This window comes from Paenibacillus yanchengensis, from assembly GCF_042684845.1.
In the GTDB taxonomy this organism is placed as follows: domain Bacteria; phylum Bacillota; class Bacilli; order Paenibacillales; family Paenibacillaceae; genus Pristimantibacillus; species Pristimantibacillus yanchengensis.
Genome location: NZ_JBHUMH010000060.1, coordinates 1 through 57,671 on the forward strand (window position 1 = coordinate 1; position 57,671 = coordinate 57,671).

General features: G+C 38.1%; 60 protein-coding genes, 1 pseudogene and 1 riboswitch (1 of these 62 running past the window's edge). Of the genes and pseudogenes, 47 read left to right on the forward strand and 14 right to left on the reverse strand.

All coding sequences use genetic code 11. From position 1 onward, the window contains the following. Positions 1–105 precede the first annotated feature (105 nt). Both ACFSTH_RS16825 and ACFSTH_RS16830 read right to left on the reverse strand, forming a co-directional pair. Positions 106–432 carry a hypothetical protein gene (locus ACFSTH_RS16825; protein ID WP_377775010.1) on the reverse strand — a complete coding sequence of 109 codons (327 nt, stop codon included), beginning with the start codon at positions 430–432 and terminating at the stop codon, positions 106–108. A gap of 233 nt (positions 433–665) precedes the next feature. Next, positions 666–917, reverse strand: a pseudogene (locus ACFSTH_RS16830) (transposase); the annotation flags it as partial. A 91-nt stretch (positions 918–1,008) separates the two neighbouring features. Here ACFSTH_RS16830 and ACFSTH_RS16835 point away from each other — a divergent pair. From ACFSTH_RS16835 to ACFSTH_RS16875, 9 genes are all read left to right on the forward strand, one after another. Continuing rightward, positions 1,009–1,158: a stalk domain-containing protein gene (locus ACFSTH_RS16835; RefSeq protein ID WP_377775014.1), complete on the forward strand. Its 150-nt coding sequence runs from the start codon at positions 1,009–1,011 to the stop codon at positions 1,156–1,158. 143 nt (positions 1,159–1,301) lie between these two features. Further along, the gene (locus tag ACFSTH_RS16840; protein WP_377775016.1) at positions 1,302–1,646 is read left to right on the forward strand and encodes a hypothetical protein; all 345 of its coding nucleotides are present in this window, start codon (positions 1,302–1,304) and stop codon (positions 1,644–1,646) included. A gap of 713 nt (positions 1,647–2,359) precedes the next feature. Further along, complete coding sequence (locus ACFSTH_RS16845) at positions 2,360–2,992, forward strand: hypothetical protein (RefSeq protein ID WP_377775018.1); 633 nt, start codon at positions 2,360–2,362, stop codon at positions 2,990–2,992. A gap of 17 nt (positions 2,993–3,009) precedes the next feature. After that, on the forward strand, positions 3,010–3,603 hold the full coding sequence (locus tag ACFSTH_RS16850; RefSeq protein ID WP_377775020.1) for a hypothetical protein: 594 nt from the start codon (positions 3,010–3,012) through the stop codon (positions 3,601–3,603). A 98-nt stretch (positions 3,604–3,701) separates the two neighbouring features. Next, positions 3,702–3,887, forward strand: coding sequence for a hypothetical protein (locus tag ACFSTH_RS16855; protein ID WP_377775022.1), 186 nt, complete (start codon positions 3,702–3,704; stop codon positions 3,885–3,887). Positions 3,888–4,656: 769 nt separating this feature from the next. Continuing rightward, a complete protein-coding gene (locus tag ACFSTH_RS16860; RefSeq protein WP_377775024.1) occupies positions 4,657–5,439 on the forward strand; it encodes an alpha/beta fold hydrolase in 783 nt (260 codons plus the stop codon). 167 nt (positions 5,440–5,606) lie between these two features. Continuing rightward, positions 5,607–5,816: a hypothetical protein gene (locus tag ACFSTH_RS16865; RefSeq protein ID WP_377775296.1), complete on the forward strand. Its 210-nt coding sequence runs from the start codon at positions 5,607–5,609 to the stop codon at positions 5,814–5,816. Between the two features lie 495 nt (positions 5,817–6,311). Continuing rightward, positions 6,312–7,004, forward strand: a complete 693-nt coding sequence (locus tag ACFSTH_RS16870; RefSeq protein WP_377775026.1) for a M50 family metallopeptidase — start codon at positions 6,312–6,314, stop codon at positions 7,002–7,004. Positions 7,005–7,252: 248 nt separating this feature from the next. Then, positions 7,253–7,402: a hypothetical protein gene (locus ACFSTH_RS16875; protein ID WP_377775028.1), complete on the forward strand. Its 150-nt coding sequence runs from the start codon at positions 7,253–7,255 to the stop codon at positions 7,400–7,402. Positions 7,403–7,724: 322 nt separating this feature from the next. On the opposite strand, the gene lexA is transcribed toward ACFSTH_RS16875, so the two are convergent. After that, entirely contained in the window at positions 7,725–8,348 is a 624-nt protein-coding gene (gene lexA / locus ACFSTH_RS16880) for a transcriptional repressor LexA (RefSeq protein ID WP_377775030.1), read from the reverse strand. 160 nt (positions 8,349–8,508) lie between these two features. Between lexA and ACFSTH_RS16885 the strand changes: the two genes are divergently transcribed. Then, complete coding sequence (locus tag ACFSTH_RS16885; protein ID WP_377775032.1) at positions 8,509–8,892, forward strand: LysM peptidoglycan-binding domain-containing protein; 384 nt, start codon at positions 8,509–8,511, stop codon at positions 8,890–8,892. A gap of 111 nt (positions 8,893–9,003) precedes the next feature. Here ACFSTH_RS16885 and phnW read toward each other — a convergent pair whose 3' ends face one another. Further along, positions 9,004–10,104, reverse strand: a complete 1,101-nt coding sequence (gene phnW, locus ACFSTH_RS16890; protein ID WP_377775034.1) for a 2-aminoethylphosphonate--pyruvate transaminase — start codon at positions 10,102–10,104, stop codon at positions 9,004–9,006. Positions 10,105–10,407: 303 nt separating this feature from the next. Between phnW and ACFSTH_RS16895 the strand changes: the two genes are divergently transcribed. From ACFSTH_RS16895 to ACFSTH_RS16905, 3 genes are read left to right on the forward strand one after another with little or no spacing between them, the layout of a single operon-like run. Next, positions 10,408–10,602 carry a DUF896 domain-containing protein gene (locus tag ACFSTH_RS16895; protein ID WP_377775036.1) on the forward strand — a complete coding sequence of 65 codons (195 nt, stop codon included), beginning with the start codon at positions 10,408–10,410 and terminating at the stop codon, positions 10,600–10,602. A 55-nt stretch (positions 10,603–10,657) separates the two neighbouring features. Then, the gene (locus ACFSTH_RS16900) at positions 10,658–11,170 is read left to right on the forward strand and encodes a hypothetical protein (RefSeq protein ID WP_377775038.1); all 513 of its coding nucleotides are present in this window, start codon (positions 10,658–10,660) and stop codon (positions 11,168–11,170) included. A 34-nt stretch (positions 11,171–11,204) separates the two neighbouring features. Next, positions 11,205–11,999 (forward strand): HAD family hydrolase, encoded by a 795-nt coding sequence (locus ACFSTH_RS16905; RefSeq protein WP_377775040.1) that lies wholly within the window; start codon positions 11,205–11,207, stop codon positions 11,997–11,999. Between the two features lie 105 nt (positions 12,000–12,104). Here the strand turns inward: ACFSTH_RS16905 and ACFSTH_RS16910 are convergent, their stop codons facing one another. After that, the gene (locus ACFSTH_RS16910) at positions 12,105–12,650 is read right to left on the reverse strand and encodes a 1,2-dihydroxy-3-keto-5-methylthiopentene dioxygenase (RefSeq protein WP_377775042.1); all 546 of its coding nucleotides are present in this window, start codon (positions 12,648–12,650) and stop codon (positions 12,105–12,107) included. Between the two features lie 149 nt (positions 12,651–12,799). Between ACFSTH_RS16910 and ACFSTH_RS16915 the strand changes: the two genes are divergently transcribed. From ACFSTH_RS16915 to ACFSTH_RS16975, 13 genes are all read left to right on the forward strand, one after another. Beyond that, complete coding sequence (locus ACFSTH_RS16915) at positions 12,800–15,091, forward strand: DEAD/DEAH box helicase (protein ID WP_377775044.1); 2,292 nt, start codon at positions 12,800–12,802, stop codon at positions 15,089–15,091. Beyond that, on the forward strand, positions 15,088–16,347 hold the full coding sequence (locus ACFSTH_RS16920) for a ribonuclease H-like domain-containing protein (RefSeq protein ID WP_377775046.1): 1,260 nt from the start codon (positions 15,088–15,090) through the stop codon (positions 16,345–16,347). The genes ACFSTH_RS16915 and ACFSTH_RS16920 overlap by 4 nt, the downstream gene beginning before the upstream one ends. A 23-nt stretch (positions 16,348–16,370) precedes the next feature. Next, entirely contained in the window at positions 16,371–17,174 is an 804-nt protein-coding gene (locus ACFSTH_RS16925; RefSeq protein WP_377775048.1) for a TIGR01457 family HAD-type hydrolase, read from the forward strand. 52 nt (positions 17,175–17,226) lie between these two features. Continuing rightward, positions 17,227–18,042: a DNA-formamidopyrimidine glycosylase family protein gene (locus ACFSTH_RS16930; RefSeq protein WP_377775050.1), complete on the forward strand. Its 816-nt coding sequence runs from the start codon at positions 17,227–17,229 to the stop codon at positions 18,040–18,042. 60 nt (positions 18,043–18,102) lie between these two features. Beyond that, positions 18,103–18,438 (forward strand): cyclic-phosphate processing receiver domain-containing protein, encoded by a 336-nt coding sequence (locus ACFSTH_RS16935; protein ID WP_377775052.1) that lies wholly within the window; start codon positions 18,103–18,105, stop codon positions 18,436–18,438. Between the two features lie 41 nt (positions 18,439–18,479). Next, positions 18,480–19,496: an SAM-dependent methyltransferase gene (locus tag ACFSTH_RS16940; RefSeq protein WP_377775054.1), complete on the forward strand. Its 1,017-nt coding sequence runs from the start codon at positions 18,480–18,482 to the stop codon at positions 19,494–19,496. A gap of 122 nt (positions 19,497–19,618) precedes the next feature. Beyond that, positions 19,619–21,193 carry a serine/threonine protein kinase gene (locus ACFSTH_RS16945; RefSeq protein WP_377775056.1) on the forward strand — a complete coding sequence of 525 codons (1,575 nt, stop codon included), beginning with the start codon at positions 19,619–19,621 and terminating at the stop codon, positions 21,191–21,193. 78 nt (positions 21,194–21,271) lie between these two features. After that, positions 21,272–22,819, forward strand: a complete 1,548-nt coding sequence (locus ACFSTH_RS16950; protein ID WP_377775058.1) for an ABC-F family ATP-binding cassette domain-containing protein — start codon at positions 21,272–21,274, stop codon at positions 22,817–22,819. 66 nt (positions 22,820–22,885) lie between these two features. After that, positions 22,886–23,581 (forward strand): response regulator transcription factor, encoded by a 696-nt coding sequence (locus ACFSTH_RS16955; RefSeq protein WP_377775060.1) that lies wholly within the window; start codon positions 22,886–22,888, stop codon positions 23,579–23,581. Then, on the forward strand, positions 23,581–24,948 hold the full coding sequence (locus ACFSTH_RS16960; RefSeq protein ID WP_377775062.1) for a sensor histidine kinase: 1,368 nt from the start codon (positions 23,581–23,583) through the stop codon (positions 24,946–24,948). The genes ACFSTH_RS16955 and ACFSTH_RS16960 overlap by 1 nt, the downstream gene beginning before the upstream one ends. A gap of 4 nt (positions 24,949–24,952) precedes the next feature. Further along, positions 24,953–25,813 (forward strand): carbon-nitrogen hydrolase family protein, encoded by an 861-nt coding sequence (locus ACFSTH_RS16965; RefSeq protein WP_377775064.1) that lies wholly within the window; start codon positions 24,953–24,955, stop codon positions 25,811–25,813. Positions 25,814–25,828: 15 nt separating this feature from the next. Further along, positions 25,829–26,494 (forward strand): GNAT family N-acetyltransferase, encoded by a 666-nt coding sequence (locus tag ACFSTH_RS16970; RefSeq protein ID WP_377775066.1) that lies wholly within the window; start codon positions 25,829–25,831, stop codon positions 26,492–26,494. 13 nt (positions 26,495–26,507) lie between these two features. Beyond that, a complete protein-coding gene (locus ACFSTH_RS16975; protein WP_377775068.1) occupies positions 26,508–27,182 on the forward strand; it encodes a GNAT family N-acetyltransferase in 675 nt (224 codons plus the stop codon). A 107-nt stretch (positions 27,183–27,289) separates the two neighbouring features. On the opposite strand, the gene ACFSTH_RS16980 is transcribed toward ACFSTH_RS16975, so the two are convergent. Continuing rightward, on the reverse strand, positions 27,290–27,928 hold the full coding sequence (locus tag ACFSTH_RS16980; protein ID WP_377775070.1) for a thiamine diphosphokinase: 639 nt from the start codon (positions 27,926–27,928) through the stop codon (positions 27,290–27,292). Positions 27,929–28,145: 217 nt separating this feature from the next. Here ACFSTH_RS16980 and ACFSTH_RS16985 point away from each other — a divergent pair, with 217 nt between their 5' ends. Next, the gene (locus ACFSTH_RS16985; RefSeq protein WP_377775298.1) at positions 28,146–28,643 is read left to right on the forward strand and encodes a low molecular weight protein-tyrosine-phosphatase; all 498 of its coding nucleotides are present in this window, start codon (positions 28,146–28,148) and stop codon (positions 28,641–28,643) included. A 54-nt stretch (positions 28,644–28,697) separates the two neighbouring features. Here ACFSTH_RS16985 and ACFSTH_RS16990 read toward each other — a convergent pair whose 3' ends face one another. Continuing rightward, a complete protein-coding gene (locus ACFSTH_RS16990) occupies positions 28,698–29,435 on the reverse strand; it encodes an alpha/beta hydrolase (protein WP_377775073.1) in 738 nt (245 codons plus the stop codon). 304 nt (positions 29,436–29,739) lie between these two features. Here ACFSTH_RS16990 and pdhA point away from each other — a divergent pair, with 304 nt between their 5' ends. The 10 genes from pdhA to ACFSTH_RS17040 all read left to right on the forward strand — a co-directional run bounded on the left by pdhA (position 29,740) and on the right by ACFSTH_RS17040 (position 41,991). Further along, positions 29,740–30,807 (forward strand): pyruvate dehydrogenase (acetyl-transferring) E1 component subunit alpha, encoded by a 1,068-nt coding sequence (pdhA, locus tag ACFSTH_RS16995; protein ID WP_377775075.1) that lies wholly within the window; start codon positions 29,740–29,742, stop codon positions 30,805–30,807. Between the two features lie 21 nt (positions 30,808–30,828). Further along, a complete protein-coding gene (locus ACFSTH_RS17000; RefSeq protein WP_377775077.1) occupies positions 30,829–31,806 on the forward strand; it encodes an alpha-ketoacid dehydrogenase subunit beta in 978 nt (325 codons plus the stop codon). Between the two features lie 18 nt (positions 31,807–31,824). Continuing rightward, positions 31,825–33,108 (forward strand): dihydrolipoamide acetyltransferase family protein, encoded by a 1,284-nt coding sequence (locus tag ACFSTH_RS17005; protein WP_377775079.1) that lies wholly within the window; start codon positions 31,825–31,827, stop codon positions 33,106–33,108. 3 nt (positions 33,109–33,111) lie between these two features. Further along, a complete protein-coding gene (gene lpdA, locus ACFSTH_RS17010) occupies positions 33,112–34,527 on the forward strand; it encodes a dihydrolipoyl dehydrogenase (RefSeq protein ID WP_377775081.1) in 1,416 nt (471 codons plus the stop codon). 249 nt (positions 34,528–34,776) lie between these two features. Then, positions 34,777–36,660, forward strand: coding sequence for a heavy metal translocating P-type ATPase (locus ACFSTH_RS17015; RefSeq protein ID WP_377775083.1), 1,884 nt, complete (start codon positions 34,777–34,779; stop codon positions 36,658–36,660). Positions 36,661–36,741: 81 nt separating this feature from the next. Continuing rightward, positions 36,742–37,701: a thymidylate synthase gene (locus ACFSTH_RS17020; protein WP_377775085.1), complete on the forward strand. Its 960-nt coding sequence runs from the start codon at positions 36,742–36,744 to the stop codon at positions 37,699–37,701. A 61-nt stretch (positions 37,702–37,762) separates the two neighbouring features. Then, positions 37,763–38,257, forward strand: a complete 495-nt coding sequence (locus ACFSTH_RS17025; RefSeq protein ID WP_377775087.1) for a dihydrofolate reductase — start codon at positions 37,763–37,765, stop codon at positions 38,255–38,257. Between the two features lie 56 nt (positions 38,258–38,313). After that, on the forward strand, positions 38,314–38,637 hold the full coding sequence (locus ACFSTH_RS17030; RefSeq protein ID WP_377775089.1) for a hypothetical protein: 324 nt from the start codon (positions 38,314–38,316) through the stop codon (positions 38,635–38,637). A gap of 71 nt (positions 38,638–38,708) precedes the next feature. After that, positions 38,709–39,746: a hypothetical protein gene (locus tag ACFSTH_RS17035; protein WP_377775091.1), complete on the forward strand. Its 1,038-nt coding sequence runs from the start codon at positions 38,709–38,711 to the stop codon at positions 39,744–39,746. Between the two features lie 82 nt (positions 39,747–39,828). Next, on the forward strand, positions 39,829–41,991 hold the full coding sequence (locus ACFSTH_RS17040; protein WP_377775093.1) for a DNA topoisomerase III: 2,163 nt from the start codon (positions 39,829–39,831) through the stop codon (positions 41,989–41,991). Between the two features lie 56 nt (positions 41,992–42,047). Here ACFSTH_RS17040 and ACFSTH_RS17045 read toward each other — a convergent pair whose 3' ends face one another. Together ACFSTH_RS17045 and ACFSTH_RS17050 are read right to left on the reverse strand one after the other, a co-directional pair. Next, entirely contained in the window at positions 42,048–42,782 is a 735-nt protein-coding gene (locus ACFSTH_RS17045) for an HAD family hydrolase (RefSeq protein ID WP_377775095.1), read from the reverse strand. A gap of 166 nt (positions 42,783–42,948) precedes the next feature. Further along, the gene (locus ACFSTH_RS17050; RefSeq protein WP_377775097.1) at positions 42,949–43,173 is read right to left on the reverse strand and encodes a hypothetical protein; all 225 of its coding nucleotides are present in this window, start codon (positions 43,171–43,173) and stop codon (positions 42,949–42,951) included. A gap of 154 nt (positions 43,174–43,327) precedes the next feature. Between ACFSTH_RS17050 and ACFSTH_RS17055 the strand changes: the two genes are divergently transcribed. The 7 genes from ACFSTH_RS17055 to ACFSTH_RS17085 all read left to right on the forward strand — a co-directional run bounded on the left by ACFSTH_RS17055 (position 43,328) and on the right by ACFSTH_RS17085 (position 50,379). Beyond that, positions 43,328–44,056, forward strand: a complete 729-nt coding sequence (locus tag ACFSTH_RS17055; protein WP_377775099.1) for a phosphonate ABC transporter ATP-binding protein — start codon at positions 43,328–43,330, stop codon at positions 44,054–44,056. An 88-nt stretch (positions 44,057–44,144) separates the two neighbouring features. Beyond that, positions 44,145–44,753, forward strand: coding sequence for a DUF3298 and DUF4163 domain-containing protein (locus ACFSTH_RS17060; protein WP_377775101.1), 609 nt, complete (start codon positions 44,145–44,147; stop codon positions 44,751–44,753). A gap of 249 nt (positions 44,754–45,002) precedes the next feature. Further along, positions 45,003–46,055 (forward strand): phosphotransferase, encoded by a 1,053-nt coding sequence (locus ACFSTH_RS17065; RefSeq protein ID WP_377775103.1) that lies wholly within the window; start codon positions 45,003–45,005, stop codon positions 46,053–46,055. Next, positions 46,027–46,944, forward strand: a complete 918-nt coding sequence (locus ACFSTH_RS17070) for a polysaccharide deacetylase family protein (protein ID WP_377775105.1) — start codon at positions 46,027–46,029, stop codon at positions 46,942–46,944. Before ACFSTH_RS17065 ends, ACFSTH_RS17070 begins: the two co-directional genes overlap by 29 nt. Next, on the forward strand, positions 46,941–47,933 hold the full coding sequence (locus ACFSTH_RS17075; RefSeq protein WP_377775107.1) for an AAA family ATPase: 993 nt from the start codon (positions 46,941–46,943) through the stop codon (positions 47,931–47,933). Before ACFSTH_RS17070 ends, ACFSTH_RS17075 begins: the two co-directional genes overlap by 4 nt. 14 nt (positions 47,934–47,947) lie before the next feature. After that, on the forward strand, positions 47,948–49,036 hold the full coding sequence (locus ACFSTH_RS17080) for a DUF58 domain-containing protein (RefSeq protein WP_377775109.1): 1,089 nt from the start codon (positions 47,948–47,950) through the stop codon (positions 49,034–49,036). Beyond that, positions 49,033–50,379 carry a DUF4129 domain-containing protein gene (locus ACFSTH_RS17085; RefSeq protein ID WP_377775111.1) on the forward strand — a complete coding sequence of 449 codons (1,347 nt, stop codon included), beginning with the start codon at positions 49,033–49,035 and terminating at the stop codon, positions 50,377–50,379. The genes ACFSTH_RS17080 and ACFSTH_RS17085 overlap by 4 nt, the downstream gene beginning before the upstream one ends. 437 nt (positions 50,380–50,816) lie before the next feature. Here the strand turns inward: ACFSTH_RS17085 and ACFSTH_RS17090 are convergent, their stop codons facing one another. Beyond that, a complete protein-coding gene (locus ACFSTH_RS17090; protein WP_377775113.1) occupies positions 50,817–51,788 on the reverse strand; it encodes a YpdA family putative bacillithiol disulfide reductase in 972 nt (323 codons plus the stop codon). A 36-nt stretch (positions 51,789–51,824) separates the two neighbouring features. Beyond that, positions 51,825–52,910: a tyrosine recombinase XerS gene (xerS, locus tag ACFSTH_RS17095; RefSeq protein ID WP_377775115.1), complete on the reverse strand. Its 1,086-nt coding sequence runs from the start codon at positions 52,908–52,910 to the stop codon at positions 51,825–51,827. 152 nt (positions 52,911–53,062) lie between these two features. Between xerS and ACFSTH_RS17100 the strand changes: the two genes are divergently transcribed. Both ACFSTH_RS17100 and ACFSTH_RS17105 read left to right on the forward strand, forming a co-directional pair. Then, positions 53,063–53,704, forward strand: coding sequence for a DsbA family oxidoreductase (locus ACFSTH_RS17100; protein ID WP_377775117.1), 642 nt, complete (start codon positions 53,063–53,065; stop codon positions 53,702–53,704). 23 nt (positions 53,705–53,727) lie between these two features. Further along, on the forward strand, positions 53,728–54,801 hold the full coding sequence (locus ACFSTH_RS17105) for a lactonase family protein (RefSeq protein ID WP_377775119.1): 1,074 nt from the start codon (positions 53,728–53,730) through the stop codon (positions 54,799–54,801). A 111-nt stretch (positions 54,802–54,912) separates the two neighbouring features. Here the strand turns inward: ACFSTH_RS17105 and ACFSTH_RS17110 are convergent, their stop codons facing one another. After that, complete coding sequence (locus ACFSTH_RS17110) at positions 54,913–55,227, reverse strand: DMT family transporter (protein WP_377775121.1); 315 nt, start codon at positions 55,225–55,227, stop codon at positions 54,913–54,915. Continuing rightward, a complete protein-coding gene (locus tag ACFSTH_RS17115; protein WP_377775123.1) occupies positions 55,227–55,616 on the reverse strand; it encodes a DMT family transporter in 390 nt (129 codons plus the stop codon). The genes ACFSTH_RS17110 and ACFSTH_RS17115 overlap by 1 nt, the downstream gene beginning before the upstream one ends. Before the next feature lie 84 nt (positions 55,617–55,700). Next, positions 55,701–55,804: riboswitch (guanidine-I (ykkC/yxkD leader) on the reverse strand. Between the two features lie 163 nt (positions 55,805–55,967). On the opposite strand from ACFSTH_RS17115, the gene ACFSTH_RS17120 reads away from it, so the two are divergent. Continuing rightward, positions 55,968–56,843: a radical SAM/SPASM domain-containing protein gene (locus tag ACFSTH_RS17120; protein ID WP_377775300.1), complete on the forward strand. Its 876-nt coding sequence runs from the start codon at positions 55,968–55,970 to the stop codon at positions 56,841–56,843. On the opposite strand, the gene ACFSTH_RS17125 is transcribed toward ACFSTH_RS17120, so the two are convergent. After that, positions 56,805–57,671 carry the 3' portion of a chloride channel protein gene (locus ACFSTH_RS17125; RefSeq protein ID WP_377775125.1) on the reverse strand. The gene runs 327 nt beyond the window's last position, so the window shows 867 of its 1,194 coding nt (coding positions 328–1,194); its start codon lies off the right edge, out of view; its stop codon occupies positions 56,805–56,807. The two genes, ACFSTH_RS17120 and ACFSTH_RS17125, sit on opposite strands and share 39 nt — an antisense overlap.

Here is a 57,671-nt window from a genome sequence, read left to right on the forward strand (position 1 = left end):
TCTGTTTCTTAAATGCTGCTGTGAATGTTCTTCTTTGTTTGGACATGGTAGTAGTTCCGCTCCTTCATCTATTTCTTTTATTCTACTACCCCTTAATTTTTCTGTCTAACTTAGTATAGCCGATCCACCTTCTATGGATGCGAATGCACGAGAAACAAGCGCTGCATCTTTGTGAATACCTGCACTATGACCTATGATTTCTCGATTAAAAAAATCGATCAGGGTACATACATAGTTCCATCGACTACCCACCCTAACATAAGTGAGATCGCTGACTACCACGCGTTTTATTTCGGTTTGTTGAAACGCTCTGTTCAAGCTATTCTTCGTGTTATCTTCATTACTTGCCGCCTTGCTTGGCTTAAACTGAGCTATCGTATACGTAGATACTAGTTTCTTGTTCTTTCCGACTAATTCGTCGTCTAGATACAATTAAATCGAGTTCTTTTAACTTTAATTTTATCTTTCCAGTGCCATAGACCCTTCTATTTTCATGAAAGATAGTAATACTGGCTTGAATAATGTCGTCTTCGGATGGTCGTTCATTTGCTTCATAATAAACGTACTTCTTGCAATTTGTAGGACGTTACACATTGCTGATACCGAGTACTTATCACAATTAATCTGGATGATAGCTACGATCAATCCATGATCAGCGCTGCTTGCTTTAAAATGTCGTTCTCCATCTTAAGTTGCTGAATTTCTTTTCGTAGTGTGATAAGTTCGTTTTCTTCTGCGGATCGATTATCCTTTTCTTTGAAAGAACCTGTAGCTTGCGCTTGCTTAATCCATCTATCTAATGCTGATGATGTAAGCTCATATTCTTTCACAATTGCTGCTCTAGGTTTACCATTTTCATAGAGATCAACCATCTGTTTTTTAAATGCTGCTGTGAATGTTCTTCTTTCTTTAGACATGGTAGTAGTTCCGCTCCTTCTTCTATTTCTTTTATTCTACTACCCCTTAATTTTTATGTCTAACTTAGTATAGCCGATCCAAAGCGACAGCGTGGATGTAGTTGTTAATGGCAAGCTGCTAGACCAACAAGGTGTGCTTATAGACAATGTTACGTATGTACCTGTACGTGCTGTGGCTGATGCGTTGGGGGCTAGTGTTAAGTGGGATAGTAAGACGAGGACTGTTAATATTAATAAGTAGAGTGATGCCCGCCGACCTAAACAGGTTAGCGGGCATTTTTTGATTAACCCTTTAGTTTGCTGGAAAAGAATCCGTATTATCAGTCTGTTTTTAACGGTTTTATTAGGGTAAGCTTGAACAAAACTAATTGGGGGAATTAAAAAATGAATAAGAGAAGATTTACGAAGTTTGGTTTGTTGGTCATGCTGACGGCTGTGTTGATGTTTACTTCGTCAGTATCAGCAACGGGAACGGTGCCTGTTGCGAGTAGAGTTGTATATTTTTCTATACAAAGTAACAACCTTTATGGGCTAAACAATGCCGTTCAATATGCTACAGGGATTACCTTAAACATAAATAACTTATCCGACTCAGAAAATGATGTTATTGTTACATTGTACAAAAAAGATGGAACAGAATTTAATGAAGTGGGTTCTAATGAAAATGGGATATCGTCTTATTTCGTTCCTGGATCGAAAGTGACAATATCGCCGATATCAACTGTGTAATATTTTGCGACATTTGGTGAGTGGGCTGCAACAAACTACTCATGTGAAGACAGATCCACATTTGGTAAAATAACCATCTATACAAATAATGGTCCTATTATGGCGAGTGGGGAAGTACATGGTGCAAAAAGAATTACAGACACTTCGTCTACACCAAAAACTCTTCTGTATAATAACTCTACAATAATTATTAATGATGGAAATCCATTCTAATAAATTCAAAGTCCAATGCCTATGCTGTCTGTGGAATTGACCTGAATTAATAATTATTTTAATTATAAAAATTCGCAATGGGAAAGCGTTCCTGCGGCTTTAATGTCAAGTTTATAAATAGAGTAATGCCCACTGTCCTGTGATGGGGAGTGGGCGTGAAGTTTTAAATGGATGATTGTTGGATGGTATTAGAAGGAGAGTAGTGTATATTTTCGATAACACATAATATGGTATGGAGATGAGCAAAGTTGTTTTTTACATAACGGTATATTTCTAGTTTGTTACTTATTTCATTTTAGATATTCTTATATTAATAAGTGAAATATTTTAATTCTATTCTATATTGATCCAAACTTTGTGAATTTATAAACAATAAAATGTGATGGAAATTTTGTTAGTTATTAGGAACTAATTAGTAATTTTGGTATTGATTATTACACCAAACAACGTTAACGTTGGTATTGTTAATATTAACTAAAAATAGAATAGGAGGAATTATTTTGTTTAAAAAGAGATTTAGGGGATTTATGTTACTTGTTTCATGTATGTGCGTTGGTCTCATTTCCTTTAGTTTGTTTTCTTCGGTTTCACAAGCAACCTATTTTCAGTGGAAATGGAAAACAATTAGTTATCAAGGTGATGTTGTATTGAGGGTTAACGGAGATAACCTTCATTCTAGTTATTCAGGTAGCACTTTTACTAGAGGGTTGGATCTTTGGTCAAACAGCGGCGCAAATGTGACGATTCAGACTGCTCCTATTCCAACTTCTAATGTTGATATATTTGGTGTGGATAAAAGTACCTGGAATAAAAATGGTTGGGGTAATGGATATGCTTGGACGCAACCTTACAAAGATAATGGTTTAGCTTGTATGGCGTCACCGGTTAGTGATTATACAATACATTGTGGAACTGGATCTGAGGTTAACTATGCAGGAATTTTCACAAACGATGGAAATATTATCACAAGTTCTAAAAGAAAAGCATTGATAGCGCATGAACTTGGACATGTAATGGGTTTGGCTCACACAAGTTTCATAACAGCGAAATCGACTTCTTTAATGACAGCAGGTCTAGCGGGTGGACTGGTTCCATCAGCTTATGATGTTAGTGAAGTTAATAGTCGATATTAAAAGGAAGGAGGGAAATTATGAATAAAAAATATGTAGGAATAGTTGCTGTTTCATTGGCATTGTCTATTGTATTTGGGGGACTATTAGGAATTGCAAAAAAAGAAAGTCGACAAATAGTGGATTCGCATAATACCGCTGTATCATCTCAAAATTCTTCATTAGAAGATGAATTTTGGAATGTTGATTTAATTATACGAGGAACTGTTTTGGGTGAAGGAGATACTTATTCGAGAGATGCAGGTGTACCGATCAAAAGGAAATTTAATATGCAAATTACGCCAGCTACCATCCGAGTGGATAAAGTGTTGTATGGAGAAACAGACGAAACAGAAATAACATATTTACAACATGGTTCTACGGACAACGCAATTGAGAGTAAAAAAATGGTTAAAAAATCAGAAGAAGTTCTGCTAATTCTGAATAGAACTGATGATGGAACATATTGGTCATATAATTTTGACGATGGGATTTGGAGAATTGAGGATGGGAAAGTGAAATCTGATTCACAATCAGAGTTGTTGAATAGCGGCGACGGGAAAGAACAGCAATTAGAGAAGTTTATCAGTAAAATAACAAAAGCTGCTAAAAATAAAAGAAAAGCTAATGACTAGAAGGATTGAATTTTATTCCCCCCTATTCATCGTATAAAACAGAAGGAATTTTCATTTTTATATCGAAATTCATCATTAGAAGGGGGATGAATTTCGATATGAACAAATACATAGATAAAATTGTTGTTATAGAACTGGAATCAGGTGACATATACGAAGGTGCTCTGGAAGATGCTGACGGCGGATATGTAAAGATCACAAAAGGTGCTGAAGTGTATCATCTACCACGTCATGAGATCTTTGAAATAAAATTGGTTCCAAGTTTTGGATTTACGTATGAATAAAAAAGAGTCACGCATGGAAACATATCACATCCCTGGCGACTTATATATTGATTATTATAAATTGTTTTGGCAATGCATGAGCATCCCCGAAACGTCCCCCAAACGTCCCCCGATATAACAGAACGAAGCATTGTATAGCTAATTCATTTTTACGAATATGCTCAATCTATGCAGTATCACAGATGGTATACAACCATATCTAAATCAAGTACATATATCGGACACAAGTCCATCAATGGGAACGAGATCAGTATTTTCCGTTGTAAACTTGATGAAAAGTACCGTAGTGGTGCGGGTTTTGGGGGATTTTAGTTGGGGGGTATTTTCTGGGGAAGGGCTTAGATTTTTAATGTGCCCCCAGAATGCCCTCCTATTTTTTATGTTGCGAGTTAAAAACACTCTCAGTAGGGTGACCAAGTCGTTGACTTCTTCGGAGGTAGTGGATTGAACCCTCATAATTTGTGATCAGCTTGGTCGTATCTGCAGAATAATGGAGCTGGATCCTATTTTCTGTGTCGTTATTAAAAAGCGATACCAAGAAGCCACTGGCATTGAACCTGTGCTGCTTCGTCGTGTAGATCCCGCAGCCTAAATATAGGCTATGTTAAGTTTGTTAAGGATTCTCTTATTAAGCTCCGGGGCAGTAAAGTTAGTAAATAAAGTCCGGTTCAGCCGACATCGCGTATCAACAAAGAATAGACAATCACCTATGTTGCCTTAGATGAGTATCCTATTGTTAAAGCTATTTTAATTAGACGGAGGAAACAGCATGGGATACTTTGTTACTGTAGAACCAGGTGTGAAAATATATGTAGAGGATGTGAACCCAGAGGGGAGTAAAACAATACTATTTATACATGGTTGGCCTTTAAACCATAAGCAGTTTGAATATCATTTTAATATTCTTCCAGCAATGGGGTACCGATGTATAGGCATTGACTGGAGAGGTTACGGTAACTCTGATAAACCATTTAGTGGCTACAATTTTGACAGATTGGCAGATGATATCCGTGCAGTAGTAGGTGCATTGCAGTTAAAAAACTTCACATTAGCAGGACACTCCACAGGGGGAGCAATCTCGATTCGATATATGGCTCGCCATCAAGGTTATGGAGTATCCAAGCTTGTTCTTATAGACGCTGCATCTCCGACTAGTGTGCCAGAAGAACTTGCAAATATGTTCATTACAGGAACACTAAATGATCGTCCTAAAATGTTGCAAGGAGTAACGGATCTCTTTTTTTTCCAGTATATTACGGAGCCATTCTCGGACTGGTTCTTTCAAATGGGATTACAAGCAGCTAGTTGGTCGACTGCGGCAGTCATGACTACACTAAGAGATGAGAATGTGTACAATGATCTTAGCAAAATATTTGTACCTACATTAATTATTCATGGCATCCATGATAAAATCGTTCCCTTTATCAATGCTCAGGAAACAAATAAGCTAATTAAAAATTCACAACTTGTTCCATTTCAATATAGCGGTCATGGTGCTTTCTGGGAAGAACGTGACAAGTTCAACCAGCTATTAATGCAATTTATTGGCTGATCGTCTCTTTAACAAACCGGGGAAATTAATTTAGAATCAACCGCCTGATGTTGGGCGGATTTTTTTATGCCACAACAAAATAAAAAGAGAGACGCAGTAACGTCTCTCCGCTAACCAGGGTGACACCCCTGCATGAGATCATGTACAGCCGTGGCTACGATTTGCGAATGCATGTAGATGAATTACTGCAGCAGCATGAAGCTGAGATCATGCTTGGGATCATCGAGAGTAAGGAACAGTACCGCAAGATAATTAAGGCTGCTATCGCTCGATGGGTTCGTAATTTTCAGAAGGGCCATATCGAAATACAAAGCGTCGACAATTTACGTAAGTTGATTGAGCTAGATATTGAGTTGCAGAAGGATGACTTGAATTAAGTTCCCTTTCAATCTCATCAATGACAACTGAAAATTTCTTTATAAATTTGTTTTTGCTATCTTCTATCACTACATGGATCATAACAGCTACAAACATTGCTAATATTGCAAATGCAAGATGAGGTAATCGTTCTAAAGTATGAATTGAGTTTTGTAAAAATGATATCTTTACTTCTTCTGGGGAAAGAGAAGCTACGGAAACTACTATAGTCATTAAAGCTATAAGTAGTGAAGTTGTTATTATTACTCCATTAAAAACTTTAGATGGTATTTTTTCTTCACTATGAATATGTACAGAAAACTTGAGTTGCCTTAACCGTTCTGGAGATAGTTTTTTTATTTCTTCATACAGAAGATTTATATTTCTAATTAGTTGCTTGTTTCTTTTTTTAGAGAGTAGTTTATTTACTTTATGTCGGTGAGAGTGGATCGTCAAAGGATGAAAGATGTGATAAGATGAATCCACAATGTTTGACTTAGGAGGTATATATACCCATGTATGCATGGCTAAAAATGGCAGCGGTCTTAATTGTGACGGCTATGCTGACTCGATTAACCCCGTTTTCTTTCTTTTTCCGTAATGTGGATACATTGATCCATGAGCTGTCTCATGCATTGGTTACTTTAGTACTGTCTGGAAAGGTGAGGTATATTTATCTATTCAGCGATCAGAGCGGTGTCACACTGACTTCCTTCGCCAGTGCGTGGAAGGGGATTCCAATTTCATTGGCTGGTTATACAGGCTCAGCAATGTTTGCAGTTTTGTTGTTCTTTTTATTCGCTCATCGCAAAGTAAAGGCCGGTTTAATTGTCATTGCTTCGTTAGCTTTAATTGGACTTCTTTTATTTGTACGAAATAACTATGGCATGATGTGGAGTGGAGGATTTGTTGCAGTCACGATTTTAGTTTATGCTTTTGCTCCATCTTGGCTGCGTAACGGCTATTATTTGCTCATTGCTTTTATATGTTTAGTCGAGTCGGTACTTAGCTCTTTTACGATATTATCGATGTCGTTTTTATATCCTTCTATAGCAGGTGATGCGACAAATCTGAGCAATTATACGCATGTGCCAGCTTTCGTTTGGGGAATACTGTTCACGTTATTTTCCTTGTGGTGTGCCAAACATTCTACAATGTTACTGTTTCGTAAAGAACCAGAACCGATAGATGAAAGTTTGGGAATGTAACACGTCAATTAATTGTGAAACAGGGTACTCTACACTGTATTCCTTTACTTTTCGTGATTTCATTTCAATTGGGTCAAAATTACAAAATCTCATATGTTTCGAAAATTGGAATAAAAAATTATGACTGTGAAAAGAAGCTTTTTTAACACAAAGTGACCATAACTTAACTGTAAGTTGAAAAGTATCTTACAGTTTTTTATGCTATATAGCTATAGTACAATTGAAATTAATTATCTAGGAGGAGACTCTTGAAAAACATATTAGGGTTTATGATCTTGGGGATGGCTATTGCATACTTATCATTATTCTTAGGCACGTTTGGTTTGATCTTACTTGGTGGAGCAGCTTTTGGACTCCTACTATATATTGCAATTGCTGTTTCGAAAAATAATAAATAAAGTATATTGTAAAACTTTTCTTAAACGGGTGAAGGGACCATCTCCAATGCAGCAATGAATGCTACTAAGGAGTGGTCCCTGATATCACTTACAGACTATTTTGTTGCGGCAAGTTTAGCTTAAGCTGATATTAGCAGCAGTTGTTTTTGCCGAAGCCTACAAAGCTGCAAGAAATAATTACCAAGAGGATGAAAAGCACAAGAATTGAACCTGTGTTTGAGTGTGCACCACCGAATGCTGACATATTGTTCTTCACCTCCCTGCCCTGCGGATATAGTATAGGTTATGCACTATAGGGGGGAGTTGACTGGGTGTTTGTGTATTATTGCAAATCTCTAAATAAACCGATGACTTTTCCTAATATCGTCACATTCGGAAGCCGAATGGGCTGCATTGTTTCGTTCTCTGGTTGTAAACGAATATGATCTTTTTCTTTATAGAAAGTTTTAACAGTTGCTTCATCTTCCTCTGTCATAGCAACGACAACTTCTCCATTGTTCGCGGTTTGTTGCTGGCGAACAATAACGTAATCGCCATTATGTATACCTTTCTCAATCATACTGTCTCCAATAACGTTTAAAATAAATACAGTGTGTTCACCTACGAAATGAGTAGGTAATGGAAAATAATCTTCAATATTTTCTGTTGCAGTTATCGGTAATCCGGCTGTTACCCTACCAACTACTGGGACTGTTACGACAGGTAGTGGTGTAAAAGTGTCTTGATCTGATTCTTGATTAAGTATTTCAATAGCACGTGGCTTAGTTGGATCTCGGCGAATAAATCCTTTTTTCTCTAATCGATCCAGATGGCCGTGAACCGTAGAGCTTGATAGTAGTCCAACCGCTTCTGCAATTTCTCGGACGGAAGGAGGGTAGCCCTTATCTTTCACTTCTTGTTTGATGAAATCGAGAATCGCCAGCTGTCGTTTGGAAATTTTGGTCACGACAATCAACTCCATTCTTCATAATTAACATAAATTATAACATAGAACCGCCGTTCGTACAAACACAAGTTCTTGCGAACAAACATTCTATTTTTATCTTGAACCAAACGTGCGTTCGTGCTACAATCGAAATAGAACAAATGTTTGGGGAGATGACGAAATGTACATACATACAAGCTCATATAAGTCGATTTATGGTGATAATAGAACAGAAGAATCTAGGAAGTATTCGAATAAGGTTCGTTATATAAAGGAGTTTACTCGCCTACAGTCTAAAGTGGTTATAAATATTATCGTTTTAACATTGTTTTTGTCTATATCTGTATTAGTTACAATTAATGCTTCTGATCAATATTCGGATCAACCACAGGTTGGTGAATATGTCGTATTTGCGACTGCTGGCGATACATTGTGGTCAATTGCGCAGCAATATGGTCCAAATAATAAAGATGTTAGGCAACTAATCCATAAGATTAAAGATCGTAATTTATTAACATCATCCGAAATTTTAATTGGACAACGCCTTATTATTCCAAAATTCTGACAACTCTGTGGAACAGAAGATAAAACAATAGAGCGAAGCACTGTAACAATCGCACAGGTTCGCTCTATTACTTTACTATATATATTTGCTGTTGAAGATTAGTAATCGACGTTATTCTTGTCCTTTATATTGGGCAACCGCGACACAAAGCTCAATAATATCATTTGCATGGATGTCGCCAATATTACCAATTCTAAATACTTCTACATCGGATAATTTTCCTGGGTAGATAACAAAGCCTTTATTTTTTAGGAAATTATAAAAACCTAGAAACGTAAATGAAATATGTGTTGGATAAATAAAAGTTGTAATGATCGGTGACTGTAAAGCTCTTGGCAAATAAGCGGTAAATCCAGCATCGCTCATACTGTCTACTAGAATTTGTTGATTATTTTTATAGCGTTCGTATCTAGCCGCGACGCCACCTTCTTGTTCCAGCTCTAATAGAGCTTGTGCAAAAGCACGTACGATATGAGTAGGAGATGTAAAGCGCCATTTGCCTGGATCTTCTTGCATTGCTTGCCATTGATCATATAAGTCTAAGGAAAGTGATCGTGCTTGCCCTTTGCATTTCTCTATTTCCGTCTGTTTTGCAATAATGAAGCTAAATCCAGGTACGCCTTGAATGCACTTATTAGCACTACTGATCAGAAAATCGATATTTAGTTGTTCAGTTGCGATTGGGATGCCACCAAAACTACTCATCGCATCAACAATTGCAATTCTATGATGTTTTTTAATTGTATTTACAACTGCTTCGAGAGGATTTAAAATACCTGTTGTTGTTTCACAGTGTACCATCGCTACGTGAGTGATAGAAGGATCCGCTAGCAAATGCTGTTCCACTGTTTCTGCACTGATTTGTTCATTAGCTGCAAATATGACAGATTGATAAGGTATGCGCAATACGTGGCAGATTTCTTCAATACGTTTACCGTAAGCACCATTTTGTAATATGAGTAGTTTGCCTGATTGCGGAATAACTGAACCTAGTACTGATTCGACTCCAAAACTTCCACTACCTTGCATCAAAATAGCGGTATATTTTTCTTCCGAAGCTTCAGCTACTTCTAATAGTTGTTTTCTAATTTGTTGGACAATTTGTTTATACTCATCATCCCAAGTGCACCAATCTTTTAACATTACTTCTTTAACAGTTGCGGTTGTTGTTAATGGTCCTGGCGTAAGTAGTAGGTAGTGATCCTTCTTCATATTTAATACATCCTCTCAGCATGGATTAATTTGTTGGACAATTTGTTTTTAGTTGTTTTTTGTTATTATTAATTGTTTTTAATTTTACTTTTCTTTTTCAATTGTTGCAATGATGATTTATCTAATTTACAAAACATTAATAGTTTGTTTTTTGTTTTTTTTCGATAATAGGTCGCTATCTAATAATTACGTCATATTCATGTTACAATTTGATTGTTAAATGGATGTAAACTTGACAAGGGATAGGTAGAAATGTAAAAGTAGAATGGAGTATTTAAATCGTGAGAGGATGGGCTACTAGTAATGAATATCGATCAGTTGATAGCAAGAATAAACGAGTTGTCGCGCAAACAGAAAGCAACAGGTTTGACAACGGAAGAAGTGGTAGAGCGTGATAATCTACGACAACAATATTTACAAAATTTCAAAAGTAATATGCGTCAAGAATTAGACCGTATTAAGTTTGTTGATGAAGAAGAAGAAGGTCAGTTACATTAATTGTAGTTGTCCTTTTTTGCAGCATGATGGATAGAGAAGATATGGAGGGATGGGAATGTCTCGTTCTTGGGAACGTCAAGTTCGTAAAAACATGCAAAAAGTCAATCAAACACGTAAAAAGTCTGGAAATTCTCCTATTAGCTTGTATAGTGAGAAAGGTAAACAGTCTGTCTTTAAAGGAAGAAATTATGTTATTCCATTTTTATTAATTTTGTTTATACTTGGTTATTTGTTTATTGTTACGGCACAGCCTGATTTTGTGGCAAATGGTATGTTTTGGGTGACGGTTATCGCATATGTAGTGTTAGCAATAATGTTCTTTTTCCGTAGACCCTATTTGACTATTGGGAAAGATTTTGTACAATCAAGAAGAATAACTGGTGACAAAACGTTATACGCAACTGGTATTAAAGAAATACGCTTGCAAAAGGATTCTGTTGTTATTGCTCCAAAAACAGGTGCAGCATGGACATACTCCAAAGTGTTGAATCGTTTTGCGACAGAACAGATGGGACAAAAGCTAATAGAATTCGGTAAGAAAAATGATGTAAACGTAGTGGAACATTGATAATGAAGTAACGGTTGAGGAGAGACTAAATAAAATGACGAAAAAAGCAGTACTATTTGATTTGGATGATACGCTATTGTGGGATGAGCGTAGTATTAAAGAAGCGTTTGAGGCTACTTGTATGGAAGCTGCGCGTGTTGTCGATGTAGATCCAGAAAAATTAGAGGAAGCTGTTCGAATGGAAGCACGTGCACTATATGAAACATATGATTTCTATCCATTCACGAAAATGATCGGAATTAACCCTTTTGAAGGATTATGGGGAGATTTTAAAGCAGGAGATTTGGTAGATTTTCGTAAAATGCAAGAAATTGTTCCTACATATAGAAAAGATGCTTGGACAAATGGCTTAAAAAAACTTGGTGTTGATCATGCAGAATTAGGTGCGAAACTAGCGGAATTGTTCCCGGCAGAGCGTAGACAACGACCGATTATTTACGAAGAAACGTATGCAGTATTAGAGCAATTAAAAGGAAAGTATAAACTATTGTTGTTAACGAATGGTTCGCCTGATTTACAGCAAGAAAAACTAAGTGGTGTTCCAACATTAGCGTCCTATTTCGATCATATTGTTATATCTGGACAATTCGGTGAAGGTAAGCCGAAAGCGTCAATCTTTCAATATGCTATGGAGCAGCTACAGATAACAGCTGATGAAGGTGTGATGGTAGGAGATAAATTGACAACGGATATACTGGGTGCTAATGGGGTTGGTATGGATTCTGTTTGGCTCAATCGTCATCATGCTACCAGAAATGATGAAATCATTCCTACTTATGAAATTGAAAATTTGAATGAATTGTTACGGATACTAGCCGAGCAATCATAATCGATATATATAATAATGCAGACGGAACTGCTAATCATCGTATGAATCGATGGACAGTTCCGTTTTTTTGTTTATTATTATCTCATACTAAAGCTAAGACAATGATTAGTTCTTCGATTCAAATTGTGGATCAGCGAATGGATGAGCAATCCATCCTTCTGTTTCAATAAATAATCTAACAGCAACGATTTGACGATTGTCCATTAATGTAAAGAAATGAGGTTTGTGTTCAGGAACCGAAATAACATCTCCTGCTTCAAGCTCAACGTCAAAGTAACCTACATCTTTGGTGCCTTTAATGATAAATATACCTTTACCAGCTGTTATTGCTCTTACTTCGTCTTCTGTATGTGTATGCACATTTTCGAATTTTTTCAACAATTCATCTAGGTTAGGTGTTTCATCAGAAAGTGTAATAATATCCCACGTTTGATAACCGCGACGTGCTGCCAAATCACGAATATCACTGTCAAAGGTAGCTAATACTTGTTGCTTTTCTTCATCAGAAAGTACAAATTTGTTTTGTAACTCGGTAGGTAGTTTACTAGCATCCCAATGTTCATACAAAACCTCTTGTGTATCTAAAAAAGAGCGTACATTTTGTTCGCCTGTAATTCGTTCACCAGTGTTGCGTATTTTAATTTCAGCCATACTTATCCCTTCTTTCCCTATAGACATTAATTGATGTGTTTAAGTATAGCTAATTTTGATATTATTGTCGATATTGGATTGCGGCACGAACGTATATTCTGTACAATGAAAGTACTAGATGAATGCACGGAATGATAGAGGTGAACGAGATGAATGAATGGACAGGCAGAAGTGAAAGTTTACAGGATTGGTTAGAGGAGCTTCGGCAAGATAATGAAATAATGAGTAATATAGCTCACTGGAGGGTGATACCGCCCAGAGAGGCAGTTGTCAGTCCGTTACCAGAACAATTACATCCAAAATTGCAGCAGGCATTGATTAATCGGGGGATGGAGCAATTATATAGTCATCAATTCGCTTCGTTTCAAGCGGCTACTGCAGGCTCGCATGTAGTGACTGTAACACCAACGGCATCGGGAAAGACATTATGTTACAATTTGCCGGTACTACAATCTATTTTACAAAACGATGAAGCAAGAGCATTATATTTATTTCCGACAAAAGCGCTAGCGCAAGACCAGGTTGCTGAACTACATCAATTTATTGAAGCTATGGAAGCTGATATAAAGACGGATACTTATGACGGGGATACTCCACCTCAAGTGCGAGCTGTTATTCGTAACTCTGGACATATAGTCGTGACTAATCCAGATATGTTACATGCAGCTATATTGCCACACCATACGAAGTGGATCAAATTATTCGAAAATTTAAAGTATATTGTTATTGATGAAGTTCATGCGTACCGTGGTGTTTTTGGAAGTCATGTTGCCAATGTTATTCGCCGCTTGCTACGTATTTGTCATTTTTATGGTTCGAATCCACAGTTTATTTGTGCATCGGCAACGATTGATAATCCGCAACAGCATGCAGAGCGCTTAGTAGGTCGAAGTATGACATTAGTGAACAATAATGGAGCCCCGATGGGCGAAAAGCATTTTATTTTTTACAATCCACCCGTCGTTAATAAACAACTGGGAATTAGGCGGAGTAGTATACTAGAGACTAGAAAGTTAGCTACTAAATTGTTGGAACAAGGTGTACAGACGATCGTATTTGCTCGAAGTAGAGTGAGGGTGGAACTGTTACTTACCTATTTGCAAGATTCCATTAGACACAAGCTTCACAAAGGAACTATTCGAGGTTATCGTGGAGGTTATTTGCCAAAACTACGTCGTGAAATAGAAGCAGGTTTACGTTCGGGAGAGATTAAAGGAGTAGTGAGTACGAATGCACTCGAACTAGGAATAGATATAGGGCAATTACAAGCCTGTGTACTTCAAGGATATCCTGGTACGGTAGCTAGTACGTGGCAACAATCTGGTAGAGCGGGCAGACGACAAGAAAGTTCTGTTACGTTTATGGTAGCTAGTAGCAATCCTTTGGATCAATATATTGTACAAAATCCTGATTTTTTCTTTAATCGTCCGGCTGAGCAAGCATTAATTGAGCCTGATAATTTATTGATTTTGATTGACCATGTAAAATGTGCTGCTTATGAGCTTCCTTTTGTAAAAGGAGAGCAGTTTGGTGCAGAGCGTTTGGAAGATATGATGGAATTTTTAGTGGAAGAAAAGGTGTTACATGCTTCGGGCGATCGGTGGTTTTGGATGGATCAATCATTTCCCGCCAATCATATTTCGCTTAGAACGGCTGCTGCGGAAAATTTCGTTGTAATCGATGTTTCGAACCGAAATCAAGTAATTGGTGAAGTGGATCGGTTTAGTGCGCCAACGCTCATACATGAAGAAGCTATTTATTTGCATGATGGTTTACAATATCAAGTAGAGAAGCTGGATTATGAGGAGAAAAAAGCATACGTCCGACGAGTAGATGTCGATTATTACACGGACGCTAATCTTGCGGTTGATTTAAAAGTATTACATATTGATCGAGAGCGGATCATTGGTAATATAGCATGTTCGTTAGGTGAAATAACGCTGCATGCTAAACCGACTATTTTCAAAAAAATCAAACTTCGCACTCACGAAAATATAGGTTCTGGACCGATTCATTTGCCAGAAGATGAGCTTCATACGAGTAGTTATTGGTTTTCGTTTGCTGATAGTGTTACAAATCAATGGAATAAACAACAGTTACAGTCAGCTTTACTAGGTTTATCAAACGTATTAGTTCATATTGCTCCAGTGTATTTGATGTGTGATCCGTTTGATATAAGAGTTGTTCCTCAAATAAAGGCGATTTATACGAATAAACCTACTATATTCTTTTATGATAGATATCCAGGCGGCATTGGTTTAAGTAAGCGATTGTATGAGGTACATACGGATTTATTAGAGCAAGCGTACACGTTACTTACACAATGTAGATGCGAAGCTGGCTGCCCTGCCTGTGTAGGTCCCGTTGAAGAAGTAGGATTACAAGGAAAACAATTGGCATTGCAGTTGATCTTTGGTGAGGAAACGGAGACTATGAAATGAGTAATTTATTGCGTAGCAGGCTTAATAGACTATCTGGCAACCAAGAAACGGTATCTAAAGTAGATGATACTGCCAAAATGCCTAATGACGAACAAAGTAAGGTATGGGCTCAATTAGGTGTGTTTACGGAAAATACGCCTCATGGATCTTTTTTGTTGCGGAAACTAGCTTACTCCTTAGAACACATACACGGTGCCTATCAGTTGCAGCAATTGTTAGATATTATTCCTGCACTTACCGTCTTTGATCCCGGTCAGCAAGTATCAAGTGAACAATTACTTTTCTTTGATTTGGAGACGACAGGACTTGGGAGTGGATCGGGGAACATTCCGTTTATGACATCGATCGGCTATGTAGCACAAGAACAATTTATTATCGAACAAGCATTGATTTGTCATCCCGTAGAGGAGTTTGCTATGCTATCTTATATGTTAGATAAGATGAACTCCTATTCCTATTTGGTTACTTATAATGGAAAAAGCTTTGATTGGCCTTTGTTGCAAAATAGAATGGTAATGAACCGCTTACGACAAAAACAATGGCAACCTAAACATATCGACTTGTTACATCCTTCTAGGGCGGTTTGGCGTAATACACTGACTTCATGTAAACTAAGCTATGTTGAAGAGAAACGATTGGGCATTGAACGAGTAGATGATGTACCGGGGTCATTAGCTCCTCAATTATATTTTCAATATTTAGCGGAGCAAAATCCTACCGTATTAGAAGGTGTTTTTCGTCACAACGAATGGGACATTTTGTCGCTTGCTACGTTGCTTACTCGTTTTGGTCAATTGCTTAGCGGACAAGAGGAGCAAAAAGCAGCTAAACCTACAACATTTGAAGAATTAGTTCGTACAGGCTTGTGGTTAGAGAAAATGAACGTACCTTCTTTAGCGGAACCATTGTATCATTTAGCCAAAAAAACGGAAGATTCGACAGCAACAGCGCTTATATTATTAGCTACGCGTCATAAGAAAGCTGGATATTGGTCGGAAGCTGTGTTATTGTGGCAGAAAGTCATTATAATGAATAGTAGCTCTATAGAATCAAAATTGGAATGTTACGTGGAAATAGCAAAATTTTTTGAGCACCGTGAAAAGAACTTTACCGTAGCGCTTCAATATATGAATGATGCAGAACAAATGCTGGTCAGTAATCGTTATAGTCATTTATTAACAGAAAAAGAAAGAAATTGGTTGCAGCAATGCAGGCATAGAATGAATAGACTACAGAATAAGTTAAAGGTATTGTAGTGAAGTGAAAGAGGTATAGTAAAATGACAACAAAGATTGGCTTTTTAATTGATTTAGATGGTACTATGTATCATGGTGGTCACCCAATTGAGGGCGCACCTGAGCTAATTGCATACATGCATAAACAACAGATACCTTATCGATTTGTCACTAATAATTCATCTTTATCAGCAGCGTTAGTGGCAGAAAAACTTAATGAGATGAATATAATAGCGGAACCTTCTCATGTGTGTACTTCAGCAGACGCAACTGCCGCATATATAGCGAAACGTCAGCCGGAAGCTAAAGTGTTTGTAGTTGGTGAACAAGGATTACATACATCGATCGCATTAGCAGGATTACATATATCTAACTACGAATCGATGGATGAAGTTGATTTTGTAGTGCAGGGAATTGATCGACAATTTACTTATGAGAAATTAGCGAAGGCTGTTCAATTGATACGTAATGGTGCTGTATCTATTATGACCAATCCAGACCGATTGTTACCGTCGGATCATGGGTTTATTCCAGGAGCTGGTTCACTTGGTGCGATGATCGAGACAGCGTCTGGTGTTAAACCACTAATTATTGGTAAGCCATCGTCTATATTGATGGATTTTGCTATTGCAACGATGGATGTAGATAATCGGGAACAGCTTTATGTTGTTGGCGATAATTTAGCTACGGATATAGCTGCAGGTTACGCCGCTGGTTGTAAAACGATATTAGTTTATACGGGATTAACCACACCAGAAAATTATGAACACTATGCTCAAGATGCGGGATATAGACCGCATGAAATTTATAATAATTTACTTGAGCTTAAACAATGGTTAGAAGTATAGCATATAGATAGAAGAACGACTAACAGAATTATTGGAGGGAACTAGAGAACCTATGTACGAACTGCCAGAAATCGAATATTGGAAAATGATATTGGCCGGTCAACTTTCCGGCAAAACTATAGAGCATATTAGCACGCCAGATAAAGTAATGCACAAGCAATTAACAGGGATAATCAAGCAAATACAAGGTGTTCTTGTATGGCATATTGAACGTAGAGGACTGTATCTGTCATTTCACTTAGATAACGGTCAACGTTTTGTAATAGAATTAAACAATGACACAGCTATTTCCATTATTTCGACTAAAGAACTACGTGACAAAAAGCCTAAGTCATTAAATGTTCATTTTTCAGATCAAGTATTGCAATTACAAAATATTTCTGTTGAGCAAATACAGTTAATATCGGTTAGAGAAGCAGAGCAACAGTTTAAGCCACTTGGATTAGATCCACTTGATCGCTCTTTCACATTAGAGAGAATGCAACAAATTTTTGCGCAGAAACGGAGTTCAATAAAAACAGCTTATTTAGATCAAACACTAATTGCTGGAATCGGTGATAAATATAGTGATGAAATAGCGTTCGCTGCTCGATTGTCTCCTGCTTATAAAATGAACGAACTTACGTCAGAACAATGGGAATCATTGTACGAGGCAACAAGAAATGTGTTGAAACAAGCAGTTGATCACTACATTGCATTGGATTGTCCAGTATATGAGCCAACAAGTAATTTGGATCAATACAAAGAGCATTTGCAAGTATTTGAGCGCGAAGGTATAGCGTGCCCTAATTGTAAACAGCCGATTGTTAAGAAAGTAATTGCTCGTAAAAAAACGTATCTTTGTCATACTTGTCAACCGACTAATTAATTTTTAGTAATTTAAGTAAAACATTAACATTGTTATGGTAAATAGAAGGGAGGTGTCGCGGTGATTCACGTTTACTTGGATGATTTTCGTTCATGTCCCAAAGGTTTTGTATTGGCGAAAAATGTAGAAGAATGCAACATGTTAATTGACGATAATGCAATAGATATTTTGTCGTTGGATTATGATCTCGGTTGGGGAGAACCCCATGGTATCGAAGTTGTTAGACATATGATTGCAATGAGAAGGTTTCCACGTAGTATTTATTTGCATACATCCAGTGTTGCTGGTCGAATTCAAATGTATGATTTGCTTGTTAAACACATTCCTGAAACGACGAAGTTATACGGAGGAGCGATGCCTTCTTCTATTTTATCTCATGTTGCAGCTAATGGTTAAATTGTTTAACTATAAACTTTGCCACGAAAGAGGATTGGATTGTGAATCAATGGATCGTAACTGCTAATCAACATTATATTCATTATGCAATGGAAGAATTACGACGTCTTATTCCGGACGCTAGTTTTACTCCATTAGAAATAGGAACGGTCTGCCACCTTACTACTGACCTAACCATCGAACAACTAAATGATTTGATCGTACAGCAGCCACCTATTTTTGTACGTCATTTGCAGCCTGTTACGAATCAGTTTACTTTAATGGGCAACGTTGAGGATATTGAACAGATAGCAGAAACGGTACGATACAGCGCATTATTGCAACCTAATTGTACAACTGCAGTTCATGTACGGATTGACAAAGACAGTATATATACGTATTCGATTGTGGACACGAAAGCTATTATAGATGCGATATTAGTAGAGCGGAATATTCCGCTGACGATGAGCAGCCCACAAACGATTGTTAGTGTCTATGTGTCTAAGCAACAGGTTTATATAGGGGTAGCTACTCCAACAGAGATGTTATCTGATTGGCCGGGTGGAGCGATTCGTTTTCAACGAGAAGAAAATCAAATCTCTCGTGCAAAGTTTAAACTACTCGAAGCAGAGCGTATATTTTCTTTAGATTTTAGTAGTTATCATACGGCGTTAGATATTGGTGCAGCACCAGGAGGATGGACTTCATTATTATTGGAGCGGGGCTTAACGGTCACTGCGGTTGATCCTGCCGAGCTTCATGAATCGATCCGTCAACACCCAGCGTTAACCTATTTGAAGAAAAATGCGAATGACGTGAAATTTCCATCGAATCATTATGACTTGTTAGTATGTGATATGAGCTGGAGCCCTCTTCTGATGAGTCGATTAATACTGCAATTAGAAGGAGCACTTCAGCCGTCAGCCATTGTCATTGTTACGATTAAATTAATGCACAAAAAACCACTTCAAACGATAAAAGAAGTAATAAACCGCCTACAAGCAGAGTTTCATTTGGAAAGAGCAAAACAGTTGTTCCATAATAGAGATGAGATTACATTATTTTTACGCAAAAAATAGTATAAAGGTAAGCAGAAAAGCATTCTGATGAATTAGTGTTCCACTAATTCATCAGAATGCTCTTTTTATTTAAACAATGAAAGTGAGGGATAGTTATGGAAATAAAGTCGGGAGATATTATAATGAACCGATATGAATGTATTCGGAAAATAGCGGATGGTCATAGCAGCTATGTGCTAGAAGTCAGTGATTTACAGTTCCATCGCATAAAACGGATAATGAAAATAAGTACTGATCACGAGTATATCGGTCAAATAGTTAATGAAGCTAGGCTGTTAGCCTCTTTACAGCATGATGCGCTACCTATTGTATATGATTATAGTTATGAACAATCACCACCTTTAGCATGGATCATATTAAATGTTATCGAAGGCAAAACATTAGAGCAATGGATGGAAACTGAATTAGTGATAGATTATAGGTTGCTTTTACAAATTGCTGAACAACTAACGAATGTCATTAGTTATTTGCATCGACAACCGATTCCTATCGTGCATCGTGACTTGAAACCATCTAATATTATGATGAATGAACGTGGGAAAATCAGTGTAATTGATTTTGGAATTGCCATGCCATTGGAAACAAATCAGATGCTTGATACGACGTTTTTCGGTACGCTCGGTTTTGCTGCACCTGAACAATATCAAACCAACAATGATGAAGCTTACACAGCTATAGATACTGGTGTTGACATTTATAGTGTAGGAGCAGTACTACGTTGGTTGTTATCTTTCTATTACAAGGAAATAGGTACTGATTCTAATACAGCTCACAATTTACTTAGGGAAAAACAAGTGCACAATGAATTTTACAACATAGTAGACGAACTGATGGTTAATAATAGACAGCTTCGGATTGCTTCGATCGATGACACTTATCGCAAACTGAAACAACTGCAACAACGGTTGCCTTCCGCTCTTGCTCAGGGAGAGAACGATAGAACAAACATCATACAACAACCTTATATCATCGTTATAACTTCGTTAAATAAAAGTGCAGGAGCAACATTTGTAGCACACTTATTGAGTGAATTGTTGGCAGTTGATAGAAAGGTCACCATAATTGACGGCGGAGAGGAAGTGTTACAATCGCAGTTAGCGGTAGGAAATTATAAATTGCAAATAAGTCATGGTAATGGCTATCAACCGTATCAGTTGTTTCGAGCTAGCAATTTGTCGATTGATTATTTTGTGAAAAGCGTAAATATGGAGGATGAAAGTAATCGGATCGCAAATTATCGTTCTATAGTCGATGAATTGCAGCAACAGATGGTGATAAGTAAATTAATGGAATATCGTCATGCTACAGTTATAGTAGATTTGTCCTATAGAAAACAAGGTAATTTGTGGAACTATTGGATGGACAAAGCAGATCATATTGTTGTCGTTGCTGATCCGTTTTTGTCTACATGGTCAAATGATAGACTAGAAATAGTTGAAAGTATGTTATCTCAGCTGCCAAAGCGAACTATAAGTTTTGTTGCGAACAAATGGAGTAGATTTGGCTATGAACACCAATGGCTTTCTTATTTTCCAGAAGCGCCAATAGTTAAGTTGCCATATATAGATTTGCACAAACGATTACAGTATACTTGGGCTAGTCAGTGGATCACAAGTGACAAAAACATGCGAAATATGTTAGGAAAAGCGATGAAACCGTTGATAAAACGGTTGCGAATGGAACACAATACAAGCTAGAATAGTTATGTTACAATAGGATAGATTTATTGCAGTAAACATCAATGATTATTAATTTCTAGAATGGAGTAAGCTTTCATGAGTTTATTAACAGTGGAACAATTATCACATACTTTTGGTGATCGTATTTTATTTAAAAATGTTTCGTTTCGACTCCTTGCTGGAGAGCATGTTGGGTTAGTTGGAGCTAACGGTACGGGGAAATCTACCCTGATGAACATATTAACAGGTAGTATATTAAAAGATGAAGGAAAAGTAGAGTGGACACCTCGCATCCGCTATGGCTATTTGGATCAACATACTAAACTAGAAGCCGGCAAAACAATTCGCGACGTACTGAAGGATGCTTTTTTACCGATGCTGAAGCTTGAGGAAGAATTGCATGCGGTGACAGAGAAAATGGCGGATGCAGATCCGGATGAATTAGAATTATTGCTAGAGCGCATGGGTGAAATTCAAGAAGAGTTGGAAATTGGCGATTTTTATTTAATCGATGTAAAAGTGGAAGAAATGGCCAACGGTCTTGGATTAGGGGCGATCGGGATTGATCGTGACGTTGTGCAGCTAAGTGGTGGACAGCGGACAAAAGTGCTACTTGCTAAATTATTGTTGGAGAAACCGATGGTGTTACTGTTAGATGAGCCGACGAACTATTTGGACGAAGAGCATGTGACGTGGTTAACAAATTATTTGAAAAACTACCCGTATGCTTTTATTTTAATATCTCACGAAACAGAATTTATGAATGACGTAGTTAACGTTATTTATCATTTGGAGTTTGCCAAGCTAACAAGGTACACCGCTAATTATAATAAGTTTTTGGATATGGCTGATATGAATAAAAATCAACATATTGATGCCTATGAAAAGCAACAGGAATTTATTAAAAAACAAGAAGATTTTATTCAACGGAATAAAGCACGATACTCTACTTCAGGACGAGCGAAAAGCCGAGAAAAGCAATTGGATCGATTAGAACGCATTGACCGTCCAGAAGAAGCAGCTAAACCTGTATTTCAATTTAATGAAGCACGTACAAGTGGGAAAACTGTGTTTGAAGCGACTAATTTACTAATTGGTTATGACAGACCGTTATTGCCTCAGATGGATGTATTGATAGAACGTGGAGATAAAATTGCGATTACTGGCTGTAATGGAGTGGGAAAATCTACGTTATTAAAAACGATATTGGGTGTTATTCAACCATATAGTGGAACGATTTATCGTGGTGATTATTTGCATCCTGCATATTTTGAACAAGAAGCAAAAGCTCCAACGTTAACACCGCTGGACGATGTGTGGAATGAGTTTTCTTTTATGAACCAACATGAAGTACGGGCAGCTTTAGCTCGATGTGGGCTCAAAAATGAACATATTACACGATCTTTGAATCAATTAAGTGGTGGGGAACAGGCAAAAGTAAGGCTTTGTAAACTGATGCTACGAGAAAGTAATTGGGTTTTATTTGATGAGCCGACCAATCACTTGGATGTTGTAGCAAAAGCAGAGCTTAAACAAGCTTTGAAAAATTATAAAGGTACTATTATCCTAGTTTCGCATGAGCCGGAGTTTTATACCGATTGGGTAACCAAAGAATGGAACGTGGAGCAATGGTCGTTAACGTGAACTTGCAATTAAAGACTAGCCTATATATGATAAGTTTATCTTAAAGAAAAGAAGGTGAGCTTTACTATGAATGAACGTGTTCTTGTCGTTGAGGACGAAGCGGGTATTGCTCGCGTATTACAATTAGAATTAGAGCATGAAGGATATATAGTAGGGGTAGCTGCGGATGGACGTACTGGTCTTGATATGGCGACAAATGCAGAATGGCATTTAATGTTATTGGATGTGATGTTACCAGAAATGAGCGGTATGGAAGTATTACGTTCTGTGAGACAAGCTGGTAATCCGATGCCTGTTATTTTATTAACTGCTAGAGATACAGTTCCAGATAAAGTAAGTGGTTTTGAATTAGGAGCTAACGATTACATTACAAAACCGTTTGCGATGGAGGAATTGTTGGCAAGAGTTCGTAATATTTTAAGAATATTTCAACAGAATCCTAAAGAGCCAGAAGGTTCAGATATAATTAAATTAGCAGATTTAACGATAGAATTACGTACAAGAAAAGTTTATCGGAAAGAATCATTAGTTGAACTTACACCTCGCGAGTTTGAGTTACTTGTTTATCTCGTTGAAAACTGTAATACTGAAAAATCTCGTGAAGATATTTTATCAGAAGTGTGGGGATATGACTTTATTGGTGAAACCAATTTAGTCGATGTGTATATTCGTTATTTACGTCAAAAGTTGGATAAAGGATATCGTCATAAATTGATTCACACTGTACGTGGTGTAGGATATATGATTAAGGAGCCCGATTAATGACACTGCGTAGACGATTTACGCTATTCACTATTTTTTGGCTTATATTAATTTTAATCTTTTTCAATATATTTGTTTACTTTTACGTGATTAAAATTACAACGAATACAGAACAAGAAGTAATTGCGACGAAGGTAAGTTTAATGATGGAAAATCCGCGAATATTAAGTGGACGTGGATTGAACTCGGCTGATTTACTTAATGAATATTATAATGTGAACGAGATGATCCGAATTATATTACCTAATAATCGTGTAGTGAATATAACCGGATCAGATCCTGTTCTATTAGAGTTGCCCGCAGTATTTGAAAATAAAATGATTTCCGGTATGGTGATGAAAAGTGGGGAACGTATTTTATATACAAGGGTCCCTATTCGTGAAGAAGGCAATATAATCGCTATGTTGGAAGTAAATCGGATATTAGATGAACTCGATGATTACTTACAAGTGCTTGTGGCAGCATTGAGTGTTACTAGCGCAGGTGCTATTTTGTTTGCCATATTCGGTACGTATTGGTTTACATCAAGACTTACTTCCCCGATTCAAAAAATGGTGAATACGATCCGTGAAATTGATCGAAGTGGAAAATTGAGACAAATATCGATTAATAGTCGAGAAGAGTCTGCGGAATTAGTCCATTTGGTACGCGCGTTTAATCAAATGATTGAACGATTGGATCGGACGTTCGATAGACAAAAACAGTTTGTTGCTGATGCTTCGCATGAACTAAAAACACCTCTTACGGTTATTAGCAGCTATGCTGGTATGCTTAAACGTTGGGGAAAAGATGATGAAAATTTACGTAGTGAAGCGATAGAAGCTATTAATAATGAATCGGTTCGCTTACAAAATTTGATCAAGTCGATGCTAATGTTAGCGGAAGCCGAACAAGAAGATTGGTTAAATATACAACAATTCGATGTAGTGATGATGGTCGATGAACTTGCGACAATGATGCAAACGACGTTCCAACGCCAAATCCGGGTAAAAGCACTATCGAAATCTGTTCAGATGCAAGGAGATAAAGAAAAGGTTAGACAGTTACTTGTCATTTTACTAGACAACGCTATCAAGTATTCCAAAGAACCGATAAGCGTCTCGATGGCTGTATCTCGGGGTGTTGTTAAAATAGAAGTAAAAGATCGGGGAGTCGGAATTCCGGAAGACGAACAACCACATTTGTTTGAACGGTTTTATCGTGTCGATGGAGCTCGTAGTAGAACAACAGGTGGAGTTGGACTAGGATTATCTATTGCAAAACGAATTGTAGATATGCATGAAGGAAAAATCGATGTATATAGTATGCCAAATTCAGGCACAACGATCACACTTCATTTCCGCCAAAAAATTAATGGGAGGGGATAGTGGTTTGAAAATACGGACAGCGGCTGTACAATATTATTTGCAAGATATTCGTTCATTTGAACAATTTGCCGCGCAAGTTACTCATTATGTTCGCAATGCAGCAGAATACGACGTACAGTTTCTATTATTTCCTGAGTTTTTAACGACGCAACTGATGTCGATTGGTGATGGTGCAGGAAAGTCGCTTACTATTGATCAGTTGCCTGCATATACAGAGGCATACACTGATTTATTCGTGACTTTAGCAAAAGAGTATAACATGTACATTATCGGTGGCACCCACGTTACTAGAACAGCGAATGGGACGTTGCGTAATACCGCTCATTTATTTCAGCCGGATGGAACTGTCATTACACAGGACAAAATACATTTGACACCGACGGAAGTGACAGAGTGGAATATGTCCGCAGGTGATGGGGTGCAAGTATTTACAACACCGTTTGGCAAAATGGCAATGCTTACTTGTTATGATATTGAATTTCCGGAAATAGTGAGAATGGCACGTGCACAAGGTGCAGATGTTATTTTTTGTCCATCTTGTACAGATGATCAGCAAGGATTTTATCGTGTTCGTTATTGTTGTCATGCTCGGACGATAGAAAATCAAATTTATATTGTTACTACTGGTACAGTCGGAGCACTTCGTACAGTTGATTTTATGCGTGCGAATGTAGGGCAAGCAGCAATACTAGCTCCGAATGATATTCCGTTTCCTCCAGCTGGTATTATCAATGAAGGGCTTAAAAATAATGATATGCTTGTCGTTGGTGATTTGGATTTAACTTTATTAGAGCAAGTTCGTCAGGCTGGTTCTGTCATGACTTGGCGTGATCGGCGAACAGATCTATATCCAGATTGGAACTGATTGGAGGAGTGCTGTATGTACAAAGAGTTGTACTTGATGGTGGATCATATTCCGCAAAAGATGCTTATTCGCAATTACACAATAGCAGATTTTGAACAGCTAATTGAAGTACAAAAACTAGCGTTTCCTCCGCCGTTTGCAGCTGATTTGTGGTGGACGAAAGAGCAGATTATCGAGCATGTGAAACGATTTTCTACTGGAGCTATTTGTGCAGAAGTAAACGGGGAAATTATTGGTTCAATGACTGGGCTTATTATTGATTCGAAGCAATATGGCGAGCAGCATCAATGGAGCCAAGTTACCGATAATGGGTATATTCGTAATCATAATCCATTTGGTGATACGCTGTATGTTGTCGATATATGCGTTGTTCCTGTCTATCGTAAATGGGGTGTCGGAAAGTGGCTGATGCAATCGATGTATGAAACTGTAGTACAGATGCGACTTTCTCGTTTGTTAGGTGGTGGACGAATGCCAGGATATGCTGCTAAATATGAGCAATTTTCTATTCCTCCACAAAAATATGTGGAAAATGTTTTATCTGGTGAGTGGACAGATCCTGTCATTAGCTTTATGCTGCGATGTGGACGTATGCCAGTAGCTATAGCAGAAAATTATTTAGATGATGAAGAATCTCGCCATCATGCCGTTATTATGGAATGGCGCAATCCATTTATGTAGAGGAGTCGTATACATGCTAAAGTATAATCGTATTTCATCTATAGAAGATCATTATTTTCCAGCATTTCATCAATTGTTACAATCTATCTTTCCACCAGAGGAAGTATTGGAATACGAATTATGGAGAGAACCGATCCAAGACCCGGATATTTATGTTTATGTAGCAATTCATGACCAAGAAGTAGTTGGGGCAACGGAGTACCGTTATTATAGGGATATGCGTGTAGCGATGACGGACTTTACTATTATTGGTCAAGCTGGTTTAGGAATCGGACGTTTTCTATTACGTAATCGTGAAAAACATCTGCAAGAAATAATGACTCAGTCGGGTACGACGTCGCTCGGCATGTTTGCGGAAGTATATGATCCCTATCGGGCAGAAGTACATACGTTTGGTGGGGTGTCCCCAATGAATCCCATTGTTAGACGAGAAGTGTTGTCGCATGTTGGTTACAAAAAGCTAGATTTAGCATATGTTCACCCATCATGGGATCATGAAGGGGCAGCTATTAGTGAGCTGGATCTTTGCTTTCTACCACAAGATGAGCAGCAGCAAGAAATATCGACAGCGCTAATCGTACAGTTTTTAACGACATATTATACAGCGTTACCGAACAAGCCAGAGCAATGGCATCATATGATTAAACAATTGGCAGAAACAGAAACAATTGCTTTGCTGCCACTATAAAATAGAAATAGTATACGTCTGTACTGGAAATGAACTTATTTTCCATACAGACGTATTTTTTGTTTGGATGATTATGTAGCAGATGTTGGAAAGTACCAAAATTATAGTTAATCTCTACTTTCAATAACGAGCAAGCGACCGGTTTGATGGCTGATCGTACCTACTGTATCCACCAAAATATTACTAATGCCACGAGATTCTCCCACGTTTAATGTAGCATTTTCCAATTTGTACTGAAATCCAGTCAATGTAATTCCGGTAACGGCTGTACCAAATGGTAATAATGAAAGATTGGGAAACTCACTACGCTGAATAGTTAACGTGCCGTCTGACAACGCGATTCGATTATTGCCATCTATAATTTTAGCGTCTATTTGTGCATGTGCAGCCAGAGCAAGTAAAGAAACATTTGCAAACGTATGATCGAAACGAGAGCCTAGTGCACCTAATAATATTATTCGGTCAGGCTGCATATCCATCGCAAGGCGAAATGCCATTTCTGTATCAGTAAAATCTTTGTCGATCGGATCACAACTAATTACTTGTTTGGAATGTTGTTCAATGAGCTGGAATTGTTCCGAAGTAACAGAATCAAAATCGCCAATAGCAATGTCTGGTTGAAATCCATGTTCGATTAAAAAAATAGCTCCGCTATCTGCAGCGATTAAAATGGCATCAGGAATAATATACGATAGTACATCTGTAGAAATTGACCCACCTGTACATATGATAACCGTTGTTGCCAACGTCATCATCCTTTCTGGCTTGATCACAGTAACTTAACTTACAGCGATCTTTATTTTTATTGACGATAATAAGTATAATCTTTTCAAGAAATGAGTACAATCTTATTTGTTTAAAAAGGGAGAGTAGTGTATATTAACTATGAAACAGAGCTAAAGCTAGAAAAAGCAGGTAGCTTTGTAGTAAAACAATGATATACACAAAGTGAGGATGAAAAAATTGATTCAAGTTTTATTCGTATGTTTAGGTAATATTTGTCGTTCGCCAATGGCAGAAGCTGTTTTTCGCAAACAAGTGGCAGAGGCAGGGCTAAGTGAGCAGATTACAGTAGATTCCGCTGGTACAGGAGATTGGCATATTGGCAAGCCGCCACATGAAGGAACAATCAAAATATTGGATCAATATACGATATCCTATGAAGGAATGCAGGCAAGACAAGTGCATCCTAATGATTATGAGCAGTTTACCTATATCGTATGCATGGATAATAGTAATTTAAGTAACGTAAACGCTATGTTAGAAAGTGCAGGAGTAGCGAAAAATGCACACGATGAGAAAAAGGCCGATTTACTGCTATTTATGGATTTGTTGCCAGATCATGAAGTGCGTGAAGTGCCCGATCCGTATTATACGGGAAACTTTGATTTTGTATATGAATTAATAGTTGCTGGTGGCGAAGCTTTGTTACATAAAATTAAAAGTGAGCAAAAACTATAAAAAAATGCTCCCAAACTGCAATAAAGCACATCACAGTTAGGGAGCGTTCATTTATTATTCTACATCAATAAAATAAGTGAGTGCTTGCGGTAATTCTTTTTGCCAAAAGCCCCATTGATGCTTGCCGTCTTTTTCTTCATAGTAGACAGTTGCGTTTCTTGCTAGAAGTAAATCTCGAGTAGTACGATTAAGCTCTACAAAGTTGTATACTCCTGTGTCGGTTTCGAAAGCATCTTCTTGCAGCCCGACAATCATATAGACGGTTAACCAGTCTAACGATTGTATCGATTGCAAAATTTGTTGTGAACTAGAATAGAAAGCGCCTGACAACGATAAAACACGATGAAACAATGTCGGATAGCTGAGAGCGATGTGTAACGAAACTGTACCGCCCAAAGAATCACCTGCTAATAAACGTTCTGTGGGATCGTTGCGAACAGCATATTTCTGTTCAATAAAAGGTATTACTTCTTCGCCAAAAAAGGAAACATAATTTTTATGTCTATCACCATTCGGATCATATTCGGCGGTACGGGTTTTAACATTTACTTCAACGCCAACGATAATGAATGGTTCTAATCCATCGTCCAAAATTAATTTTGTAGCGGTTGTTGCTATTCTGCCAAAATTAAAAAATTCTTCCCCATCTTGACAGTATACGATGGGATAGCTTAGTAAATCATTATAGCCTGGCGGTAAAAAAACGCGTAATTGTCTTTCACCTTCGGGCAAAAATTTACTTGTTATCGTTTCTTTTACGATTGTTCTTTTTAAATAAGCGTTGTTAGACATTGTCGAATCCCCCATAAAAATATTTTTATATCAAGCTTTTGATGCATGGAATAGTACAGTTGTGGAAAAATAAAAATTCGTAATCTATAAGTCTGTCTTTACTAAAAAAACATATTGTATTACTCTGTTACAGTGTTATTTTCTATCTGTATCATATACAACTTTGATAAAGAATGATGAAAATCTGTGAAAAATCAAAGGTTTACCGTTTTTTTCTTTGACCAATATGAGAAAACAGGGTAATATTAATTCTATAACAGATGCTGTTGGTTTTCAAATATTTCGATTGAGGTGAGCGTTCAAAATGAGCAAATTGCCATACGAAGTACAAACGGAGCCGGTAACGCCGATGTCCGTATTATCTCTCGATGGAGACGTAGTTAATCCTGATTTAATGCCAGCTCTAACAGATGAGCAGCTAAAAGAAGTTATGTATCGCATGGTATCTACAAGAACATGGGATGAGCGTGCTGTAAACTTAGGTCGTCAAGGTAGACTTGGTTTTTATGCACCAGTTTCTGGACAAGAAGCATCTATGATCGGTAGTCAATATGCGCTTAACAAAGATGATTTTATATGTCCTGGTTACCGTGATATGCCACAACTGGTTTGGCACGGATTGCCGTTATATCAAGCATATTTATATTCGCGTGGTCATCAACATGGAGGTCAAATTCCTGAAGATGTACATGTTCTTATGCCACAAATTATTATTGGTGCGCAAATTCTACATGCAACTGGTGTAGCTATGGCGTTCAAAAAACGTAATGAAAAACGTGTAGCTATTGCTTATACAGGTGATGGTGGTTCATCCGAAGGAGATTTCTACGAAGGATTGAACTTTGCAGGAGTTTTCAAATTGCCTGCTATTTATGTTGTACAAAATAATGGCTATGCTATTACGACACCATTCTCCAAACAAACGGCAGCACTGTCTGTTGCACATAAAGCAGTAGCAGCTGGTATTAAAGGTGTTCAAGTAGACGGTATGGACGTTCTTGCAGTTATTAAAGCTGTTCAAGACGCTGCAGAACATGGTCGCAGTGGCGAAGGTGCTACACTAATTGAAATGTTGACGTATCGTTTCCGTCCGCATTCCATGAGTGATGATGCTACGAAATATCGTACGAAAGACGAAGAAGCAGAGTGGGCAGAAAGAGATCCACTGATCCGTTATGGTAAGTTTTTGGAGAAAAAAGGGTTGTGGTCTGAAGAAGATACAGCTCGTGTAAAAGAAGAAGCAAGAGCGACTGTGCTTGAACATATTAAAAAAGCTGAAGCTGTTGAAAAAATGACAGTGCCAGGTTTGATTGATACGATGTTTGAAGTAACACCGCCACATTTGGAAGAACAAAAAGCTGATTTTCAATAAGAAGGGGAGGAATAGACGATCATGGCTCAAATGAATATGCTTGAAGCAATTCGCGATGCGATGCGCGTAGAATTAAAACGTGATCCCAACGTTGTCTTATTTGGTGAAGACGTAGGTAAGGTCGGTGGTGTATTCCGCGTAACAGAAGGATTGCAATCAGAATTTGGTGAAGACCGTGTATTTGATACTCCGCTTGCTGAGTCAGCGATTGGCGGTCTTGCAGTAGGTATGGGTCTTCAAGGATTTCGTCCAGTTGCAGAAATTCAGTTCGTTGGATTTATATATGAAGCATTAGATCAAATGTTTATACAAGCCGCACGTATGAGATATCGTTCAGGAGGACGTTATAATTCTCCAATCGTATTCCGTACACCATTTGGTGGTGGAGTTAAGGCTGCTGAACTTCATACCGATTCATTGGAAGGATTGGCAGTGCAAACGCCGGGTATGAAAGTAATTATACCTTCTAATCCTTATGATGCTAAAGGCTTGATGATTGCCGCTATTCGTGATAATGATCCTGTCTTTTTCATGGAGCACTTGAACTTGTACCGTGCTTTCAGAGACGAAGTACCAGAAGGCGAATATACGGTTGAGATTGGTAAAGCAAAAGTGACTCGAGAAGGTAGCGATGTTACCATTATTACTTACGGAATGATGGTTCATACGTCAATGAAAGCAGCAGAAGAGCTAGAGAAAAGCGGTATTAAAGTAGAAGTAATTGATCTGCGTACACTACTTCCGCTTGATATTGATACAATTGTTGAATCGATCAAAAAGACGAATCGTGCAATTGTAGTGCAAGAAGCACAAAAAACTTCTGGTATAGCAGCTGAAGTTATCGCACAGATTAATGAAAAAGCAATCTTACATTTGGAAGCTCCGGTATTGCGTGTAGCAGGCCCAGATACAGTATTTCCTTTTGCTCAAATTGAAGATGTGTGGATGCCAAACGTTGGTCGTATTCAAGCAGCTGTAAAAAAAGTTTTAGAATTTTAATTGAAGGAGGCTCCAGCAATGGCTAGATTTGAATATCTATTTCCAGAGCTTGGTGAGGGATTGCATGAAGGCGAAATTATTAAAGTGCATGTTAAACCAGGCGATACTGTAACAGATGATGATATTATTATGGAAGTTCAAAACGATAAAGCAGTAGTGGAAGTTCCTTGTCCAGTGAACGGTAAAGTGTTGGAAGTATTGGTCAAAGATGGACAAGTTTGCAAGGTTGGTGAAGTTGTTGCGATTATTGATGCAGAAGGTGATATTCCTGAGCAAGCAACTCCAGCAGCAGAACCAGAAGCAGCTACTCCAGCGCCAGCGGCGGAAGTACCAGCAACAGAACAAGCAGCAACTCCAGAAGCATCAGCAGATGCTCCAAAAGCAACTGCAAGTTTAGTGCTAGCAACTCCAAGTGTTAGAAAATATGCTCGTGAAAAAAATGTAGATCTAACACAAGTGACTGGTTCAGGAAAAAATGGTAAAATTACACGTGAAGATGTTGATGGATTTGATGGAAGTGTAGCGCCGGCTGCTGCTGATACTACAGCAGTTGCTACAGAAACGGCAGCTCCAGCTGCGGTTACTGCTGGTACACCATACCGTCCAGAAGAGCGCGTAGCGTTTAGAGGTATTCGTAAAGTGATCGCTGGTGCGATGTCAAAATCAGTTTATACAGCGCCTCACGTAACGATTATGGATGAAGTGGATGTAACAGAGCTAGTGGCACTACGTACGAAGTACAAACCTTATGCAGAGAAAAAAGGTTCGAAACTAACGTACTTGCCATTTATCGTAAAAGCTCTTGTAGCTGCATGTCGCGAATTCCCGATTATGAACGCAATGCTTGATGAAGAAAGTCAAGAAATCGTTTATAAAAAGTACTACAACGTAGGTATTGCTACAGATACAGATAATGGACTGATCGTTCCAGTTATTGAAGATGCAGACCGTAAGAGCTTGTTTATGATTGCTGATTCCATTCGTGATCTAGCTACACGTGGACGTGATGGAAAACTTGCTGCAAACGAGCTAAGAGGTAGCACCATCTCAATTACGAATATCGGTTCAGCTGGCGGAATGTTCTTTACACCTGTAATTAACTTCCCAGAAGTTGCTATTTTGGGTACAGGACGTATTTCAGAAAAAGCAATTGTTCGTGATGGTGAAATTGTTGCAGCTCCAGTAATGGCGTTGTCACTAAGCTTTGACCATCGACTTATTGACGGAGCAACTGCACAGCATTTCATGAACTTTATTAAACAGCTTCTGGCTCAACCAGAACTGTTCATTATGGAGGTATAAAAGATGGTAGTAGGAGATGCTTCCCTAGATATTGACACACTAGTTGTTGGTGCTGGTCCTGGTGGTTATGTTGCAGCAATTCGTGCGGCACAGCTTGGACAAAGTGTACTAATTGTAGATAAGCAGTATGTTGGTGGTGTATGTTTGAACGTAGGATGTATTCCATCTAAAGCGTTGATTTCTGCAGCACATCAATATGAATCAATCGGAAAAGCAGCTGACTTCGGTATCGAAGTTGGCGAAGCGAAAGTTGATTTTGGCAAAGTACAGGAATTTAAAAATGGTGTCGTTAAAAAACTTACTGGTGGCGTTTCATCCCTTTTGAAAGCTAACAAAGTTGAATACTTCCAAGGGGAAGTTATGTTTATTAACGAAAACGAAGCTCGTGTGTTTAATGACCAAGAAGCGCCTCGTTACCGTTTCAAAAATTGTATTATTGCTACAGGTTCTCGTCCAATTGAACTGAAAGCATTCCCTTATGGTGGACGTATTGTTTCTTCAACAGGTGCGCTTGCATTGCAAGAAGTACCAAAAAGCATGGTAGTTATCGGTGGCGGTTATATCGGTATTGAGCTTGGTCAAATGTTTGCTAAGTTCGGTACAAAAATAACAGTTATTGAAGGTTCAGATACTATCTTACCTGGATTCGACAAAGATATGTCTAATCTAGTAGCTAAAAAATTGAAGTCATCTCAAGCAGACATCATCACAGGCGCTCAAGCACAAAGTGCAGAGCAAACGGACACAGCTGTTACAGTAACGTACAAAGTTGGTGACAAAGTAGAAACAGTTACCGCTGATTACTTATTAGTGACTGTTGGTCGTCGTCCAAACACGGATGGCGAGCTAGGATTGGATCTAATCAACATGAAAGTTACAGATCGTGGCTTAGTTGAAGTAGATGAGCAATGCCGTACAAGTATTCCACATATCTATGCTATTGGTGATATTACTGCCGGTCCTGCACTTGCTCACAAAGCAATGTATGAAGGACGTATTGCAGCAGAAGTTATTGCTGGTCAGTCAAGCGTAGTGGATTACAAATGTGTACCAGCAGTCTGCTTCTCTGATCCAGAGTGTGCAAGTGTTGGATACAGCGAAACAGAAGCAAAAGAAAAAGGACACAATGTAAAAATGGGTAAATTCCCATTTGCAGGTAACGGTCGTGCATTGTCTTTGAATGCAGCAGAAGGATTTGTAAAACTTGTTTCTGATGCTGATACAGGTCTTGTATTAGGAGCACAAATCGTTGGTGTGGAAGCTTCGAACATGATCGCTGAAATTGGTTTAGCAATTGAAATGGGTGCTACATTGGAAGATTTGGCACTTACAGTTCATGCGCATCCAACGTTAGGCGAAATCGTGTTAGACGCAGCGGAAGTTGCACTAGGACATCCAATTCATACAGTTGCAAGATAATATATATTGTTAACCAAAGAGCAGTTACTATAGGTGAATTCCTAATAGTACTGCTCTTTTTTGATGTTGCGATAAATATCACTTTAATTAGTCTTATTATTAATGTATAATGATTATAAATATATAGACAATTACATATTACATCCAAACAAATGGATTTTTTCATGCTGTCCCAGAAATGGGGCAGCATGTGTCATTTTAAGGGGTGTAGTAATGGAATTCATTATCAATAAGAAGGAGTGATTCGCAATGAAACATAGGATAAAACGGTATGGTCAATTAAGTGCATCATTGATTAGTGGTATTTTCATGGTGGTTGCTTGGATAATAGGAACAACAAATGCTGATGTTTCTATTTTCCTTTATGTATTAGCTTATATCATCGGTGGTTTTTCACAAGCAATCGAAGGACTTCGTACATTGGTCAAAGAAAAAGATATTGATGTTAATTTATTAATGATTTTTGCTGCTATTGGAGCAGCCAGTATTGGCTATTGGACCGAAGGAGCGCTATTAATATTTATTTTTTCTCTTAGTGGAGCATTAGAAACCTATACGATGAATCGTAGTAGTAAAGATATATCTGCCTTAATTGATTTAAAACCAGAAACAGCTTTGTTAGTATCGGATGGAGTAGAACGTGTAGTATCAATTGATGATTTGCAGGTGGGAGACTTAATTGTCGTAAAACCTGGGGAAATAATTGCCGCTGATGGGAAAGTAGACGGAGGATTTTCATCGGTGGACCAATCATCTATTACGGGAGAATCTGTTCCGGTTGAAAAAGTGGTAAATGATGAAGTGTTCGCTGGGACGTTGAATGGAGAAGGAGTTCTATATATAGAAGTAACGAAATCGAGTGAGTCTACTTTGTTTGCCAAGATTGTGAAATTGGTGCAAGAAGCGCAGAGTGAAAAGCCGGCTTCGCAAACTTTTATGGAAAAGTTTGAACGGATATATGCTAGACTAATCGTACTTATAACTTTACTGCTTATCATTGTACCGCCTCTCTTCGGTTGGTTATCGTTCAAAGAAACATTTTATAAGGCAATGGTTTTCATGGTCGTTGCATCTCCTTGTGCTTTAGTAGCATCGATTATGCCAGCAATATTATCTGCTATTTCTACTAGCGCTAGACGAGGAATATTGATGAAAGGTGGAGCTCATTTAGAAAATTTGGGTCGTGTTCGAGCAGTAGCCTTTGACAAAACGGGTACACTTACCGCTGGTAGACCTGCTGTCACTAATATTATTAGTTACAATGGCAAGACAGAAGAGGATATATTGTTGTATGCAGCTGCAATGGAAAGCTTATCGAATCATCCGCTGGCGAAAGCGATAGTAGAACTTGCGGAACAACAAAATTTGAATTATGCAGCAGTGCCACTTCGTCACTTTCAAGCTATTACCGGTTATGGATTACAAGCTACTATAGATGATAAATTATTGAAAATTGGAAAACCACAGCTAGCCCAACATTTGTTAACCGATGTTACTATTACTGATGATGTGAAACGGTTGGAAAGTGAAGGAAAAACAGTCACATTATTAATGACAGAAGACAAGATTATTGGTTTAATTGCTTTGAAAGATACAGTAAGAGAAGAAGCGAAACGAGCAGTAACGAGGCTAAAACAATTAGGAATACATGTAGTTATGCTATCTGGTGATCAACCACAAACGGCTTTAGCGATTGCTGATCAATTACAATTGGACCACCGCAATGTTTATGCTGGATTGTTACCTGGTGATAAAGTAGAGCAGATCAAACAACTGCGAGAACAATATGGAGCAGTCGCTATGGTTGGAGATGGCGTTAATGATGCTCCGGCGTTAGCAACTGCAACAGTAGGTATTGCTATGGGGAATACGGGTAGTGGTGCAGCACTAGAAACAGCAGATATTGTATTGATGAATGATGACATTGGCAAAATAGCAGCTTCTATTTCACTAGGTAAACGGACGTCAACTATTATTAAGCAAAATATAGTTTTTGCACTTTTAATAATAATTATTTTGATTACTGCTAACTTTTTTGATCGAATGACATTGCCACTGGGTGTGATAGGTCATGAAGGGAGTACGATTCTTGTTATTTTGAATGGGCTTCGTTTGCTCTTTGATCGCCATTAATTATTGAAATTATGATGGGCTAGTCCAGTCTTCGCATGGTATAATGTAATTTATAAGTTTATCGAGTCGGAGGAGAACGTAATGAGTTATAACGAGCAACAATACTTAGATTTACTAGAGTACGTATTACAACATGGTACACGTAAAGATGATCGTACTGGTACAGGAACACTGTCCGTTTTTGGTTATCAAATGCGTTTTAACCTAAGTGAAGGTTTTCCACTGCTGACGACAAAACGATTGTCATTAAAATTAATTGTCAGTGAGCTACTTTGGTTTATACAAGGACAGACAAACATTCGTTATTTGTTAGAACATAATAATAATATATGGAATGAATGGGCGTTCAAGCGTTGGGTAGAAAGTAGTGATTACACTGGTCCAGATATGACCGATTTTGGATTAAGAGCTCAATCAGATGCAACGTTTGCACCATTGTATGAGCAACAGATGAAGCTGTTTACAACGAAAGTACTTACTGATGATGCGTTTGCTGCTCAGTATGGCGAGCTAGGCAACGTATACGGAAAACAATGGCGTGCTTGGAAAACATCACAAGGGGAAACGTTGGATCAATTACAACAAGTCATTACGCAAATTAAAGAAAATCCGGATTCTCGTCGCCATATCGTAACGGCATGGAATCCAGAAGATGTACCGAGTAATATGGCGCTACCTCCTTGTCATACGATGTTTCAATTTTATGTAGCGGATAATAAATTGTCTTGTCAATTATATCAACGGAGCGGAGATATCTTTTTAGGTATTCCATTTAATATAGCGAGTTATGCTTTGCTAACCGAACTAGTTGCTAAAGAGTGTGGTCTACAAGTAGGGGAGTTTATTCATACAATCGGTGATGCACATATTTATAATAATCATGTTGATCAGATTAAATTGCAATTATCAAGAGAAGTAAGAGAATTACCACAGTTAATATTGCATGATGATCACACTTCCATTTTTGATTATACGGTTGCGGATATTAAGGTCGATAATTATCATCCACATCCATCTATTAAAGCTCCTATAGCAGTATAGGTAGTAACTTAGTTTAGATTGCATCTACAAATATGGTGTGTTCAAAAAGGAGTTAGCAAAAATGGCAATTACAATGATTGCAGCCATGGATGAAAATAGAGTCATTGGTGTTGAAAATCGATTACCATGGCGTTTACCAGCAGAAATGGCTTTTTTTAAACAGACAACGATTGGTAAGACAGTCATTATGGGTCGGAAAACAGCGGAGTCGTTACCAAAAGCATTGGTCGAACGACGTAATGTTGTACTTACTAAGCAAGCTAAAGTAGCTGAGGCGGGCTTTGAATATATTCATTCTGTCGATGAAGCATTGCAATTGGCAACTACAGTGGAAGAGCTAGTCGTCATTGGCGGAGCAGAGATTTACAAATTATTTTTACCTCATGCTAATCGTATTTATTTGACTACTGTTCATACAGAAGTGGCAGATGGAGATGCTCATTTTCCGGTACTAATGGAGAAACAGTGGCAGCTTACAGAAGAACAGCACTGCGAACAAGATGAGAAAAATAAATTTTCATTTACAGTACGGACATATAACCGGATAAGCAACTAATGTCAGACAAGAGCGCCGGTATGGCGCTTTTGTCTACTTAAAGGAGTTAACGATCTATGATTTTATATCATTCACAGCAGATAACGGAAATACAGTTTATGGCGTTTGAGATAGAAATGGAACGAAGAAATCAACAGTGGGTAGATGTCATATTAACCCCACAAGTTTCTGAAACAACACCATTACCTACCGATTTGAATGATTTTACGATCTATGTTGTTTGTTTTGCTAGTGATGCTAGTATTATGCAAATTATTCCGCAAAATGAAGGCTGTGATTGCGAATATCTGTTTACTGTATTAGAAAAAGAACAAATACGACAATTTATAGAACAACCAGATATACAAAAGAAAATGATGAGCTTACCATTGCCTTGGTGAAGAAAAGGAGCTAGAAATTGTTCAGTCATAGTATTTACTAAAAACGGTGATGTTTTAAAGGGGGGAAATCTATGTCGAATGGCAGTGCTTATTTATTTACAGCACATCAATTGAAGCAGATACGTCTTTATGTACAGCAAAAGTACAAACATCAATCGGATAGTAAACATGCTGAAATCGTTGCTAATACGGTCCAACAAATACTATATCGGCAACTTCCCGACTTTCCAGAACCGATTAAACAGCAGTTGCTTCTTCATTTAATTGAACGAATTGTTGTACAGCAACAGCGATTCGTAACTTCCTCTGACATAGATACTTTATGTAGGAAGTCATTAGATTTATCAAGTGAAGAGATTGCTGTTCCGTTGTCCGACTGGCGAAAAAATAACGCCAATACTTCGGCTGAAAATCTGGAATTAAAGGAAGGGAGCAATCGAGCACCTGGTACTGCTACGATATTTACTCGATTGCAACAAATGTTACGCTCGTTGTCACATCGATATGGTAAAGTTATCATGTACAGCAGTTTAAGTGTATTGCTGATTGCGGCTTTGTATAGTTATAGCTCTTGGGAGAAAAATAAAAAAGTAACTGCTACAGATGGAGCTGCTCTACACCCACCTGCTCATGTAAATATGGAGATGGATACTAGTGCTGTGGCGAGTCACAATGAGCTGCCCATTCATTTGCAATATATTGATCGTGATTGGGAAGTATTACGCAGTTATTTGGAAACGAAACAATCTTATCTTGCTGATGATCCTTATTTTTCTACAGTAGTTGATGTCGCGAAGCAATTTGATATTCATCCTGTTTTATTGTTTGCAATTACAGGTCAAGAACAAGGGTTTGTGCCAAAATCGAATAACAATGCAGCAACAATTGCCAATAATCCGTTTAATGTGTTTCATAGTTGGCAAGATTTTAATACAAACATAACAGAGTCTACTGAAATAGCAGCGAGAACGATTACTCGATTAAGTAAAGAAAAACCAGACAAAGTCGATCCTATCGTGTGGATTAATCGGGAATATGCAGAAGATCCTAATTGGGCGAGCGGAGTTAACACTATTTTTAGCACTATTATTGCTTATATGGATAAATAGTATACTTTTACGAGAATGGGTTGTCTAGACAGTTAGTGAAAACTGACTACGGGCAGCAGTCGAATGAGAGGTTCGTGACACTTTGAAATTAATTATCGCGGAGAAACCAGATCAAGGAACAAAGTTGGCTTCGCCATTCAAAAATAAAAAGCAACAAGGATATATTGAAATCATGCCTAATGCAACGTTTCCGAAAGGAGCTTTGGTTACATGGGCTGTTGGACATGTCTGTGAGTTAGTTCCACCAGAAGAGTACGATCCTCGCTTAAAAAAGTGGAGTTTAGAATTGTTACCGATATTGCCAGATAAGTTTAAACATCGGGTTACTCCATCAAAGGCGAAACAATTTAAAGTTATTCAATCATTATTAACCCGTTCGGATGTGACAGAAGTAATTCACGCGGGAGATGCTGGTAGGGAAGGCGAGTATATTGTTCGCATTGCTGTACAGATGAGTGGTGTTCAAAAACCGATGAAACGTTTGTGGATATCCTCTTTAACACCTAAAGCGGTTGAACAAGGCTTTCAAAATTTAAAAGATGAACAAGAAACACGTTATTTATATTATGAAGCTGTTAGTCGTTCTTGTGCGGATTGGTTAGTGGGAATGAATGGGTCTAGAGTATATTCGCTACTTTTTCAGCGGAGAGGAATTAGGGAAGTATTTTCGACAGGACGAGTTCAAAGCCCTACACTTGCGTTGATCGTCGCTCGAGAAAAAGAAATTAATAATTTTAAGCCGGAGCCATTTTGGGAGTTAAAAGCGAAGTTTTTGATGAAAGACACTTTATATGAAGGAACATGGTTTCGAGGAGAACAAACACGGTTTGCGAGCCAAGAAGAAGCAGAATTGGTCAGAAATAATTGTGAACAGCAAACAGCAACAGTTGATAAAGTAGAGAGTGAGCGTAAAGAATTTCAACCACCTCAATTATTTAATTTATCATCTTTACAAGCAACAGCTAATCAAATTTTTAAATATTCTCCACAAAGTTGTTTGGATGCATTACAGCAGCTTTATTTGGAAGGCTACATATCGTATCCAAGATCGGATTCGGCTTACGTTACGTCAGAAGAAGCAAAGCAATTTCCAGATATTCTAGCAAAGCTTGGTCAGCAAGATACATTTAAAGAATTTTTTCCATTGCCGATACCATCTGTTGCAAATAACAAAAGGGTAGTGAATGCTGCTAAAGTAAGCGATCATTATGCGATTATACCAACGGAAGTTGTCCCACAGATGAGTCGATTGAAACCAACGGAACGTAGTTTATATGAGCTGATCGTAAAAAGATTAATAGCGGTACATTATGATAAAGCAATTATTGATTACTCTCGATTAATTACAGTTGTTGGCGAAGGTGAAACCTTTTTGACCAAAGGTAAATGTATTGTCCAAGAAGGTTGGAGGAAAGTGCTCTATGAGCAAGATTCCAAAGAAGATGCTGACTTGTCGTTATTACCATCACTTGAGCAAGGGGATAGTGGAACGATTGAAGATTTGTTAATAAAGGAAGGTAAAACGCAAGCACCAAAACGGTATACAGAAGGTCAATTAATTACGTTAATGAAAACGGCTGGAAAGCATTTGGAAGATGCGGAGCTTGAAAAAGTACTCGAAAAGACAGAAGGATTAGGAACAGAAGCAACACGGGCAGGCATTATTTCTATTTTGAAAGATCGTAAATATATTGATGTGAAGAAAAACATAGTGTTTGCTACGAGCAAGGGGATGATGTTAATAGACGCATTGGGTGACAGTATATTAGCATCGGCTGAAATGACAGCCAAATGGGAGCAACGATTGCATGAAGTAGGGCAAGGTAAAGCATCTCCTCGTTCTTTTATGGAGCAGGCACGAAAATTATCACAGAAAATTATTGATGATGCGATTCAAAATTCAAAGACGTGGAAGTTTACAGCTAAAGATTTGGAATCGATCGCACAGCCTGAAAAAAAGGAACGAAACGTTTCTGCTCCAAGTTCACCACTTGGTCCTTGTCCGAAGTGTGCAGCACAAGTAGTCGATAAAGGTAATTTTTATAGTTGCTCTGCTAAACCAGCTTGTGATTTTTCGTTTTCGAAAAAAGTATTAGGCAAAAAAATATCAGAAACGCAAATCAAGAAGTTTTTAGATAAAGGAAAAACGAATATGATTAAAGGATTTAAAAAAGGTGAAAAATCATTTGATGCAGTATTAGTTTGGAAGAAGGAAGAAGGGAAAGTAGGGTTTGAGTTTAAGTAGAGCGGTGAGCAGGGAAATCGTCATTTTCGTGGCAACTTTCCTGCTATCTCCCGTCATTATTGTGCTAAAAATTGAGATATTGTAATGGGAATTTCTTTTAGTTGCTGTAAGCGGAAAAAAGCGCTCGTCGGTTTAATATCAATCGGAATGTTGTTGTATTCCCATTCTTCCTTTGTTTGCATATGAATAGCATGTATACCAGCAGTTAATGCAGGAACTACATCGGTTCGGATCGAATTACCGATCATCCAAGTATGGCGACGGTCAAATCTACCATCTTGTAATATGGACTCTAGTGCATCATTATTTTTAAGTTGACGAATATAAATTCGATTTTCGAAAAATCGCTTTAGATTCATCTGTTCAATTTTTCTGGTTTGTATTTTCGCTTCGCCACCAGTGTATAGATGTAATTCGTGACCAGCAGTAACCAATTGTGTAAGCGTTTGTTCCATATGTGGATACGGTTCCGTATCATGGCTATAAACTTGGATACCAAGTTCCCATAGTTTTTCCATTTCTTGTTTACTACACTCTCGTCCAGTTAAGTGAGAGAAGTAACGATACGTCTCTACAAACGAGCGAGGAAAATGTTCACTTCTAAACCCGCTTTGCTCTATTAATGTTAAATCCAATTCATTTTGTTTATCGCGCACTGCTAGAGCATGAACAGAAGGAAAAGGATGGAACCAAGAAGTAATCGTCTCAATAAATTGATCAACGACATGAAAGAAGTAACGATTGCAATAAATTAGTGTATCATCCAAATCAAACATTATTTGTTGTTTCATCCTGTAATTTCTCCTTTCATTGAGAATGACCCCGTCCATATGTACCAATCTACATGATAATGTAGGAATTCGTCAATGGAAATCGCTGATTAGATGCGATAGAATATAAAAAACAGTGTATGCTAATAAATAGCGATACACTGCTAAAGGTACAGAATTTATAGTGTTACGCATGTTTTAATTGAGAAGCAAGTAGTATTTGTTTAATAAAGCTAATTCGTTGCCGAACATAAAAGTCTTTGCTCGCGCCGCGTAAACTATTGGGTGAAATCACCTCTTCCGTTTTGTTATCGATAATGGTTAGTTTTCCGTCGTCATAAAATTTAAACGTTAAATCTTTCCCATAGCTTCTAGGTTCTACATAACGATACATTTGGCATTTGTTTCTCATGGTGATTCATCCTCCCTTATTTAACGATCTGAGCACTGCATTAGAACGTTTGTTCTCGTATCTATTATATCAAACATTTGTTCGTATGGAAACCATTTTTTAATTCGCTTACACTAGAGTTATATCGATTGTTCGTATAGAAAGGAAGCATGTCATGATAAGAATACAAAGATTAACAAAAAGAATTCCTGGTGGACCGAAAATATTGCATGAAATTGATTTCGAAGCGTATCCTGGTGATTTTATTGCCATTAAAGGAAGTAGTGGTAGTGGTAAATCAATGTTTTTAAAATGCTTGTCGCTGCAAGAAAAATGGACTAGCGGTAAATTCAAGTTCGATGGTGTAGATGTATTTGAATCTGGGCTGAAAGGTAAATTGAAAGTAAAAAGAGAAATTGCTTATTTGGAAGAGAAACCATATTTATATCCGAATAAAACCGCTCTAAAAAACGTTATTATCGGTTCTGTCAGTCAAACTCCGGCTTGGCGTAGATGGACGGGTATGATGCGCAGTGATGATTATATGGGCGGTATGGATATGATCGAAAAAAGAGGGTTAATAGATAAAGCGCACCAGAAAGCGGGCACATTAAGTGGTGGTGAGCAACAAAGAATAGCGATGGCTAGAGCTTTAGTTCACGGTGCCAAAGTTATTGCTGTAGATGAGCCTGTCACTGGTCTTGATCCTCATACAGCCGAAGATGTGCTAAAAGAATTGAAACACCTTTGTACCGAGCAAGGGGTTATCGTAGTTGCAGTTCTTCACCAAGGTGACTGGGCGGAGCGATTTGCAGATCGGATCATCGGACTTAATAAAGGTGAGATCGTTATTGATATACGTGGTCGTCGCATGACGGAGAGAGAAAAACGATTACTAGATTAAATAATAACTTGGATGAGGAAAAAGTGATAATAGGAACAAGCCGCCTTATCATATAATGAACTATCATTAGAAATAGGCAGGTGTTATCATGTTCAACTTTCCTAAACCTGTAGTTGTGCAAGCAGCCGAAGCATCTTTTCCTAAAGCGCTAATTTATTTGCCCCATATAAGTGGCGGGAAAAAAGAAGCAGATGCTCATATGAATCAAGTATTTGTAGCAGGTACACAGCATTTAGTTAATACGCAAGGTCCGTTAACAGATCCACGTGCAGAGATGTACGGATTTTTTGAAGTAAAAAATAATCAAAAAGATGTACTAAGTGTGTCGCTTATTAATTATGCTTATACAGGTGGAGCGCATGGAGCAACGATAGAGAAGTCGTATACGTTTCAAGCGTCAACAGGTCATGCTTATACATTAAAACAGTTGTTTAAACCAGGAGCTGACTATGTAAAAGCGTTAAGTGAACCGATTAAACGTGCAATCAAAGAAAGAAACATTGAAACGTTCGAACCGTTCCAAGCGATACGTCCGGATCAAGATTTTTATTTGGCAGATCGTTCGATTGTTATTTATTTTCAACAATATGAAATAGCTCCCTATGTATACGGCTTATTATATTTCCCAATTTCTATTTATGAGTTAACGGACATTATTCCAGATAATAGCCCGTTGAATGCATTGATGAATGTTTAAATATGTTGCGTAGAAGTTTGCTTAGTCATATATATAGCGCTACTTTACGTCTTAATGGCGAGTGAAGTAGCGTTTTTTTGTGGGTGGGGAAATTAAAAATAAAAACCGGTACTTATTTCCCGGGGAAGCGCATGATGTAGCAGAAACTTTAATAATTCGACAGCTCTACATGAATTGCTGTCAAATGCTTCGAAATTTTGCCAACATTCGTAAACTACGTTTATAATGTGTAAAAGAGGAGGATCGTAAATGATAAAAGAAATACAAACGGATCAATTAACATCAATTTTGCTGCAATATGGCTTGTCTGGTCATTATACGATAGCTGAGATGGAAAGCGGCATGAACAATACAACGAAAAGAATAATTGTCGATAACGAGCATTATATGTTGCGAATATATGATAATCATCAAGAGAGTAGTATAGTTGAGGTTGAACATCAAATGTTGCAAGCGCTGCACCAGCGTTCTTTAACGATCCAAGTTCCACAAGTAGTGATAAGTAAATGCGGTAACACTTATATCTCTACAGAACAAGGTAAACTAGTTGCCATGTATCGTTTTATTAATGGAAATCGACCACGTGCCGGTTATTATCCGCATATTGTGAGTTTAGGCAAAGCAGCAGCGCTCCTTACTGTTGAGATGGCGTCTGTTACACTTCCTTGCTCAGCACAATACGATCCATATTATTTATTACCCGAGTCCTATGTTGCCTTGCTTCAAACGGATCTAACATCTTATTTGATCGAGGAACATAAGTTATTAGCAGAACAAGTAAGCGACATTAATTATATTATGGATGAACTATCCGTTATTACAACGGAATGCAAACGATTAGAGGATTTACCAAAGCAATGGATTCATGGCGATATTGTTTGTCAAAATACAGTAGCACTAGAAGATGAAATCATTGCTATATTAGATTTTGAATTTGTAGCACAGGATGTTCGTGCTATGGAACCTGCGGTAATTGCAGTAGATTTGATGCATCGAGAAAACTGGTTAAATGACTGTCCTACGCAAGCAGTTGCTGTTATGATGAAAGAGTATTTACAAGTGATTCCATTGACTCAGGAAGAGTTAAATGAAATTCCATTATTAATGAAACTTCGTATATTCGATGTGTTTCTTCATGTCGTTACTCGTTATCAGCAACAACTTAGTCCTTTATCTTTGCTTTTAGAAATAATAGGTACTACAGTGGAAAATCTGCGCTATATTAATGAAAGTAATGATTTGCAATCGATTTTTTTTGTAGGGAGGAATTCGTATGAATTTAGCCGAAAGATTAGGTTATGACGTTGATGCAAAATTGTTATTAGTAAACGGTGATGACTATGGATTATGTAACGCAGTAAATAGCGCTGTTCAGTCTTTGTTAGAGCAAGAAGCAATAAGTTCGGCAACAATTATGATGCCTTGTGGTTGGGCGCCACAAGCTGCGCTGTGGAGCGCTCAGCATCCACAATATGATGTAGGTATACATCTGACTTTTACGAGTGAATGGGATCATTATAAGTGGGGACCAGTGACTACTACGGGCAGCACTGATTCATTAGTTACGCCTATGGGATATTTCCCAAAAACATGTGAAGCTTTTGAAACAGACGCGACCGAAGCACAAGTGAGAATCGAAATAGTGAGTCAAATTGAACGAGCATTACAGTTAGGGATGAAGCCTACACATGCAGACAATCATATGGGAAGCTTGTATGGACTTGCAACTGGGCGTACATTTTTACCTCTCGTATTAGAAATATGTGCAACATATGGTCTACCTTTTCGAATGCCACGCTACGTATTAGAACAGGATGGGCAAATAGCTGGTATCGAGCATGCGGAGCAAGCTGCCCAAATTGCAGAGGTTGCCGACAAACTCGGAGTAATTATTCCTGATTATTTGATCGGGCTACCATTTCACAAACAAGTTGGAGAAACGTACGATTCATGGAAACAACAGCTGATGCAAGTATTACGTTATTTGCACAGTGGTGTATCGGAACTAATTATCCATCCTGCATACGACACAGAGGAATTACAAGCATTCCATTTTGAACCGGAAAAACGAAGCTGGGAATATCATATTTTTCTCGATGAAGAAGTCCAGCAAACGTTAAAACAACAAAACATTCATTTGATTCGTTGGCGGCAATTACAACAACTGCAACAAGGAAATAGCAGCAAATGAAATATAGAGTAGTAGGAAGGGAGAAACAGATGCCATTTCGATCCATAAAACAATTAACGGAGCAAGTGAAAGAAAGTGTTGCACAGGTCATCGTCGGAAAAGAAGAAGTGGTTGATTTATTACTAATAGCATTAATTACTTCCGGACACGTGTTATTGGAGGACGTTCCTGGAACAGGCAAGACGTTACTCGCCAAATCATTAGCCAAATCATTGAAGCTACAATTTAAACGAGTCCAGTTTACACCAGATTTATTGCCATCAGATTTGAGCGGTATTCATTACTATAACCAAAAGACAAGTGATTTTGAATTTCGCCCTGGTCCGTTGTTTACCAATTTATTGTTAGCTGATGAGATTAATCGAGCAACACCGCGAACGCAATCGAGTTTACTGGAATGTATGGAAGAAAGGCAAGTAAGTATTGATGGTAGGTCGATGGTGTTGGAGCAGCCATTTATGGTTATTGCTACACAAAACCCGATAGAACATCAAGGAACGTTTGCTTTGCCGGAAGCGCAACTGGATCGGTTTTTATTTAAAATTAAGATGGGGTATCCGACTACAGTCGAAAGTGTCCAATTATTAAAACGGTTTATGATGGAACAACCTTTGGAAGCGTTATCAGCTGTTGCTAGTCAACAACTGATAGTGGAAGCTCAAGCAGCATATCGACATGTTCGGATAACGGATGATTTACTAAATTATATCGTTTCCATTGTGGAAGCGACGCGCCAGCGCGAAGAAGTGGCGATTGGTGTCAGTCCACGAGGGATGCAGGCATTGTTAAGAGCGGTGCAAGTAAAAGCCGTTATGCAAGGAAGAGATTTCGTAACGCCAGATGATGTCAAAGCAATGATAAAGCCAACTCTAGCTCATCGAATGACATTAAGAGGGATGCAGAAGTTACAGCGCAGTACAGAAAATATTTTAAACGAAATCATGGAGCAGATTGCTGTACCTACAGAATCTGAGGTCAGTATCTCTTAACCGGAGGTCTGTATATGGTACTCTTTCTATTTTTTTTAATTGCAGTCGGTATTCTTTTTTTGCAGAGTCAAATTTTTTATCGTTATAGTTTGCGCCGTTTGGAGTATGAACGGAAGTTTCAAAAGAGAGCATGCTATAAAGGAGAACAAATAGAACTGATTGAAGAAATATCTAATCGAAAGTGGTTACCAGTACCTTGGATTAGAGTAGAATCGCAATTGTCTAGTTATCTTCAGTTCGGACAGCAGGATAATTTTTCAGTTAGTAAAGGGCAGATATATCAAAATCATCGTAGTTTTTTTACGCTTAAACCGTATGTGAAAATTAGACGAACGCATCGGATTGTACCAGTGAGACGCGGCATATATAGATTGCACACTGTTACAATTACAAGCGGTGATTTATTAGGGATGAGGTTGCGTCATCAGCAACTTGCCTTATCTGATGAATTAATAGTCTATCCCAAATTGGCAGATGTTAGCTTGGATGAGCTACCGTTTCATAGTTGGCAAGGAGAACACAGTGTAAGGCGATGGATAATAGAAGACCCATTTGTTATTGCAGGGGCTAGACCGTATGCAGCTGGTGATTCTTATCGCAATATTAATTGGAATGCTACTGCTCGCGTTGGTGAATTACAAGTACATAAATATGATTATACAGCGAATCGACAGCTTCTAGTTTATTTGAATATAGAAGATGGCGAAGAAATGTGGCGAGCGGTCAACGACGAGGAATTAATTGAACAAGGAATAGAGTGGGCGGCTGGAGCAATAGCTACTACTATTGATTGTGGTATGCTGGCTGGATTCGGCACTAATATGATGCTGGAGAATAAAATTCCGATGCCTGTTATCGCTCCTGGTAGTGGATATGAACATATGGAGCATATTTTAGAGACGATGGCTAGACTAGTGTTAGAGAGAACAGAGCCTTTTACTATGTTTTTGGAACATGAAGCACATCAAGGATTTGCCAACCAAGATATTTTAATAATATCTACTTATTGGACGGAGCAATTGGAACACTTAGCTATGCGGCTACGAGGGAATGGTAATTCTGTGACGCATTGGCCCCTAATAAAGGAGGCTGAAATGTCATGAAAAATCGTGATCAAAAGTATTGGCTGCTGTTAGTAAAAGGAGTTCTAGAAGTTTTATTGTACTTACCATTTATAATCAGTGCAGCTGTATACTCATTGCCTCAAGCCAGTTTCTATGTTTGGTTGTTGACATTACCACTTATATTTAGTTTGACAGCTTGGTTAACAGAACTTTGGAAACAAAGCAGAGTTATTTTTGATTGGTTAATTGCTCTTGTAGTAGGCTGGGGACATGTTTTTGTATACGTACTTTTCTTTCAGGCCGCTCTCGTATGGTGGCAGTGGTTAATTACCGGTTTGGTGAGTAGCTATATTAGTTTTCGTGGTATAAAGCAGACTAAAATAGGGTGGAATTCTTCGTTCGATACGGGATACATGCTGATCGGTTTGGCGAGTTATATCGTATTGCAAATGTTAAAACGTGGTGTTGCTACGGAAGTTTTACCCTATGATTCATGGTTAATGTTTGGTGGAGTACTTTCATTCTTTACTTTAGTTATTCTTATCAATGAGCGACAAATTAAAAATGAAGCTGTTGATGGTGGGCAATCTGCCGCGGCTATAGTAGCTAAAAAACAAAACCGAACGTTAATGTCACTGCTAATTGGTTTATTTACTATTATTACTATTTTATTTTTATTTCAAAAAGAAATCGGGGCAACTATTAAAGCTTTTTTTCGTTGGTTGTTTAGCTGGATTCAATCATCTCAACCATCGGATCCGGAGCCTACGAACGAACCAGATGCTGCGATGCAGCCTCCATTTGTTTTAGAGGAACAAGGAGAGCCTGCCGCTTGGTTAATTATTTTGGAGCAAATTGTTAAAGTTATCGCTATTGCAATAGCTGCGGCAATTATTATTACGTTGTTATATATTGTTATCAAACAATTAGCCAAAATTTTGTATCAGCTGTGGTTGCGTTTTATGGGGAAAAGTGAAATAGTGGGAGCGGATGATGCAAATTATACAGATGAAGAAGAACAGTTAACGATGTTAAATAAATTGGGGCGAAAACGTCGAGATCAGAAGAAGCAAAGCTTTCGCCGTCTGAGGCAGTTTGATAAACGATGGTCGGAGCTTACTGACAATAAAGAAAAAGTAAGATTATTGTATCAACGATGGTTAATGGGGTTAAATAAACAACATCAATACACCGCTAAACCGCATTGGACAGTACGCGAAACAGGAAAAGATGTTGCTACAACACATACGGATGAAGGAAATAAAATAGAAGAAAGTAACCTGTTAAATTACTACGAAGCTGCTCGATATGGGGAACAGTCACCAAGCGATGAACAAACAGAGCGATTGAAGCAACAAATTGTGCAACCAAACAAACAATAATCTTATGTGAATAAGAGAGTGTTTAATAAGTACCTAACATAAAATTGGACGAAAGAACACTACGTTTGGTGCTGCACCCCAAAAGTTAGAGTACAAAATCTAACCTTTGGGGTGCAGCACCTTTTTCAGTCCAATTTTTTTGTGATTAAGCATTTGGAGGCAGGTAGTAACGAAGATAGCAGGACGGAAGATAGTAAGGTCGATGCTCTGGATGCTTGCTGCCTTCAGTAGGTTCTGCGATTGTGGGTTTTTATACGATTAATCGTACAAAGCTTACGTTTTAAGGTACTGTCGATGACCATTTATACGTTTTTTCATATAAAGCTTGTATTCCAAGCGACTGCCCACGCTCTGTTATATTCGTACAAAGTTTGTATCCCATAGTTTGTTTTCCAAGGTTGTGAGCTCCACGTTATACGTATTTATGTTATGTCTTGTTATTTAGCTAGTATGTGTTTAGCGATTTTGCAGCCATGGAATCTGCCGGATTCAATAAAGATTTCGTTCGCTTCATGTTTAGAAGCAACTACGCCAGCTAAGTAGATACCAGGAACGTTCGTTTCCATTGTCTCTTCATTAAAAGTAGGATAGCCTTCTGCTTCGATGGTTACACCGGCACTTTGTAGAAAACGACGATCAGGATGGAAGCCAGTAAGGGCAAGAACAAAATCATTTGCTATTGTTTCCAGCCCGTCTGTTGTTTGCACAACAATTGTATCGTCTTCTATAGCTGACACATTGGCAGAAAACATCATTCGAATCGTACCTTTATCTACTTTTGCTTCGAACGTTGGGCGTACCCACGGTTTAATACTACGTGAATATTGCGCTCCACGATAAATGACGGTTACTTTTGCACCGACTCGCTCTAATTCTAGTGCAGCATCAATAGCAGAGTTGCTTCCGCCAATAATAGCGACTTCTAGACCAGCATAAGGATGTGATTCTCTAAAAAAGTGCGTGACCTTATCTTTAGTTTCACCGGGAATTCCAAGCATATTAGGATTGTCAAAATAACCTGTAGCAATGATGACATTACGACAATAATAAGTGAGCGGCTTTTGAAAACGATCTTCGCCAGTTAATTTAAAGTAATCATTTTCTTTTTCGATGTTTGTAATGGATTGATAAGGATGAATATTTACTTGATGTCGCTGTGCTGCTGTTCGATAATAGTTTAAAGCTTCTAAGCGAGATGGTTTTTCATTAGCAGTAGTAAACGGGATATTGCCTATTTCCAAATTTTCAGGTGAACTAAAAAAGTGCATATACGTTGGGTATTGGGAAATAGAGTGGACAATATTTCGTTTTTCTATAATTAAAGAAGGGATTCCTTCTTTTCCCAGCTCAATAGCTGCTGCAAGTCCGCATGGTCCCGCACCAATAATAATCGATTGTTCTATATTCATTGTGTAAATACCTCCTGGATTGCTACTAGTGATAAATTAATCTTCCGTTTGACGTTTTTCAATTGCTTCAGCCATTGTCCGATCCGTTAAATGAGCGTAAATTTGAGTGGTTTCTGGAGAAGCGTGACCGAGTTGTTCTTGTGTTTTGTATAAATCATTTTGCAAATAATAGTCGGTAGCAAAGGAATGACGTAATTTATGTACGGATAAATAAGGTTTGCCGAAATGTTTGGCATATTTTAATACCATTACTTGGATGGCTCGTTTACTCATACGAGCACCTTCCTTACTCCCATTAGCAATAGCTAAAAATAAAGCTTTTTCGCGACGAGGTGCTTTGTAATGCAACTCACGCAAGTCTAAATAAGATTGCAAATAATCTATCGCATCTGTTCGGAAGTAGACAGGTGTTTTGAAATCATCATTATTATCACCTTTTCGATAGACGTAACATAAACGTTTTTTTATATCTATGTCATCAACATTCAAATTAACTACTTCGGACACCCGTAACCCAGAATGTAAAATAAAGCTAATAATACAACTGTCCCGTATTTTGTTGCGCTCATAAAAATATAACGCTTGTTTGTTTTGGGCAATCTGAATGCCATATCCTTCATCGATAAAATGCAAAAACTCGACGATTTCTTCGTCTTGCAGCAACTTTCCTTCTAATCGGGCAGCTGTATCTTTGGGCTTCTGTGTTCGTTTAATCTTCACTTTGGCCAGTACATTTCGTTTCAATAACGGATAGAAATGTTCATCCTCTGCAATTTGACTAAGATAGTGAAATAAAGAACGTAGAGAGGATAGTTTTCGAGATACAGTAACGCGACTATTAGGGATATCTTTGTAATTCATCAAATACATTCGAAATAGATCGATGCTTTCCATATGTAGCACTTCTAATTCTTGCAGAGTTACTTCTTTAATAGAAGTAGCCTTACTTAAACCTTCTGCAATAAGCCATTGCAAAAAAATATCGTAGTCTCGCATATATTCTACTAATGTAGCGGGTGATAAATCAGGTAATTTATAGCCAATAAATTGTTCAATATACCAAGGCATCAATGGTAGCTGCTTGTCCAGTTCTATTCTAGCTTTCTGTTTTAATATGTTCAAGCTGCCGTCTCTCCCTTGTCATAAAATGAGCGTAATGCTCTATCAATTATTGTAGAACAACAACTTGTTTAGAGCAAGGGAGTCAGCATTTTGAATCGTAACATGTTATAATGGATTCGGTAATACATCATTAATTTTTGGAGGTGTTTGAAATGAAAATTGAAGTATGGTCAGACTATGTTTGCCCGTTCTGTTATATTGGAAAAAAACGATTAGATCAAGCGCTAGAGCAATTTGCTCATAAAGATAACGTGACAGTTACGCTACGAAGTTTTGAACTTGATCCAACGGCTGATTCAAGTTTGAAACAAAAAACGCATGAGAGCTTGGCGACCAAGTATGGGATGACTCTCGATAAAGCGGTGGAAATGAGCGCCAATATTAAAGAGCAAGCGGCAGCAATAGGGCTTCAATTTAACTTTGAAGATATGCTCGTTATTAATACGTTTGATGCTCATCGTTTAGCGCAATTTGCAGAAGAGCAAGGAAAAGGTATGGAACTAGGCGAACGACTACTTAAAGCCTATTTTACTGATAATGATAATTTAGCAGACTATGCAGTGTTAGCTAATTTAGCAGCTGAAGTTGGATTAGATCGAGAAGCGGCACTGCAAGTGTTGGAATCTAATCGATTTGCTGATCTAGTACAACAACAAGAAGCAGAAGCAAGTCAATTGGGCGTTAGAGGTGTACCATTTTTTGTATTTAATCGTAAGTACGCAATATCTGGTGCACAGCCTCCGGAAGTGTTTCTTGAAACACTACAAAAGGTTTGGGAAGAAGAGCAACAATAATTGTTTTGGAAGGAGTACATTCATTGACAAATCGTACTTTAGTTTATGTCGGTTCCTATGCAGAAGAAAGTGGACCGAGTATTTATGTGTGTCAGTTTAATGAAGAGAATGGTGAGCTACATCCGCTTCAGTCTATCACTGATTTCCGTAATCCAACATTTTTGAACGTAGATGTTAATCATCATAGAGTTTATGCGATTGGCGAAACTGCTGATGCAGCGGGTAATAAAGTTGGAGAAGTGGCGGCATTTGCTATCGATCCAGCAACTGGTGAATTAGAGCTCATCAATAGAAAACAAAGCGTAGCATCAACTACATGCCATATTCAACGTGATCAAGGTAGCGGGTGGTTGACAGTAACGAGTTACCACGGTGGTATGATTGGTTTGATAGCAATTGCGGAGGATGGTTCTATCGGCGAAATATTAGACGTAGCGCAGCATGCAGGAGCAGGAAAAGATCCAGAACGACAAGACAAGCCTCATCCGCATTCCAGCTTTTACAGCCCTGATGAGCAATATTTGTTTGTGCAAGATTTGGGTATGGATCAAATTGTTAGTTACAAAGTAGACCGTAAGCTAGGTAAACTTCAGCGACATGGCGTTACAACGTTACATCCGGGGGCTGGACCACGACATTTGGTGTTTCATCCAACAGGAGCATTTGCGTATGTCATTAATGAATTAGATTCTACAGTGACGGCGTATCAATATATTGCTGCCAAAGGAGAACTTGTTGAGATAGCTACAGTTAGTACGCTGCCGGCAGACTTTACAGGTGAAAATGGTTGTGCAGAAATTACTATTTCAGCAGATGGTAAGTTTTTGTATGGTTCGAATCGTGGACATGACAGTATCGTAGTATACGCGATCAATGAGCAAACGGGCGAACTGACTACTATCCAAATTGTTAAAGTAGGTGGCGGACATCCACGTCATTTTGCATTAACGCCAAACAACCAGTTTTTATTAGCAGCTAATCGTGATACGAATAATATTGTTACATTTAAACGCGATAGCGAAACAGGAATGCTAGAAAATACAGGAAAACAATTGTTATTGTCGCAACCTGTTTGTGTTATTCCCGTTACACTGTAACAATCATCTTCATTTAAATACATAAAGAGGTTATGCGAATTTCAATAATTTGCACAACCTCTTTTTTTATATTAGTTGGCATCATCGCCAATGTATAAGTGCAACAGATGACTATTCAATTAATTTAAGTCCTACAACAGCCATTAATACAACTCCGATAAAAAAGATTCGTTTGGCACTACGTGATTCGTTGAACATCAAAATGCCGACAACAGCACTTCCTACTGTCCCAATTCCTGTCCAAACAGCATAAGCTGTTCCCATTGGCATACTTTCCATTGCTAATGCTAGAAAAAGAAAGCTTATTGCAAACCCGACGAACATAATGGAGTAGCTGCGTAAATTGGATTTTTTGCTAATTTCAGCTATACCGGTTACTCCGACAACTTCAAATAAACCTGCTAATATGACGTATAACCAACTCATTAGCTACTCGCTCCTTTCGTACTTTTACTGTTTGAAACGATTTGACTTTCTGTATCGGTTTGTTCATCAGTAACGCTTTTTAAGCCAATGATTCCACCCATTAATACTGCAATGAGTACTACTTTCATAATACGAAACTCTTCGCCAAAAATTGTCATTTCTGAAATGACTGTACCGGCAGCACCAATACCGACAAAGACAGCGTAAGCAGTACTAGTTGGTAAAATTTGACTACAATAAATTAATAATCCGAAACTAATAATGATTGCAACAACAGTTAATGCCCAATGAAGGACAGATGTTGAATGTTTTAAACCAATAACCCACATTACTTCAAAAATACCAGCAATAACAAGCATAATCCAATAAAAATTGCGATTTTTTTGCATTTTCCTCACTCCTTGTGTATTTGGTTAATATGCTATGATGACGTGCACTTCATACGGCATATAAAAAAGCCCAGGAGATATTATATCTCCCGGGCTTTTGTCCCTCCGTGTCATCGCAGTATATTACTGCGTGCTTTCTCTCGGACCAGTCCAGCTGTTCATGCTGCGGAACCCTAGAAAGCATTTCAAATGAATGGCTTCATAATAGCACACTGTTTTTTATACGTCAATATATTGCTTGTTCCTCTATCTATGAGATCATTTGTAGGTGATCCCATTTCTGTCTGTGCTTGCTTAGTGTATACTTAAGTATAAGTAATTATTTTAAAAGGATAGGAACAGTGATCATTGGTGAAACGATTTAAGAAATTTTATATAGAAACAACTAGCATATGTAATTTATCATGCGTTTTCTGCCCTCCAACAGAGCGAGCAAAAGGATTTGTGTCCATTGAAGATTTTAGCCATACTTTGGATCAAGTGAAACCATTTACCGATTATATTTATTTTCATGTCAAAGGCGAACCATTAATGCATCCGAAAATAGATCAATTGTTAGATATTAGTCATGATAAAGGTTTTAAAGTGAATATTACAACTAATGGAACGCTAATTACAAAAAATAAACACAAAATATTAGGAAAACCAGCGCTTCGACAAATTAATTTTTCGTTACATAGTTTTGACGGGCATCCCGGATCGAAAAATAAGGCTAATTATTTACGGCAAATTTTAGAGTTTGTACGAGAAGCGACGGCAATCAGCCCGCTTATTGTTTCATTTCGATTATGGAATTTGGAATTAGATAATGAAGTGAATCAACAAAAGCAAAAAAACCGGGAACTACTCTCACTGATTGAAGAAGAATTCCAGTTAGATTATCAAATAGAGGAGCGATTTAAGCCAGGGCAAGGTGTCAAAATTGCCGAACGAATTTATTTGAATCAAGATCCGGAGTTTGATTGGCCAGCTATGGATGCACCTGAAGATGATGGCAAAGGATTTTGTTATGCTCTACGTAATCAAGCGGGCGTGCTAATAGATGGAACGGTAATTCCTTGTTGCTTGGATGGGGAAGGACTTCTTAATTTAGGAAATGTGCATGAGAAAAATTTTGCCGATATTATAGAAGATGAGAGAGCTGTAAATATTTATGATGGCTTCTCGCGAAGAGAAGCCGTTGAGGAATTATGTCGAAAGTGTGGGTATCGGAAACGTTTTGGTTAAAAGCTGAGTGCAGAGGGAAGATAATAAACAGACGAACAACAGTGGGAGTAAGACATCCAATCCAAATACTTCCATCCCTAATATTGAAGCAGCAATCGGTGCTTTACTAACAGCACCAAACAATGCTGCGAAACCAAGCGCAGCCAAAAAAGATGGGGCAACATGTAAGAGTGGAGCCATAGAGCTCCCTAATGCTGATCCGATAGAAAATAATGGCGTTACTTCCCCGCCTATAAAACCAGAACCAACTGTAATAGTTGTAAACAGCAATTTCAATATGGCAGCTACTGGTGAAACGGCATAAGCAAAAGCATCTTCGATAATATTAAGCCCTAGACCAAGATAATCCCGAGATTGTGTTACATAGACGAGAATTACAATGATTATGCCGCCTACAAAACTTCGGAAATAAGGAAGAACAATATATTTTTGCAAGACAAACTTCACAACGAATACGAATAATCGGAAAACGTAGGCGGCACAAGTAATGGCTAGAACGAATAGTAGTAACTTGACCATGGTTAACAGATGAAAACGAGGGATTGCCGTAATTGTGTACGCAGTATGTTGTATTCCAAGCCAAGTACTTACGAAGTAGCCGCTAAAAGCAGCAAGGACGCAATGCAAGCTTGCCGATAATCGTTGTTTACGCTTGGCAATAGCTTCTAATACGAAGATGATAGCTGCCAAGGGTGTACCAAATAAAGCTGCAAACCCTGCACTCATCCCACTTAATAATATCGTTTTCCGCTGTTTTTCATCCATAGTGACCCGATTGATAAAGACGAAAAAAGCCGCAACACCGCCTCCTAATTGCAGGGCTGTTCC

Bases quoted from the DNA above. Each gene is read 5' to 3' on its own strand.
- ACFSTH_RS17030 (WP_377775089.1), top strand. From the start codon at position 38,314: ATGATTTTATATCATTCACAGCAGATAACGGAAATACAGTTTATGGCG.
- ACFSTH_RS17015 (WP_377775083.1), top strand. From the start codon at position 34,777: ATGAAACATAGGATAAAACGGTATGGTCAATTAAGTGCATCATTGATT.
- ACFSTH_RS16905 (WP_377775040.1), top strand. From the start codon at position 11,205: ATGACGAAAAAAGCAGTACTATTTGATTTGGATGATACGCTATTGTGG.
- ACFSTH_RS17110 (WP_377775121.1), bottom strand. From the start codon at position 55,227: ATGAGTTGGTTATACGTCATATTAGCAGGTTTATTTGAAGTTGTCGGA.
- ACFSTH_RS17005 (WP_377775079.1), top strand. From the start codon at position 31,825: ATGGCTAGATTTGAATATCTATTTCCAGAGCTTGGTGAGGGATTGCAT.
- ACFSTH_RS16960 (WP_377775062.1), top strand. From the start codon at position 23,581: ATGACACTGCGTAGACGATTTACGCTATTCACTATTTTTTGGCTTATA.
- ACFSTH_RS16885 (WP_377775032.1), top strand. From the start codon at position 8,509: ATGTACATACATACAAGCTCATATAAGTCGATTTATGGTGATAATAGA.
- ACFSTH_RS17020 (WP_377775085.1), top strand. From the start codon at position 36,742: ATGAGTTATAACGAGCAACAATACTTAGATTTACTAGAGTACGTATTA.
- ACFSTH_RS17000 (WP_377775077.1), top strand. From the start codon at position 30,829: ATGGCTCAAATGAATATGCTTGAAGCAATTCGCGATGCGATGCGCGTA.
- ACFSTH_RS16840 (WP_377775016.1), top strand. From the start codon at position 1,302: ATGAATAAGAGAAGATTTACGAAGTTTGGTTTGTTGGTCATGCTGACG.
- ACFSTH_RS17100 (WP_377775117.1), top strand. From the start codon at position 53,063: ATGAAAATTGAAGTATGGTCAGACTATGTTTGCCCGTTCTGTTATATT.
- lpdA (WP_377775081.1), top strand. From the start codon at position 33,112: ATGGTAGTAGGAGATGCTTCCCTAGATATTGACACACTAGTTGTTGGT.
- ACFSTH_RS16910 (WP_377775042.1), bottom strand. From the start codon at position 12,650: ATGGCTGAAATTAAAATACGCAACACTGGTGAACGAATTACAGGCGAA.
- ACFSTH_RS16870 (WP_377775026.1), top strand. From the start codon at position 6,312: ATGTATGCATGGCTAAAAATGGCAGCGGTCTTAATTGTGACGGCTATG.
- ACFSTH_RS16900 (WP_377775038.1), top strand. From the start codon at position 10,658: ATGTCTCGTTCTTGGGAACGTCAAGTTCGTAAAAACATGCAAAAAGTC.
- ACFSTH_RS16945 (WP_377775056.1), top strand. From the start codon at position 19,619: ATGAACCGATATGAATGTATTCGGAAAATAGCGGATGGTCATAGCAGC.
- ACFSTH_RS16860 (WP_377775024.1), top strand. From the start codon at position 4,657: ATGGGATACTTTGTTACTGTAGAACCAGGTGTGAAAATATATGTAGAG.
- ACFSTH_RS17025 (WP_377775087.1), top strand. From the start codon at position 37,763: ATGGCAATTACAATGATTGCAGCCATGGATGAAAATAGAGTCATTGGT.
- ACFSTH_RS17075 (WP_377775107.1), top strand. From the start codon at position 46,941: ATGAAATATAGAGTAGTAGGAAGGGAGAAACAGATGCCATTTCGATCC.
- ACFSTH_RS17115 (WP_377775123.1), bottom strand. From the start codon at position 55,616: ATGCAAAAAAATCGCAATTTTTATTGGATTATGCTTGTTATTGCTGGT.
- ACFSTH_RS16865 (WP_377775296.1), top strand. From the start codon at position 5,607: ATGCATGTAGATGAATTACTGCAGCAGCATGAAGCTGAGATCATGCTT.
- ACFSTH_RS17065 (WP_377775103.1), top strand. From the start codon at position 45,003: ATGATAAAAGAAATACAAACGGATCAATTAACATCAATTTTGCTGCAA.
- ACFSTH_RS16990 (WP_377775073.1), bottom strand. From the start codon at position 29,435: ATGTCTAACAACGCTTATTTAAAAAGAACAATCGTAAAAGAAACGATA.
- ACFSTH_RS16970 (WP_377775066.1), top strand. From the start codon at position 25,829: ATGTACAAAGAGTTGTACTTGATGGTGGATCATATTCCGCAAAAGATG.
- ACFSTH_RS16920 (WP_377775046.1), top strand. From the start codon at position 15,088: ATGAGTAATTTATTGCGTAGCAGGCTTAATAGACTATCTGGCAACCAA.
- ACFSTH_RS17055 (WP_377775099.1), top strand. From the start codon at position 43,328: ATGATAAGAATACAAAGATTAACAAAAAGAATTCCTGGTGGACCGAAA.
- ACFSTH_RS17090 (WP_377775113.1), bottom strand. From the start codon at position 51,788: ATGAATATAGAACAATCGATTATTATTGGTGCGGGACCATGCGGACTT.
- ACFSTH_RS17045 (WP_377775095.1), bottom strand. From the start codon at position 42,782: ATGAAACAACAAATAATGTTTGATTTGGATGATACACTAATTTATTGC.
- ACFSTH_RS16855 (WP_377775022.1), top strand. From the start codon at position 3,702: ATGAACAAATACATAGATAAAATTGTTGTTATAGAACTGGAATCAGGT.
- ACFSTH_RS17080 (WP_377775109.1), top strand. From the start codon at position 47,948: ATGGTACTCTTTCTATTTTTTTTAATTGCAGTCGGTATTCTTTTTTTG.
- ACFSTH_RS16955 (WP_377775060.1), top strand. From the start codon at position 22,886: ATGAATGAACGTGTTCTTGTCGTTGAGGACGAAGCGGGTATTGCTCGC.
- ACFSTH_RS16850 (WP_377775020.1), top strand. From the start codon at position 3,010: ATGAATAAAAAATATGTAGGAATAGTTGCTGTTTCATTGGCATTGTCT.
- phnW (WP_377775034.1), bottom strand. From the start codon at position 10,104: ATGAAGAAGGATCACTACCTACTACTTACGCCAGGACCATTAACAACA.
- ACFSTH_RS16925 (WP_377775048.1), top strand. From the start codon at position 16,371: ATGACAACAAAGATTGGCTTTTTAATTGATTTAGATGGTACTATGTAT.
- pdhA (WP_377775075.1), top strand. From the start codon at position 29,740: ATGAGCAAATTGCCATACGAAGTACAAACGGAGCCGGTAACGCCGATG.
- ACFSTH_RS16930 (WP_377775050.1), top strand. From the start codon at position 17,227: ATGTACGAACTGCCAGAAATCGAATATTGGAAAATGATATTGGCCGGT.
- ACFSTH_RS17070 (WP_377775105.1), top strand. From the start codon at position 46,027: ATGAATTTAGCCGAAAGATTAGGTTATGACGTTGATGCAAAATTGTTA.
- ACFSTH_RS17085 (WP_377775111.1), top strand. From the start codon at position 49,033: ATGAAAAATCGTGATCAAAAGTATTGGCTGCTGTTAGTAAAAGGAGTT.
- ACFSTH_RS17035 (WP_377775091.1), top strand. From the start codon at position 38,709: ATGTCGAATGGCAGTGCTTATTTATTTACAGCACATCAATTGAAGCAG.
- ACFSTH_RS16915 (WP_377775044.1), top strand. From the start codon at position 12,800: ATGAATGAATGGACAGGCAGAAGTGAAAGTTTACAGGATTGGTTAGAG.
- ACFSTH_RS16975 (WP_377775068.1), top strand. From the start codon at position 26,508: ATGCTAAAGTATAATCGTATTTCATCTATAGAAGATCATTATTTTCCA.
- ACFSTH_RS17050 (WP_377775097.1), bottom strand. From the start codon at position 43,173: ATGAGAAACAAATGCCAAATGTATCGTTATGTAGAACCTAGAAGCTAT.
- ACFSTH_RS16950 (WP_377775058.1), top strand. From the start codon at position 21,272: ATGAGTTTATTAACAGTGGAACAATTATCACATACTTTTGGTGATCGT.
- ACFSTH_RS16895 (WP_377775036.1), top strand. From the start codon at position 10,408: ATGAATATCGATCAGTTGATAGCAAGAATAAACGAGTTGTCGCGCAAA.
- ACFSTH_RS17060 (WP_377775101.1), top strand. From the start codon at position 44,145: ATGTTCAACTTTCCTAAACCTGTAGTTGTGCAAGCAGCCGAAGCATCT.